Below are 57,671 nucleotides of genomic sequence, written 5' to 3' on the forward strand. Positions count from 1 at the left end.
GCATGCCCAACGTCGCGTCGATAGCCACGGCGGTGCAAACTTTCACCTGAAAGATCGAGGCCAATAGTCAAGTTCATCCGGTGCAGGTGAGCATAAATACGCAGATGCGGCGTTTTGATATCGACGTTAGGGCGCTCCTGCCCTGCCAGCTGCAGCGCATCGACCACGCCGTCTTTAACCGTTTGTGCGCCAAAGCGGGTATGCCGTATATGTTCACTGCGACCATGAAAATCCACCGCCAGCGTGTTTCCAGGCGCCAAGTGGTTTGTCCAGGCAATGCGTGCAACCACATCGCGCACCTGTTCGGCGGTATCGATCATCGGCTCGCGCACCAGCGTTAAAATGACGCGGTTAGCTAATCTCGACCATAGGCATACGCGATAGGCAATCGCTTGGCTGGCAGTAAAATAAACACCTGCCACCGTTGTTTTACCCGGCGTGGCGCCTAGCGCCATGAGTTCATCGTGCAGCAGGCCTTCAATGCCTTTCGGGCAGGTGGCTAGCAGACTTAAGGGGGCGTTTTGACTCGGCTCAGTCATGATATTGGTCATGATAATAGCTGCGCGGAAAGGCGCGATATTCCTATATATAGCAAATGAGTTTACGTTTTGTGACAATTTATAGTCGACAGATGACCCCATCATGGTCTAACAATAAGAGAGTAGCTACTGAAAAACGCATGCGTTACCTGTCAGGATCTCTTAAGAAGGTAGTTTGAAAGAGGCCTATGATGGATAAGAGTTCGCCGCTCGACCCGTTCAGCTCGTGAGGGCTAGGCAGTTGAGTTGATGCGGCAGCTCGCTCTTGAAGCAAGCTCTCGGAATAGCAGATGCTGTCGGGCATATTTTATGGATAGCTTCGATAACATCCTATTTCTTCTTAAAGGCTTTCGTGAAAAGAGGTTAGCCAATGAAACGACAAAAGCGTGATCGCTTCCAGCGGGCATATGTCCACGGCTATAAAGCAGGTGTATCGGGTCGCTCTCGCGATGATTGTCCCAGTCAAGATATCAATTTACGCGAATACTGGATGAGCGGTTGGCGTGAAGGTCGCGGCGACCAGTGGGACGGGATGACCGGCGTTTCCGGCATCCACAAAAACCCTCTGGTCATGACCTAGCGTTTTATATTTTCTAACGTTTAAACGAAATGTTTTTAATAAGCCCACCCTACTCAGTGGGCTTTTTTAGTGCCTGACGTCTTCAATGCCTTGGCACACTCGCCCACGAGCCTGGGGCCTTGATAAATCAAGCCTGAATAAAGCTGCACTAAATCCGCTCCAGCGGCCATTTTTGCCTCAGCGGCGGCAGCACTGTCGATCCCCCCGACGCCTATAATGGGCAGCGTTGGCAAGTGCTCACGCAGCTGTCGAATCACACGATTAGACGCCTCAAAGACCGGCCGTCCTGACAGCCCGCCGGCCTCCTCGGCCTGAGGGTCGCCCTGCACTGCCTCGCGGGAAACAGTGGTGTTGGTAGCGATGACGCCATCCAACGCATTGCGCTCAATGCTTCCCGCCATTAGCGCGACTTCTTCTTCGCTCATGTCCGGAGCTATTTTGATCAGCAGAGGTACGTGGCGACCCGCTTGCGTATTTAACGCTGTGGCGCGTGCGCGAATGGGCCCCAACAGTGCATCTAGCTGTTCACCAAACTGTAGGCTGCGCAGGCCAGGCGTATTCGGCGAGGAGACATTAACGGCAATGTAATCCGCACAAGAATGCACGGCATCTAGGCACAACAGGTAATCGTCCAGTGCGTGCTCTACCGCGGTGGTTAGGTTTTTACCAATATTTATGCCCACAATGCCGCCATAGTGGCGTTTTTTAACCTGCTGAATCAGATGCTCAACCCCTTTGTTATTAAAACCAAAGCGGTTGATGATCGCGTCATGCTGCGCCAAGCGAAATAGCCGTGGCTTGGGGTTGCCTGGCTGTGGCTGTGGAGTGACCGTCCCGACCTCGACAAATCCAAACCCCAGCGACCCCAGTGCATCAAGATGGTCTGCGTTTTTGTCCAGCCCTGCGGCCAAGCCAACCCGATTAGCAAACCTTAGCCCCATCAACTCGATAGGATCATTGACCGGCTGACCAAACAATCGTGCTACGCCACCGATACGATGCAGTGACTCGAGCGCACTTAGCGCCATCCCGTGGGAGGTTTCTGGATCGATGCGAAAGAACAGCGAGCGGGCAAGCGCGTACATGGCGAGTCTCTTGAAGCGAATCAAAACGGGCGCCAGTATAACGCAATAAAGCGCGCCCTGGTGGAGAACCAGGGCGCGCTTTAACCTACCAAGAACACATTACCAAAAATAAAAGCTACGATTTTAGGCTTCGTTATCGCTCTCGGCCAAATCCACCAGTTCGCGCACCGCCACGGCAAAGAGCGCAAAGCCACCTTCATTCCCGCTGCGCACTTCTTCGATAAGACGACACCAGCGACGATGCAGATCAGCGTGCTGATCCAACCACTGTGCCACTCGCTCTTCGATATCGCGACTACCCGCATCCAGCTTCAGCACGCTGGTGGTAAGCGCAAGCTGTTGACGCTCTATGTCATCACGGAAGGTTTCCCGTGCCTGCGCCTGCCAGGCATCGCGCACTTCCAGTTGGTTCACCTGCTGAATCATCCAAGGCAGTTCTAACCGGCTACCGACCTCGTAAAGCACCTCGGCCACTCGCTGGGGTTTTTCATTGGTTATCCGAGCGGCTTGGATAATGCCTAGCCCGGCGTACAAGCTCGATGACGCCGCAACGGTAGAAGCCAAGGTTTCAGGCACACCAGCGTCTAAAAGCTCGTCACGGCGCGCACTCCAGCCGCTGAGCTCCTCACCACTCAGCAGCTCGCCGATGCCTTCTTGCAGCTGCGCCAGGCGCGGAGCGAAATACTCAATAGTATCTTGAGTGGAAAGCCCCAAGTGCTGGCGCACGAACCAGCGCGTAGCGCGGCGGATTAAACGCATTAAATCGAGCATCATTGAATACTGGATGCGGTTAGGCACCTGATTATCCAAGGCCTCAATTTGCGCCCACAGCCCGGCCAAGTTGAAGCTATCGCGCGCTACCACGTAGGCGCGCGCAACATCGGCACGGCCCGCCCCGGTTGAATCAATAAGGCGGCGCACAAACACGATGCCCATGTGATCCACCAAGTCATTGGCAACTTGGGTCGCCACGATTTCACGCTTAAGACGGTGCTCATACATTTCGTCTTTAAAGCGCTCAACCAGCACCGCTGGGAACAGCCGCTCAAGATGGCGATGAATATAGCTGTCGTCAGGCACATCGGACGTGATCAAATCGCCCTTCAGCGTGCTCTTGGCATAAGAAATCAGTACCGAGAGTTCCGGTAAGCGCATACCTTGCGCATTGCTGGCGCGCTCTTTTAACGCTTCATCGGTGGGTAGGAACTCAAGCTCGCGGTCAATCTGCCCTGCGGCCTCCAGCTCGCTGATAAAGCGGCGATAGGGCCCCAGTGATTGATTGGAAAGAATCGCCGATAGGTCTAGCGCCTGACTTTGGCGATAGTTATCCAGGATGACCAGGTCGGCCACTTCGCCTGTCATTTCCGCTAACAGCTGATTGCGCTGTTTTTCAGTCATATCGCCACGCTTGACCACTTCATCAATCAAGATTTTGATATTGACCTCGTGGTCGGAACAGTTCACACCGCCTGCGTTATCAATGAAGTCAGTGTAAACACGGATTCCTTTGGCGGCGGCTTCCATACGCCCGCGCTGGGTCAACCCGAGGTTACCGCCTTCACCGACCACGCGGCAGTTCAGCTCAACGCCGTTGATCCTTAGGGTGTCGTTGGCTTTGTCACCCACATCGGCATCGGTTTCGTCGGAGCTTTTCACATAGGTGCCGATACCGCCGTTCCAGATCAAATCCACCTGGGATTTGAGCATGGCGCGAATCAGTTCATTAGGCGACAGGCGCTCCTCTTCAATGCCAAATACCTGCTGCATTTCAGGCGTGATGCTGATCGACTTAGCGCTGCGGCTAAAGATACCGCCACCGGCAGATATCAGCTCCTGGCTGTAGTCTTCCCAACTGGATCGCGGCAATGTAAACAACCGTTTGCGCTCAGCAAAAGCGGCGTCGGCATCCGGATTGGGATCAACAAAGATATGCAGATGGTTAAACGCACCCACCAGCTGAATTTTGTCGGAAAGCAGCATGCCGTTGCCGAACACATCACCGGCCATGTCGCCGATCCCGACCACGCTGAACAGCTCGCGCTGGGTATCCAAATCCAGGTTTTTGAAGTGCCGCTTCACGGATTCCCAAGCACCGCGTGCGGTAATCGCCATTTTCTTATGGTCGTAACCATTTTCGCCGCCCGATGCAAACGCATCGCCCAGCCAATGGCCGTACTCAATAGAAATGGCGTTAGCGATATCAGAGAACGTCGCGGTGCCTTTATCTGCAGCGACGACCAAGTACGCATCGTCTTCATCATGGCGGACAACATTTAAAGGCGGCACAACGTCGCTGCCGACTAAGTTATCAGTGATGTCCAACAGCGCGCGAATAAAGATCTGATAGCAGGCAATACCTTCTTTTTGCACCACTTCACGGCTGGCATTCTCGGGCATGCGCTTGCAAACGAAGCCGCCCTTGGCGCCTACCGGTACGATCACCGCATTCTTCACCTGCTGCGCTTTCACTAGCCCTAATACTTCGGTGCGGTAGTCTTCAAAACGATCAGACCAGCGCAGACCGCCGCGCGCCACTTTACCGCCGCGCAGATGCACGCCCTCAACCCGGGGCGAGCAGACAAAAATCTCAAACATCGGCCGCGGCTTAGGCATGCCGGTAACTTTAGAGGGCTCAAGCTTATAGGCGATATAGTCTTTAAAGCGGCCATCTTCGGTCAACTGATAATAGTTGGTCCGCAGCGTGGCGAGAATCAGCTCCATAAAGCGGCGTAACAGCTGGTCATCGTTAAGGCTAGCAACGCTCTCCAAGTGCTCGTTCAAACGCGCAATGGACTCATCGGTTGCATGGCTCTGCTGCTCAGGATCAAAGCGTAGGCCAAATAACGCCACCAACTCTTTGGTGATAGCCGGATAATTCGCCAACGTAGCGGCAATGTAATCCTGAGACATACCAAAACGGATTTGCTTGAGATAGCGCGCGTAGCCTCGCAGCATCGCTACTTCACGCCAGTCGAGCCCCGCGCCAATAATCAGGCGGTTGAAGGCATCGTTATCAGCTTCGCCGGCCCATATGCGCTTGAAGGCTTCACTAAACACATCGCGCATATCGCTTAGATTGACATCCGTACCGCTGTGTTCAAGCTCGAAATCGTGAATCCAGTAGCGCTGGTCGGGGGCGTTAATGTCGTAGGGGCGCTCACCGATTACCCGCAGGCCGAGATTTTCCATCATCGGCAGTACGTCTGAGAGCGGAATTTGCGATTCGCGGTGGAACAACTTCAGGTTCACACCGCCGCCCTGCTCTTCCAGCGGGCGATAAAGCGACAGCGATAGGTCATCGCCGTTGTCCAGCGTTAACAGATGCTGAACATCAAACACGGCCGTACGGGCCGAGAAGTCTTCGCGATAGCTGGCTGAAAACGCCTCGCGGAACTGATCCATCAGATGATTCGCGTGCTCTTCACCAAACCCTTCAATCATCGCGCTTTGCAGCTCATCCCGCCAGCTGCGTGCCAGCCGCGCCACTTTGCTTTCAAGACGCTTAAGATCGTAGTCGCTCGGCGCATCGCCGTTAAAGCGTAGAATCAGCTGAATACGCGCCAGTACCGACTCGGAGAGATAGGTATTGAAATCGCCAAAGTGGGCGTCTAACTCATCGCACAGCACGTTTTGAATTCGCTGACGCAGGTCCGTCGTGAACACATCGCGGGGCACAAAAACCAGGCAGGAGTAGAACTTGCCACTGATATCGGCGCGGATAAACAGCCGTACCTGACGGCGCTCACGAATGTTCAGAATGCCAAGCGAGGTGCTGGCAAGCGACTCGGTGTCAATCTGGAACAGGTCATCACGGGGATAGACTTCCAATACCTGCAGCAGCTGCTTACCGTTATGCCCCTGGGGATTGAAGCCGGCGATATCCATCACTGCTTTCAACCGACGGCGCAGCAGCGGAATATTTCGCGGTGATTCGTTATAAACCGTCGAGGTGAATAAACCGAAGAAACGCCGCTCACCAATAACGTTACCGTCATCGTCATAGCGGTCAACGGTGATGTAATCGGGATAAGTAGGACGATGTATCCGCGAATGGTGCGCGCTTTTCGCGAAAGAAAGCAACTGGGGCACCAGCACGTAGCCATTGTGCTCATCCACACCCTCTTCGGTGCGAATACGCTCACAGTAGCGCGGCTGATCTAGGCGGAAAACGCCCAGCACGCTCTCGTTATCGCGCTGTAATTGATCACCTAGCTCGCCGTCTTCCAAGCGATATTCATCGTAGCCCAGGAAGGTAAAGTTATCCTTGAGCAGCCACTCTAAAAAGGCGATCGCCTCTTCGTGGTCATCGGGATCAATTTGCGGCGGACAGTTTTTTTCTAGCTCTTGAATCGACTCGGTAATTTGCGAGCACATAGCGTCGTAATCGCCCACGGCGGTACGTACATCGCGCAGCACTTCGTGCAAATTACGTTCAATTTTTTCCAGCAGCGCCATGTCGGTGTGGCGATCGACCTCAATCACGATCAGCGATTCACGCGCTTCAGGCGCGTTCTCATCGCGTGGCGACGTCAGCGACTGCAGCTGATGGCGCTCATCACGCGCCACTGCCAGCACGGCGTTTTGAATAGCATGCACCGTCAAACCACGACGGTTGAGCTCGATACGCACCGAGTCAACCAGGAACGGCATATCCTCATGCAGAACGGCCACAAAGGTATGTGTTGACTGCCAGCCGTGCTCTTCAAAGTCGGGATTAAACACCCGCACCTTGGGGCTTTGCGGGTCGTGGTGCTGCAAGAACTGCCAGATCGATAGCGTGGCGCCATACAGGTCGTCTAGGCGACGATCCACTAGGTCTTCCACCGGCACGGTGGCATAAAAGTGTCGAGCGAAGGCATCCACAGTTGCCGCACGGGCAGGCTCTAACCGCGCACTTAGTCGTTCTTGCAGCTGTTTCAAAAGATCTTGCCGGCTCTCTTCAATCGCAACGTAGTGCATCCATCACCTCGACTGCTTAGGCCTTTTTTCGGCCAAAAAACGAAGGACAATAGGCCTTTAGGCCAACATATCGTCTAGCTTACGCTACCTGTGGCCACCTCACTAATCACCTGACAGGTTAATCATGGCACATGCCACTTATGCATTAGGCTATGGGTACAACCTAGCCGTCGCGCCGCTGCAGCAATACCCCGCATTCACAGTGATATGTAAAAGGGAATTGATCAAACAGCGCAAAGCGCTCAATCCGATGGGTTTTGGTCAGTATGGTCAAGTTTTCCGCCAACGTAGCGGGGTTACATGAAATATAGACGATCTGAGCATATTCACTGAGCTGTTCACAGCTTTGCTCATCTAAGCCTGCACGCGGTGGGTCGACCAGAACGGTGGAAAAATCGTAGTCCTCCAGGGCCATTTCCGCCACGCGCCGTCCGGCTTTCTCGCCTTTAAGCGCCAGTGAAAACTCCTCCGCTGACATCCGCGCAATATGAGCGTTGGTCACGCCGTTGGCATCTAAATTGACGTTGGCACTAGCCACCGACGTGCGGGAAATTTCGGTGGCCAGCACCCGCCGAAAGTTATCCGCCAAGGCAATAGTAAAATTGCCGTTACCGCAGTAAAGCTCCACTAAATCGTTCTGGGCGCCTTCCTGCTGTTTGCCTGTCACTTCTCGCGCCCAGCTGAGCATTTTCTGGCAAATATGTGCATTGGGTTGGGTGAAGCTATTTTCGACCTGCTGATAGTGCAACGTGCGGCCATCTACCTCCAGACGCTCCCAGACATGGTCGCGCGTTAAGACAATACGCTGCTTACGTGAGCGGCCAATAATCATGATGCCCAGCGCTGCTTCTAAGGCGCGCGCCTCTTGCTCCCACTCGTCCCCTAGCGGCCGATGGTAAACCAGCGTTACCAGCGCCTCGCCCGACAAGGTGGTTAAAAACTCGACCTGAAAAAGGCGACGACGCAGCTCATCTGATTGAAGGCATGCTTCACGCAGCTGTGGCATGAGCTGGTTGATGCGCGTACTGGCAACGGCATATTGGTCAAGCCGAACGACACGCTTATTTTTTGGATTTGCAGCATCCACCTCAAACATGGCGTAAAAAAGATCGTCATCTTCATGCCAAATACGAAACTCACAGCGCTGGCGATAGCAGCCAGGCGGTGACTCAAATACTTCTAACGCTGGCGGCTGGAAAGCGGCAAACGTAGTTTCCAGATAGTCGCGTTTAGCGGCTAGCTGCTCAGCATAACGTTCAGGTTCTACAACGGGGATAGCCAAGGCTGCTCCTCATGGATTTAATCAGTTCAATAACAGTGATGGGGGTTAGCGTCGTTCGGCATTAGTCTTAATCAGCCATGCCTTTTAGCAGTTGGGGCGCTTTAAACCCATAGCGCGCAAAACCCGCGGTCAGGTTAGCGGCGGGTGCGGTGGTAAAGCAGCGGCCATCGTGATGCCTGCTCGTGAGCGGATCAACGACTTGCGCGACCCGCCGAGCAATAGCATCGCCGGAGTCAATCCAATACAGCGGCATCGGGGCAAGCTGCGTCAGCCACGGCTTCAGTAGCGGAAAATGGGTGCACCCCAGCACCACGGTGTCTAGCGCCGGCTGCGTTGAAGGCGTAGGCAACACGGCCTGCCACAGCGGGGCCAGCGCCGCCTGCATACGAGCAACGCTGGGCGCCCCACCGGCCAAGTACGCTTCTGCTTCGATCACCAGCGCGTCGGCAGCAACCCGCGTAATAACACAATCGCTGGCAAAACTATCAATCAAGCGCTGGGTGTAGGGGCGCCCCACCGTTGCTTTAGTGGCTAGCAGCCCAATATGGCGTGTCTGACTCATCGCGGCGGCAGGCTTAATGGCGGGCACCGTTCCCACCACGGGGATGGTCAGCTGCTCGCGCAAAGTCTCCAACGCTAAGGTGCTTGCAGTATTGCAAGCTACCACCAGCACGCTGGGCTGGCAGGCGCCAACGGCGGCCTGGCACACCGCCACAATGCGCTCAGCCAGCGCAACGTCATCGCGCAAGCCATAGGGTAGCCACGCATTGTCACAGGCATAGCACATAGCGACATCAGGATAGTGTTGGCGTAGCGACTGCGCCACTGACAGGCCGCCGACGCCGGAATCAAAAATTAATACAGGGGCTTGCATGACTCTCTCTGCATGACGTTTTACTCATGGCGCTCTTTGCATAGCTCTGCTGACGCTGATTTTTTTTCAGCGCCGAGAAAAGTTATCGCTGAGTCTTGCGCAGCATAAAAACGGGGCCGCTAGTTTAGCATGCCCCGCGAGTGAGATTATCGGCTGGCGTTAAGAAGAAAAGAGTAATCGCTGGGCTATACTTCGGGCACGTCGGCACCGCGCAACTCTGCGTAAAGTTCAGGATAGGCTTCCTGCAACCGCTCAAGCTCCTGCTCAGCGCCTTCGGGCAATGCTTGTCGCAGCTCTTCCATATCTTCTGGGCTGAAGTGTTCGTCAATCAACGGGAATAACCCCTCGCGCTCATGGCGCAGATAGGCACGATGCGCTTCTAAATAGTCCTTTAGATCCTCGGCAAAGCGATCCATGGGGAGCACATTGTCCATCAGAATCATATCGATATCGTTGGATAGACGCTGTAAACGTGGCTTTAACTCTCGATAATCAATCGCCATTTGTTCGGTAAGCGCAAGATGCTCTGGGGCTTGCGTCTGAAGCCGTTCAACGCAGACGCGCTCAAGCGGGGCGGCAAAGCCATCCATGTAAGATAAAATGTAATCAACGACTTCGCGCATTAACTTGAAGTTGGGGCGCTCACCCAGTGCTAGCGTTTTTTGCTTGAGCTGCAGCACGTGGAGCAATCTCGCCATGTTGGCATGATCTAGACGCAGTTGGTTTAACATCGAACTGTCTCCTTTATTGAGTCATGCCTGCCATCGCACCTTGCGGGGTGACGACATGCGATCATGAGCGCGCCTTCACCAGCGCGCCATTATTAAACGTAAAGCTACTAAAACACATAGCCCCTAATGCGGACACATAACAACTTGCGAGGGCTATCACCAATTATTATCAATAACGACTATCAACCACAATGCCCTTCAGGCGCTATCCTAGCAAGTGTATATTGCGAGTAGAATATGCCAAAGGTAGCCTGCTAAGCCGTGGTTTACCATCGACATTCGCTGGCACTTTGTTATTCAACGCCTCGATTCTCTGCCTACATAAACAACGGACATTGACATGGATCTGTTTAATAGCGCCCACGCCGCGCCTGCCGAGGATGCTCCGCTGGCCTTTCGTATGCGTCCACGTCATTTGGATGATTACGTTGGCCAGCCAGCGCTGGTAGGGCCAGGCAAACCCTTACGCCGCATGGCGGAGTCAGGCATAGTGCGCTCGATGATTCTCTGGGGCCCGCCAGGCGTTGGCAAAACGACGCTTGCTGAACTGTTGGCCAGAGCCTCCCAAGCCCATCTTGAGCATCTCAGCGCGGTAATGGCGGGAGTCAAAGAGATTCGTGCGGTCGTTGATCGCGCCCAGCAAATGTCTTCGACGGTGATTCTTTTTTTAGATGAGATTCATCGTCTCAACAAGAGCCAACAAGACGCCCTGCTGCCTCACGTCGAGTCGGGCCTGTTGACACTGATTGGTGCGACTACCGAAAACCCATCGTTTGAAGTCAATTCTGCGCTGCTCTCGCGCGCGCGGGTTTATGTGCTCAAATCACTGACTCAAGAAGAGCTGATCACGGTGATGCACCAGGCGCTTAACGACGCTGAGCGCGGCCTTGGAAAGCGCACTATTCAGGTCAATGACGATGTTCTCATCGCCCTCGCACACGCAAGCGCCGGTGATGCACGCAGAGCATTGGGACTATTAGAAACGGCCTGCGATTTCACCCGTCTAGAAGCGGGGGCAGAGGTACTGCACAAAGACGTACTCGCCGATGTCATTGGCCATCAGGCAAGCGCGTTCGATAAGCAGGGCGACGCCTATTATGATCTGCTGTCAGCGATTCATAAATCGATCCGCTCTTCACGCCCCGATGCCGCACTGCTGTATATGGCGCGCTTCATGCAGGGCGGCGGCGACCCGCTCGACGTGGTACGCCGGCTGACTGCCATTGCGTCCGAGGATGTCGGCAATGCCGACCCACGCGCCCTGCCGCTCGTGATTGCCGCCTGGGATGCTTACCTGCGCCTGGGTGATTATGAGGGCCAGCGGGCGATTGCCCATGCGGCGATTCACCTGGCAGTCGCCCCTAAAAGTAACCGCATCGACCGCGCCTGGAATGAGGCCAAGCAGTATGTGCGCCAACAGCCGCAGGTTGAGGTACCCACGTATTTGCGCAACGCCCCGACCAAGCTGATGGAGCAGCTGGGCCATGGTGAAGGATACCGTTACGCGCACAATGAGCCCGACGGCTACCCGGCGGGCACCGCGCACAGCTGCTGGCCCGCAGAGCTGCCTAAAGCAACCTTCTTTAAACCTAGTTTACTGGGTCAGGAGAAACGTTTTGGCGAGATAATGGCATGGCGTGAAAGCCTTGACCAAGAAGCCGACAAGGCGCCCTAGGGCGCCTTGTCGGTGGGATCTATTCTACTGCTAACTCATCTACTGCTAACTGGTCTGCTACTAACTTATAGCTCCTCACGAATGACGTCGGTGCCTTCAGGAATATCAAAGTCGAACTGGCTCCGATCGATATTGCCATTATTGGTGATATCGCTAAAGGTAATCGAGGTGCGCTGCCCGGTGCTATCCATCATCCACAGCTCGGTTAACGTATCGGCATCGAACACCATGCTTAGTTCTTCAAACAGCGTATCGGCAGAAATCGGCACAAGGGTAAACACATCGTCGCCGTCGTCCTGCTCGTAAAATACTTCATAGCTTTCAGTTAGGTCGCTGACGCTGCCCGATAACAGTAAAGCAGGCGTGTGCGTGACGCGATCATCCATCGCCTGAATCGTCACCTGCTCAAGGTCAGGATCATACAAATACACATCATCACCGTCTGAAACAACGATCTGAGAGTATGGCGCATCCACTTCCCAACGCAGCAAACCTGGACGAGAAAGCCACATCTCACCGCGCGCGCTCTGCAGGCGGTCACCGCTACCATCTAAAATCTGCTGTTCAAAAGAGGCTTGATAGCTTTCTAGCGGCTCTAGGCGCTCGGTCAGGCGCTCTGCTGCATCGTCCGCCAATACTGGCGCAGCGAACGTTAAACCCAAGGCGCTAGCCGCAAATGCCAGCGATGAATGTCGTCGTGTTTGGGTATCGCGCATATGATCTCCCTAGGCAACCGTTGCCGGATCTTCGTTGCCAAATAATAGTTCGTAAGGCTGACTTAATTGCCCGTGTGTGATTAAGACGTGAAAAACGCCGCCGGGTTTCACCAGCGACGCAATTTTCACGCTTATTGCATAATGATGAATAACACCAAACGATTAGTGACCTACCGGCGGCGGTGCGAGAACATCGCGTGCACCGTTAGACCCCATCGCCGTTACCACACCTGCGCTTTCCATCGCATCAACCAAACGAGCAGCCCGGTTATAGCCAATTTTAAAGCGACGCTGAACGGCAGAAATAGATGCCTTGCGCGTTTCGGTAACAAACTGCACGGCCTCATCATAAAGCGCATCCTGCTCCGCATCGTCACCGTCTACGCCATCGGCTTCAAGGCCAGTTAACGCATCCGCCGTGACGCCGCCCGAGAGAATTTCCTCGATATATTGAGGCGCGCCACGGCGCTTCCAGTCATCCACGACACGGTGCACTTCATCATCATCAACGAAGGCACCATGAATGCGATTAGGCGGCCCTGACCCGGCGGGTAAATAAAGCATATCGCCGTGACCCAGCAGGCTTTCAGCACCGCCCTGGTCAAGAATGGTGCGCGAATCAATTCTTGATGAAACCTGAAAAGCCATCCGTGAGGGAATGTTGGCTTTAATCAGGCCGGTGACCACGTCAACCGAGGGGCGCTGAGTCGCCAAAATCAAATGGATACCGGCGGCACGCGCTTTTTGCGCAAGCCGTGCAATCAGCTCTTCGACCTTTTTACCGACGATCATAAACATATCGGCAAATTCGTCGATCACCACGACGATGTAGGGCAGTTTCTCTAACACGGGATGCGGCTGATGAATCTCCCACGGCTGCGGTTCCCACAGCGGGTCTGCAACCTGGGCTCCGGCACGTTCAGCTTCATCTAAACGACCGTTAAAGCCGGCGATATTACGCACGCCCATGGCCGCCATAAGCTTATAGCGGCGTTCCATTTCAGCGACACACCAGCGCAGGCTGTTGGCAGCTTCTTTCATGTCCGTAACGACCGGCGCCAGCAAATGAGGAATGCCGTCATATACCGACAGTTCGAGCATTTTGGGGTCAACCATGATCAGCTTTAGCTCGCTGGGTTTAGCTTTCAGCAGCATCGAGATCAGCATGGCATTGACACCCACTGACTTACCCGAGCCTGTGGTACCGGCAACCAGTAAGTGCGGCATCTTGCCAAGGTTAGCGACCACCGGGCTGCCGCCAATATCTTGGCCTAATGCCATTGTCAGCGGCGAGGTCTCTTGCTGGTAACGGTCTGAGTCAATAACTTCTCGCAGCCGAATCATGGCGCGATTGGGGTTGGGTATTTCAATACCCACCGTCGGGCGCCCCGGTATAACCTCGACAACGCGTACGCTTTTCACCATCAGCGAGCGCGCCAAATCTTTGGCAAGGTTACTGATTTTCGACACTTTCACGCCGGCCGCAGGCTTAATTTCAAAGCGTGTGATGACCGGCCCCGGCCACGTATCAACGACTTCAGCCTTAACCCCATACTCACGCAGCCGTACTTCAAGCAGCTCCGCCATATCGGTTAATTGCTCTTCGGTATAGTTGGGCTGGTGAGGCTCTGCCGGCGTGAGCAGCTGGAAACTGGGCACATCGCCCTCTGGCTCGTCCATGGTTTCAAACGCCGGACGCTGACTTTGCAAATGCTCCACAGTCCATAGCGTGGGGCCTTCATCCGTCTCCGGCGCACTTTCTTCAGGAGCAAAGGTGGGCTCCCGACGCATAGTGGGGGGCTGGGGTTGTACAGGCTGTACCGGCGGCACTGCTGACGTAGATGATGCAGGCTGCATAGAGGCAGCGGGCGGTGTGAGCGGCATTGGCGCCTCTTCCAGCTCATCATCCATATCTTCATCGTCCCAAACAGGCTCAGGCACGACCTCAGCAACACGCTCAAAAGCAGGCGTCCGCTCGGGCACGATGGCAGCAGCACGCTCAGGGGCGGGCGTGGGTTCTGATACTGACACACGCTGTTCAGGCTCGCTGACAGGCGGTTCCACCGAAGCGCGGCTCGGCTCAACACGCGGAGTCTCGATTGGCTGCTTTTCGACGGGCGCTTCATCATTCACAAAGTAGCTGGTCGTCGCAGGCATCGATGACGCGTCTTGACGCGACGCCCGCAGCGGGAAGGCGGCGGCTGTGTTCGAAGGCTCGTCTACTGCTGGTTTATCTATCTCTGGCTCTTCTACTGCTGGCTCATCGACCACAGGTTCAGCGGCTGAAGGCTCATCACTATCAGATATCTGGAACGTAGGTTCTGCAGCACGGGGTTTCACAGGTGCGAAAGCATTTTCGCGCGGCGCACTCGGCGTCGTGGCGTCAGCCATGGGTTCTGCAGGCGCTGGAGCACTTGATTGAACAGGCACATGTTTATTGCTCGATAAAGAAGCGGCTTCCCAAGGAATCGAGGTATCGGTGGTATTCCCGATGGAGGGGCTGGCACCAGGTGTCTCATCAGCCGTTGGCTCATACGCCGAGAAGGCGGTCGAGAAGCCCGGCTCGCGCCGCTCACGGCCAGCAGGTGCTTTTACCGCGGGCTTGGTAGCCACTGCTTCTACCTCGGCAGGCGGTGGTGTCTCTGTACGCGCTTGAGGCTTGGGCGCGGGGGCCGGTTTAGCCGCCGCGCGCTGAGCTGCGCGCATACGCCGCGCCTGTCGACGGGCCGAGAACCAGCCGCCCAAGCGGCAGATTCGCTTACCAAGCTCATCGGCAACCTGCAGCCATGACATGCCACTAAACAGCGGAAAACCGCTTAAAATCAGCGCTGCGGCAATTAAACCAACGCCACCACTGCCCACCAGCGGTTTCAGTGCAGCCACAAAGCCTTCACCTAAAATACCGCCTGAGGCGTAGGGCAACATGCTATTAGGATGATAAAAATGCAGCGCTCCCAGCATGGTGGTGCCAAACATCAGCAGGACCAAGCCGCCCGCATGCACCGCAATAGCCACCGGGTCGAGTTCAAAGCGTACCTGACGTGAGCGAATCAACCACCAGGCGGCAAAACCAAACATACCCGGCCACCACAGCGCACTAGCGCCCAGCAGCGAGTAGAGCACATCGGCTAACCACGCACCGACTTGTCCCATCCAGTTACGAATATCCGTTTCTGGCCCCTGATACGACCAGCCAGGGTCAGACGGCTGATAACTAAACAGTGCTAATAATAAGAAAACACATAGCGCAAGCAGTACTACCACCACGCATTCGCGCACTGAGCCCTGTAGGCGCAGCCCAAAACGTCGAGCTTTATCTTTCGCGGCATTAACACGCGCAGAAGAAGCTGACGATGGCGTTTGACGCGCGTTACGCTGCGTTCGCTTGCTTGCTGCTTTATTCACTTTCAAGCGACTCTCCCTTTACACCTCAATGGCGTCTTTAATCCACTTGCGAGTTTGCATCATACCGAGCATCCTTCCCCCGTCACAGAGGCGCTAGCTATGCGACCAGTAAAAACTAAGCGATCAGTCAAACTAAGCGCCCAGTACAAATACGCCGCTCAAGCGCGTTGTAACAGGAGCAAGTAATGCTACCCTGGCTTTCCTCGCCACTTCCTACATTTCCATCTACTGATACAGCGTTGGACTCCCCCAACGGCCTGCTGGCGGCCGGGGGTGAACTCTCCCCTGCTTGGCTCATAGAAGCCTATCGACGCGGCATTTTTCCGTGGTTCAGCGACGACGATCCTATTCTATGGTGGAGCCCAGACCCGCGCATGATACTCCTACCGGAGCAATTTAAGCAGCGCCGAAGTCTTACTAAACGATTACGCCATGGTGGCTTTCATGTCACCGTGGATCAACACTTTGAGCAAGTTATTCAAGCCTGCGCGGCCCCACGCGATGAAGAGGCCGGCACTTGGATCACGGACGAAATGCGCGACGCCTATAACTTGCTTCATTTTCAAGGCATTGCACATAGCATTGAAGTCCATCAAGACGAAAAACTCGTCGGTGGCCTATACGGCATTGCTATGGGCCCCGTCTTTTTTGGCGAGTCGATGTTTTCCCGCGCCCCCGATGCCTCAAAAGTGGCTCTGGCACATTTGGCTAAAGCGATGCGCGACCACGGCGGACGCCTAATCGATTGCCAAATGCACACACCCCACTTGGCAAGCCTGGGCGCTATTACAGTCGCTCGCGCGTCATTCATCAACTATCTTAAAAACTGGCTGCCCGATGACGCGTTTACGCAAGCATCATCCTCCGCTGAAGCACCGATAGTTCCATCATCACCTTGGCTTCACGCACTTGGCGCCGAGAATAACGCATATTGACGAACTCATACTGTTTCAACGATTTATTTTCGAAAAGGAGGCAAACCGTGAGCAGTAACACTCCGCCCCGCCCGGTGCGGGATTTGCGCTTCTTCCTTACCGTGCCTCATGCCTGTAGCTACCTACCGGGCAAAGAAGCGACCACGCTATTTCTCGACCCGCAGGAGTCACCGGTACCGGGTGTATATGACTCGCTGGCGCTGCTAGGTTTTCGGCGCAGCGGGCGCCACCTCTACCGCCCCCACTGCGAAGGATGTAACGCATGTCGCTCGGTGCGCATTCCCATTGAGCAGTTTGCCGCCAATCGCACTCAGCGCAAGATCTGGCATCGCAATGCCGACATTAGCGTGCGCGTGGCACCGGCCCGCTATTCGGCTCAACATTACACGCTTTACGCTGACTACATTCGTCAGCGCCACGCTGACGGCGATATGTATCCGCCCAGTCGTGAGCAGTACCGCACCTTTTTAACGCTTGAGGAGCCCTACGCCCATCTTATGGAGATGTATCTGGGCAAAGAGCTGGTCGGCGTGGCGGCATTTGATCAGTTAGAGCACGGCCTCTCAGCGATTTATACCTTCTTTGCCGTTAGCGATACGCTAGACAAGCGCTCGCTGGGAACATTCGCTATTCTTCAGCTAATTGAACTCAGCCGAGAAAAAGCGCTGCCGCACCTGTATTTAGGGTATTGGATCGAAGAGTGCCGTAAGATGCGCTACAAGCAGGCTTTTGCACCGCTAGAAATGCTCGACGGGCGCCATTGGCGACAGTTAATTCGTTAAACACGTCAGCTTTTTTGCCTTGGCGGCGGGCTTGCGGCACAATATAGCGCTGATTCTTGAGTGCTCACACAGAAGCACTCAAGTGCTGATGTATTGTTACCTGATTAATTCGTACATGAAGAACCTGTACATTACTAACTCATAAGTGGGGAAATGCCTATATGGCACGCGAAGATCATATTGAAATGGAAGGCGTTATCGTCGATACCCTTCCGAACACCATGTTTCGTGTTGAGCTGGAAAACGGTCACGTTGTTACTGCTCACATCTCTGGAAAAATGCGCAAAAACTACATCCGCATTTTGACCGGCGATAAAGTAAAAGTAGAGCTAACGCCTTACGATCTCTCCAAAGGCCGTATCGTTTACCGTTCGCGCTAAGTCGCTGTCGCTAGCGTTTGATAGCTGACCGCGTTCGGCGGTAACGATTCCTGCGCCGTTCACTGTAAACGACAACGCCCCGTCAGTGACAGGGCGCTGTGCTTTTACGCATACACATTGATGATTGGCTAGGCGGACTTAGCGCCCTTTTCAGGGCGCATCAGCCATTTCAATCTCGGTGGAAATATGCAATTCGCCATCTTCCAAGCTGACGTGAACAATTCCGCCGCTCTCTGCCAACTCGCCAAACAGAATCATCTCGGCTAATGGTTTCTTCAGCTTCTCTTGAATGAGACGCGCCATCGGGCGTGCGCCCATATCAGGATCGTAGCCTTTATCCGCCAACCAATCCCTCGCCGTGTCGTCCACATCCATCTGCACGCGCTTCTCATCCAACTGTGCCTGCAGTTCGATCAAGAACTTATCGACCACGTTACGCACCACGGAAACGGGCAGCGCATGGAACTGGATAATGCCATCTAAACGATTGCGGAACTCGGGAGAGAACGTGCGCCGAATAACTTCCATGGCATCGGTCGAGTGATCCTGATGCTGGAAACCAATCGAACGACGCGAGGCCTGCTCGGCCCCTGCGTTAGACGTCATGATCAGAATAACGTGGCGGAAGTCAGCCTGACGTCCGTTGTTATCGGTCAAGCGGCCATGATCCATAACCTGCAGCAACAGATTAAAGACTTCCGGGTGCGCTTTCTCAATCTCATCTAACAGCAGTACGCAGTGCGGCTGCTTGGTCACGGCTTCGGTTAACAAACCGCCTTGGTCATAGCCCACATAACCAGGAGGCGCACCAATCAACCGCGATACGGTATGGCGCTCCATGTACTCGGACATATCAAAGCGCACCAGCTCAATGCCCATAATATGTGCAAGCTGTTTGGCCACTTCGGTCTTACCAACGCCTGTCGGCCCTGCAAACAGGAAGCTACCCACGGGCTTGTCAGGTGATTTTAAACCGGCTCGCGAGAGCTTAATGGCCGCAGAAAGGCTATCAATCGCCTCATCCTGGCCGAAAACCAACATTTTCAAATCACGATCCAGCTTTTCAAGCTGCTTGCGGTCTGAGCTTGAAACACTCTTCGGCGGAATGCGCGCAATTGAAGCAACCACGGCTTCCACTTGCTCAACGTCGATCGTTTTAGCACGCACTTCTGGCGGCAGCAGCCGCTGATGAGCACCCGCCTCATCAATAACATCAATCGCTTTATCAGGCAGGTAGCGATCGTTGATATAGCGGTCTGCCAGGCGCGCCGCACTTTCCAGCGCCGCGTCGGTGTACTTCAATTCATGGTGTTCTTCAAAGCGCGACCGTAGCCCTTTAAGGATTTTGATAGTGTCATCTACCGATGGCGCCATTACATCCACTTTTTGGAAGCGCCGCGCCAGAGCACGATCTTTCTCAAAGATGCCACGGAATTCTTGGAACGTCGTCGAGCCAATGCAGCGCAGCTCGCCGGAAGAAAGCAGCGGCTTGAGCAGGTTCGATGCATCCATCACGCCACCGGAGGCAGCGCCAGCACCGATAACCGTGTGAATCTCATCAATGAACAGCACGGCGTTGGGTTGCTTGCGAAGCTCGCTCAGCAGACTTTTGAGACGTTTCTCAAAATCGCCGCGGTATTTGGTGCCCGCGAGCAGAGCGCCCATGTCCAATGAGTAAACAACGGCATCGGCAATAACATCGGGCACGTCTTCTTCAACGATACGCTTCGCCAAGCCTTCTGCGATCGCCGTTTTCCCCACGCCCGCCTCGCCTACCAGCAGCGGGTTATTCTTACGCCGGCGCGCCAAAATCTGCACGACGCGCTCAAGCTCATGGTCACGACCAATCAGCGGGTCAATTTTGCCTAGCCGCGCCTGTTCGTTAAGGTTGGTGGCATAGCCATGGAGTGGGTGTGACGCACCTTCGCTACCGCCCTCTTCCACATCATCGTTTTCCGAAGAAGGAGAAGGCGAAGGGCCGTGGCCAGCAACTTTTGAAATTCCGTGCGCGATGTAATTCACCGCATCGACACGAGCAACGCTTTGCTGCTTAAGGAAGTATACCGCCTGACTTTCTTGCTCAGAGAAGATCGCTACCAGCACGTTAGCGCCCGTCACTTCGCTTTTACCCGATGACTGAACATGGAAAACGGAGCGCTGTAAAACACGTTGGAAACCGAGCGTAGGCTGGGTTTCGCGATCACCCTGCCCTTCAGGAATAAGCGGCGTGGTCGAGTTAATAAAATCCTGCAGATCGGAGCGCAGCTTGTCGAGATTAGCTCCGCAAGCCTTCAGTACGTCAACCGCGGAGGCATTATCCAGCAACGCGAGCAGCAGGTGCTCAACGGTCATAAACTCATGGCGTTTAGAGCGCGCCACGGTAAAGGCCGTGTTCAGGGTCATTTCAAGTTCTTTGCTCAGCATGGCAGTCCCCTTTTCGCTACTTCCTAGGGTATGTCGCCACCTAGGGCTTGCGTCGGATCAGTGTAATCGACCAGTACTCTCAACATCGGGTACAAATGGCACGGTTGCAAGCCTCACCGCCAATTTTTTCTCACGCTTTTTAACTGGCGGCCTCAATATCACTTATCAACGGGTGCTCACACTCCCGGGCGTACTCGTTTACCTGATAGCTTTTGGTTTCAGCTATATCACGAGTAAACACGCCACAGGTGCCCTTTCCTTGGGTATGTACCGCGAGCATGACTTGAACGGCCGTCTCGCTATCCATGTTGAAAAAATCTTGCAGCACTTCAATAACGAACTCCATCGGTGTGTAGTCGTCGTTATGAAGCACCACTTTATAAAGCGGCGGCTGCGCCAGCGCGGGTTCCGCTGACTGAACCGCTATATCACCGTCTTCATCAGGCATATTTGGCCGCGATGCGCCCGCTTTCACGGAGAAAGAGGCCAAGCATGGGCTTTCTAAGTTGGACATAAGCAGCACAATGAGTTGTCTCGACGCTGACCGATGGAAGAACCTGAGGAATATTAATAATACTTCTCAGACGCTGCCGACCAGCAAGGGTTCATGAAAAATTAAAATATCACAGGGTGTAACAGAGGGTGCAATGCAAAAACCCCCGTCCGCCAAGCGGACGGGGGTTCACAGGCTAAATTAAAGCGTAAAATTAGCCCTTAGCGACCATGGCTAACGCTTCATTTAGCGTTTTGCTGGGGCGCATCACTTGCTCAGTCAATGCGTGGTCAGGGTGGTAGTAGCCACGGATATCGGCAGGCTGGCCCTGAACACTGTTCAGCTCATCCAAAATAGCAGTTTCTTTAGACGTCAGTGCTGCTGCCAAACGGCCAAAGAGCTCTTTTAGCTCAGCGTCGTCATTCTGCTCAGCCAGCGCCTGTGCCCAATAAAGCGCCAGGTAGAAGTGACTGCCACGGTTGTCGAGCTCACCCACCTTACGTGAAGGCGATTTATTGCTGTCCAGGAATTGACCGTTAGCTTGATCAAGCGCTTTCGCCAATACGGTTGCACGAGCGTTATCGAAGGTGCTGCCCAGATGTTCCAAAGACGCGGCCAAGGCCAAGAACTCGCCCAGTGAATCCCAGCGCAAATGGTTTTCTTCGAGAAGCTGCTGCACATGCTTAGGTGCAGAACCACCCGCGCCTGTCTCAAACAAGCCGCCGCCGTTCATTAGCGGTACGATCGAAAGCATCTTCGCGCTGGTGCCCAGCTCCATAATCGGGAACAGGTCGGTCAGGTAGTCACGCAATACGTTACCGGTGACGGAGATAGTGTCTTCGCCTTTACGGATGCGCGCCAGAGAGAAGCTCATCGCCTCTTCCGGCGTCATGATACGAATGTCCAGGCCATCGGTATCATGATCTTTCAAGTAGCTTTCTACTTTCTTGATCAACTGAGCATCGTGGGCACGCTGGGCATCCAGCCAGAAAATAGCGGGCGTGCCGCTTTCGCGGGCGCGGTTAACGGCCAGTTTGACCCAATCGCGCACAGGCGCATCTTTGGTTTGGCACATACGCCAGATATCGCCCTGCTCAACGCTGTGCTCAAGCACTACGTTGCCGCTGGAATCGGTGACACGCACCGTGCCGTCTACGGCGATTTGGAACGTTTTATCGTGAGAACCGTACTCTTCGGCTTTTTGCGCCATCAGACCTACGTTAGGCACGCTACCCATAGTGGTCGGGTCAAACGCGCCATGCTGCTTGCAGTCTTCAATCACGCTCTGATAGATACCGGCATAGCAGCGATCAGGAATCACCGCTTTCACGTCGTGAAGCTGGTCATCGGCGCCCCACATTTTACCGGAGTCGCGAATCATCGCAGGCATCGACGCATCGATAATCACATCGCTAGGCACGTGCAGGTTGGTGATACCTTTATGCGAGTTCACCATGGCCAAGCGTGGACGCTCGGCATAAAGCGCCTGGATCTCATCCTGAATTTGCGTCTGACGCTCTTCAGGCAGCGTTTTAATTGCTGAATACAGGTCGCCGATACCGTTATTGGGATCAAAACCGGCCTGTTTGAGAACGTCCGCGTGCTTGCTCAGCACGTCCTGATAGAACTCAGTTACCACCATGCCGAACATGATGGGATCAGAGACCTTCATCATGGTCGCTTTAAGGTGTAGCGAGAACAGCACATCTTTCGCTTTTGCGTCCGCGACTTCTTCGGCCACAAAGCGACGCAGCGCGTTGCGGCTCATGACGGCACCGTCAACAACTTCACCGGCAAGCACGGCTGTTTTCTGCTTGAGTACCGTCGTGGTGCCATCTTTTGCCACTAGCTCGATCTTAAGATCGCTGGCTTGCTCAATTAGCGCTGACTTTTCGCTGCCATAAAAGTCGCCATCACGCATGTGAGAAACGTGGGACTTAGAGTCGCTGCTCCACTCACCCATGCGGTGCGGGTATTTACGGGCATAGTTTTTAACTGACAGCGGCGCACGGCGATCAGAGTTACCTTCACGCAGCACGGGGTTAACGGCGCTACCTTTGGTTTTGTCGTAACGCGTTTGAATATCTTTGTCTTCATCACTCTGCGGCGCTTCCGGGTAATCAGGAAGCTTATAGCCCTGCTGCTGTAGCTCTTTGATAACGGCCTTCAACTGCGGCAAAGACGCGCTGATGTTAGGCAGTTTAATAATGTTAGCTTCAGGGGTCTTGGTCAGCTCGCCAAGTTCCGCCAGATGATCGTCGATCTGCTGCTCGTCACTCAGGTAATCAGGAAACTGAGAGATAATCCGCGCGGCCAGGGAGATATCGCGCGTCTCTACTTTGATGCCCGCAGAATCGGTAAAAGCATCGATAATCGGCAGCAGGGAGTGAGTCGCAAGCGCTGGGGCTTCGTCGGTGAGCGTGTAGATGATCTTCGGCGTTTTGGTCATTTTTGCGTTAACCTCTCTTGTCACTACGATTGCAAGAAATCTTGAGCGGAGCGCGCGCTTAATGATGGGCGCCCCAGCAAGTAGCCGGAGTATACCAGCGCTGCACTTTTTACGCATGAGTGATACACCAAGACGCCAGGGCAGCGAATCAAGAAATGGATAAAGAGATGTCATGAGCAACCTCTATTTATTGCACAAGCCTTTTCAAGTATTGAGCCAGTTTAGCGACCGCGAAGGACGCCAAACATTGGCACAATATATTGATGTGAAAGACATTTACCCGGCTGGGCGGCTGGATTACGACTCCGAAGGATTGCTGCTGCTCAGCAGCGATGGCGAACTCATCCACCGCATCTCGCACCCGCGCCACAAACAGCCTAAAACTTACTGGGCTCAGGTTGAGGGGCAAATAGACGATGCTGCTCTTAAAGCGCTACGTCAGGGCATCACGCTTAAAGATGGCCCTACTCAGCCTGCCAAGGCACGCCGTATTGAGCCCCCAACGACCACGCCTCGCCAGCCGGCCATTGACCCCAAACGCCATCCGTCGACCAGTTGGCTGGAACTCATCATTAGCGAAGGCCGTAACCGCCAAGTGCGGCGCATGACCGCTCACGTCGGCTTTCCGACGCTGCGCCTAATTCGCTCGGCGATTGGCCCCTGGCGGCTAGGCGACCTTGCCCCCGGCGAGTGGCGTAAAGAAACGCTACACGCGCCCCGCCCAGCCAATTCGCCTCAGCGAAAACGCGTACAGCCCGCTGCAAAGCGTCGAAAACCAACGTGAGTGCAATTCACAGTACAGCGGCCTGCGTGATTCAGCGCGGCGAGCATTTCTTGATGGTGGAAGAACAGCGTGGCGGCCCCGCCAGCGTTTTTAATCAGCCTGCTGGGCATATCGAAGCCGGCGAAGGCCCCATCGCGGCTATTTTGCGAGAAGTGCAGGAAGAGACGGCCTGGCAGGTATCGCTCACCGGCTACCTGGGGCTCTACGTTTTTCATGCCGATGGCGGGCAAACGTTTCACAGCCACGGCTTTACGGCCGAGCCACTTGATAAGCTCGACCTCGCCCTAGACCCTGACATTATCGCCGCTCACTGGCTGACGCTTGAGCAAATACGTGCGCTAGACCAGCAGCAACGACTGCGTAGCCCGCTAGTGCTGCAGCGTATTGAGGACGCTTTAAGCGGGTGCTGTTATCCGCTGGCAGTGATTCGTGAGTGAAGCACTCAAAGCCCTTCCCCATCGTGTATAATCGCCGCCCAATTGCAGCTCATTATTTACCTACGCCTATTTTTGTTGCACACCACTGCTCCTGAAGGATACCTATGTCATTTAAAACCGGGTCATCCACTGATTCCACAGCGTCGGCGCTGCCCGAGTCTGAGCCAGCCACTCGCGGCAAAGTCATTGTTGGCATGTCCGGCGGCGTCGACTCTTCTGTTTCGGCCGTTCTCCTCATGCAGCAAGGCTATGAGGTGGAAGGCTTGTTTATGAAAAACTGGGATGAGGACGACGGCACCGATTACTGCACGGCTAAAGAGGATCTTGCTGACGCTGAGGCGGTGTGCGAAAAGCTGGGTATTAAGCTGCATACCGCGAATTTTGCGGCCGAGTACTGGGATAACGTATTTGAGCACTTTTTAGCCGAGTACAAAGCAGGCCGCACGCCCAATCCTGACATTCTGTGCAACCGAGAAATCAAGTTTAAGGTGTTTCTTGAGTACGCCGAAATGCTGGGGGCCGACAAAATCGCCACCGGCCACTATGTGCGCGAAGCGCAGCGCAACGGCCGTCCTCGCTTGCTAAAAGGCCTGGATGGCAACAAAGATCAAAGCTACTTTCTACATGCGGTGCCAGAAGCCGCCATTGCGCGCACGCTGTTTCCCGTTGGGGAACTTGAAAAGCCCGCAGTGCGCGCTATCGCTGAACAGCACGGCCTGATTACCGCCAAGAAAAAAGACTCCACCGGCATCTGCTTTATCGGCGAGCGTCGCTTTCGCGATTTTCTGCAGCAGTATCTTCCCGCGCAGCCCGGTCGCATAGAAACGCCGGAAGGTGATGTGATTGGCGAGCACATGGGGCTGATGTACTACACCCTTGGTCAGCGCCAGGGGCTAGGTATTGGCGGGCTTGCCAACTACTCGGAAGAACCCTGGTACGTGGCGGCTAAAGATTTGGAGCGCAACGTACTGATCGCGGTGCAGGGCAAGCATCATTCTTTGCTCTCCTCTGATTCGCTAGCTACCGAGGCCATGGACTGGGTGGCGGGCGAGCCGCCGGTTCAACAAGGCCGTTTTACCGCCAAAACGCGCTATCGGCAAAGTGACTGTGGCTGTGAAATGCGCGTTCTACCCAGCGGCGGCGTCGAGGTTACCTTCGATGACCCGCAATGGGCGGTAACGCCAGGCCAGTCCCTGGTGCTTTATGATGGCGATATCTGTTTAGGCGGTGGCGTTATTTGCGCTATCTGGAAAAAAGACGCGGAGGTTGCGGCATGAATTCCACTACGCCGATTCATCGTGCGCCCGACTCTCCCGCCGTGCGCCAAGCGCTAGCCCTGGCGGGCGTATTTCAAGCCGCCAGCCTGGTGGACGAACTTGCTCGCACCGGCCAGGTCGACACGCGCGCCTGGGACACGCTCATTGAAGCCACTGTGGATACTAACCCACCGAGCTTCGAAGCCATTTATGGCGGGCATCCCAACAATCTTCGCCGTGGCCTGGAAACCTTAGAAGCCTTGGTGGGCCGCAAACAGGCCAACCCTGTGGTGCTGCGCTACGGTTTTTCACTGCTAATGCTGATGAATAAGCTGCGCACCAATAACGCGATGATGGATTCGCTCGGCCAAAAATTAACGCGCATTCAGGGGCAGGCCGAGCACTTCGGCTCTACCCATGAAAACGTCGTTGCCAGCCTAGGCGAAGCGTATCAAGAGACGCTCTCGACCTTTAAAACCCGCATTGTGGTGCAGGGCGACCCGTCGCTGCTGCAAAGCCGCATGATGCCCGAACGCGTACGCGCCTGCTTAATGGGCGGCATCCGTTTTGGGCTATTATGGCATCAGCAAGGCGGGCGGCGCTGGAAGCTTGTGTTCCAACGCAAGGCGCTGCGCCGCGCGTTGGACAGTCTCAGCTAGGCTGCTGATGCCATTAGCTAACCTGTTTTTGAACCGTTTGTTTTTGAACTGTTCGTTTTTGAATAACCTGCTCTCGAACCACCTGGAAACGATGCCATGCAACTCTCCGCTTTGACCGCTCTCTCCCCCGTTGACGGCCGCTACGCTTCTAAAGCTGCCGCACTGCGCGAACACTTCAGCGAATTCGGCCTGATCCGCGCCCGTGTGATTGTGGAAGTTCGCTGGCTACAGCGCCTGGCCGAGCAAGCTCAAATCACTGAAGTGCCGCCTCTTTCCACTGATGCGACGGCGTTTCTTGAGCAACTGATTACCGAATTCTCGCTCCTGGATGCCGAGCGCATCAAAGAAATCGAGCGCACCACCAATCACGACGTCAAAGCGGTTGAGTACTTCCTTAAAGAGAAGATTGCGGATCAGGCCGAGCTGCATGCGGTTACCGAGTTCATCCACTTCGCCTGCACCAGCGAAGACATCAATAACCTTTCCTACGGCGTGATGCTCAGCGACGGCCTTAAGGCCATGCTACCCACCATGCATGAAGTGGCTGACGACATTGCCAAATTGGCCATTGCCCATGCCGCCCAGCCGATGCTGTCGCGCACCCATGGTCAAACCGCTACGCCCACAACGCTGGGTAAAGAAATGGCGAACGTGGCGTACCGTCTTAAGCGCCAGCTAAAGCAGATTGAAGCAGTGGAAATGCTGGGTAAGATCAACGGTGCCGTGGGTAACTATAACGCCCACCTGACGACCTATCCTGAAGTCGACTGGGAAGCCAACGCGCGCACCTTTGTGGAAGGTTTAGGACTGACGTTCAATCCCTACACCACTCAGATCGAGCCACACGACTACATTGCCGAGCTGTTTGATGCCATCTGCCGCTTCAACACGATCCTGATCGACTTTGATCGCGACGTATGGGGCTATATCTCACTGGGCTACTTTAAGCAGCGCACGGTTGAAGGCGAAATTGGCTCTTCCACCATGCCGCATAAAGTTAACCCGATTGATTTTGAAAACTCTGAAGGCAACCTGGGTCTCGCCAATGCGATACTTGGCCACCTTTCTCAAAAACTGCCTATTTCTCGCTGGCAGCGCGACCTGACGGACTCCACCGTACTGCGTAACCTGGGCGTGGGTCTGGCGTATGGTTTAATTGCTTATCACGCCAGCCTAAAAGGCATCAGCAAGCTTGAAGCCAACCCGGAGCGCCTAGACACTGACCTGGATAACAGCTGGGAAGTGCTCGCAGAACCGATCCAAACAGTCATGCGCCGCTACGGCATCGAAAAGCCCTATGAAAAACTTAAGCAGTTAACGCGTGGCAAACGCATCGACCAGGCCGGTTTTGCCGCATTCATTGACTCCCTTGAGCTACCTGATGATGTCAAAACCGAACTGAAAGCGCTGTCACCGGCAAGCTACATTGGCAACGCTCAGGCACAGGCCGAAGCGCTGACAAAACAGCTCGGTTGCTTGTAACACCCTTTGCTGCGACCACCTCTTTCTCCAGCACGACAGGATACGCCATGAACCATCACGATAAGCCGCTAACCCTTCTGGGCGATCTTACCGCCGCAGATTTCTTAGCCAATTATTGGCAGCAAAAACCGCTGCTGATTCGTGGCGCCATGCCAGACTTTATCAGCCCCATCGAGGCCGACGAACTGGCAGGGCTTGCCTGTGAGCCTGGCGTAGAGGCTCGCCTAGTCGAGGAAGAAGGTCCGGACGGCCCTTGGCAGGTATCTCACGGCCCCTTTGATGAAGCCACCTTTGCACGGCTGCCGGAAACTAACTGGAGCCTGCTGGTTCAAGCGGTTGACCACTACGTGCCCGCCGTTGCAGCGCTAATGGATGAGTTTGATTTTTTACCGCGCTGGCGCCTTGATGACGTCATGATCAGCTATGCACCTCCTGGCGGCAACGTGGGCGCGCATATTGACCAATACGATGTCTTTTTGCTTCAGGCCAGCGGGCACCGTCGTTGGCAGCTAGGTGGCAAATTAACCGAAGATGCCCCGATCATCGCCGGTATTGATCTGCGCATCCTGCAAGAATTCACCATCGAGCCCGACTCAGACTGGGTGCTTGAACCGGGCGACATGCTGTACCTTCCCCCCGGCTGGGCGCACCACGGTGTCAGCCAAAGCGATGACTGCATGACTATTTCGCTCGGCTTTCGCGCGCCCTCTGCCGACGAAGCCATCACTTCTTATGCGGATTTTTTGGGCGAACAGCTTCCCGCATCCCAGCGCTATAGCGATGCGGGCATGGCGCCTGCAAATTTGACCGGCGAGCTAGACGATGCAGCCATTGAGCGTATGCGTCAGCTGATTGTGTCGACACTCGATAACCCGGTGCAGTTAGCGCAATGGTTTGGCCGCGTCATGACCCAGCCAAAATATGTTGATCAAGTTGTACCGCTTGAAACACCGCTGACCGAGGCGGCGCTTGTTGCTCAACTACAAGACGGCGAACCGCTTTATCACATGCCCGGCTCGCGCTTTGCTTGGCGCAGCGAAGCAGGCGGCACCACGCTGTTTGTCGATGGCGACAGCCACGCGTGTTCTGCTGAGCTAGCCCAGCGCTTAGCTGACGCAACCCCGATCTACGCCGAAGACCTTGAAATTGACGCTGCAGCAGCGCTGATTACACAGCTGGTAAACACCGGCAGCCTCGGCTTTATGAGCGATGAAGGCGACGACGAGGAGTATTAATGGCGATTGCCCACGTTAACTCTGGCGATTGGGAAACACTCGGCCCGGCTGCCAGTGAGATCCGCCGCCGAGTCTTTATTGACGAGCAAAGCGTGCCACAGGAAGAGGAATGGGACGGCCTTGACCCTGAGTGCCGGCACTTTCTAGCCATGCTTGACGGGCAGCCAGCAGGCACTGCCCGGCTGCTGCCAGATGCGCATATTGGTCGCGTTGCCGTGCTCGCTAACGCCCGAGGCACCGGCATTGGCGTACTGCTGATGAAGGCGGCGATTGAGGCGGCACGCCATGCGGGCCACTCTCAGGTAGCGCTTAGTGCCCAGGTTCATGCGCTGGCGTTTTATGAGCGGCTAGGTTTCGTCGCTCACGGTGATGAGTATATGGATGCGGGCATCCCACATCTCGATATGACGCTCTCACTGACGTAACAAGCCGCCGTAATCAATCTTTAGCACTGCCTCGGCAGTGCTTTTTTATGCCTGTTTGGCGAAAAACAACTACCTAAACCCGCCACAAACCCTCCCTTCCGCTACCCCCCTGTTGTCGGGTTACAACGCCCTGTGCACCCAAGTGTCAATTGTTGAATTGAGCATACTCACCGATAGTTGTTGCACTGCAGCGTTAAGGCAATGCGTTGCTAATTTGCGCAAGACCATTACGACTCAAGCCATCATTAAAGAGGGTATGCTCATGTCAGGACTACTCGACGATATCAAAGCCATGGCCCAACTACGCGAAGCACAGGGCGGCAAATGGGAAGCCATTAAACCTGAGTACGCCGCCCGAATGCGGGCTCAAAACCGCTTTCATACCGGCATCGACATTGCTCGCTACACCGCTAAAATCATGCGTGAGGATATGGCCGCCTATGACGCGGACACTGCGCAGTACACTCAATCGCTTGGCTGCTGGCACGGCTTTATTGGCCAGCAGAAGCTTATTTCGATCAAAAAACACTTTGGTACCACTAAACGTAGCTACCTCTACCTTTCTGGTTGGATGGTCGCCGCACTGCGCTCCGAGTTCGGCCCACTGCCTGATCAGTCGATGCACGAAAAGACCTCGGTCGCAGATCTCATTGCAGAACTTTATACGTTCTTGAAACAAGCCGATGCCTGGGAACTGAACCATCTTTTTCGCGCCTTGGGCGATGCTAAAGACGCGGGCAGTCGTGAGGAAGAACAGCGCCTGATCAGCAAAATCGACAATTATGAAACGCATATCGTGCCGATCATCGCCGATATCGATGCAGGCTTTGGCAATGCGGAAGCCACCTATCTGCTGGCCAAAAAATTCATCCAAGCGGGCGCCTGCTGTATCCAGCTAGAAAACCAGGTCTCTGATGAGAAGCAGTGTGGTCATCAGGACGGCAAAGTCACCGTCCCCCATGAAGACTTCCTAGCCAAAATAAACGCCGTGCGTTACGCCTTTTTAGAGCTGGGTATCGACGACGGCGTGATCGTGGCGCGCACCGACTCACTGGGCGCCGGTTTGACACAAAAAATTGCCGTTACGCGTGAACCCGGTGATCTCGGCGACCAGTACAACTGCTTCATAGACGGTGATGTGATTGAAAATGCTGCCGACATCAACAACGGCGATGTCGTCATCAAACAGAACGGCAAGCTGGTTAAACCTAAGCGGCTCGCCTCAGGCCTCTATCAGTTCAAGCCAGGCTCTGGCGAGGATCGCGTTATTCTGGACTGCATCACCAGCCTGCAAAATGGTGCGGACCTGCTGTGGATCGAAACCGAAAAGCCCCACGTTGGGCAAATTGCTAGCATGGTGAATCGTATCCGTGATGTCGTGCCGGATGCCAAGTTGGTTTACAACAACTCACCTTCGTTTAATTGGACGCTCAACTTCCGCCAGCAGGTGTTTGATGCTTGGCAAGAGGAAGGTAAAAACGTAGCGGCGTATCAGCGTGAAAAACTGATGAGCGCCGAGTACGACGACACCGAGCTTGGCCAACTAGCCGATGAATGGACCCGCAATTTCCAGCGTGACTCTTCTCGCGATGCGGGTATTTTCCACCACTTAATCACGCTGCCCACCTACCACACCGCCGCCCTGTCGACTGACAATCTGGCAAAAGGTTACTTCGGTGATGAAGGCATGCTGGCATACGTAAAGGGCGTGCAGCGTCAAGAAATCCGCCAAGGCATTGCCACGGTTCGCCATCAGGATATGGCCGGCTCCAACATTGGCGATGATCACAAAGAGTTTTTCCACGGCGATGCCGCGCTCAAAGCCGGTGGCAAAGACAACACCATGAATCAGTTTGGCTAATATAGACGTTTGATGCATTCATACGCTTATCGGAGCTTATAACAGGAGGCCTTGTGGTCTCCTGTTATAGTTATCGTGTAGTATTTGCACACTGCTTTCTTAATACGCTGTTACACTCTTGACTAAGCTATTTAGGGGCTATTATTTTTACGCATTGATCTTTTTAGATGATAGCTGGTCAAAGGTGGTAGTATCGGCTATCTTTAACGAACACTGTTCTATAACTGCAATCCACCTTTTGCCTACCTGTTGGTAGCAGCTATACGGGCGACAGTTACTCAAGACAGCTATTCAAGATAGTCATTCAAAATAGTTATTCAAATAGATATACCTTGGAGGTTTTAATGAAACGTCTTCTTCTTCCTGTTGCCGCAATGAGCATTCTTACGCTAGCGGGCTGTGCCAATACGTCTGGTTATTCTGGCGATGTCTATCGCGGAAGCCAAGCGCAAACGGGCCAAAACGTGACTTACGGCACGATCTCGGCGGTTCGTCAGGTACAGATTCAGGCTGAAAGCCGTGCGGGCGGGCTGCTGGGCACAGGTGGTGGCGCTATCATCGGTGGCCTTCTGGGCAGCCAAATTGGTGGCGGTTCAGGACGCCAGCTAGCCACCGTTGCCGGCGCACTGGGTGGCTCAGTAGCAGGTACTGCAGCGGAAGGCGGTGCTAACCGCGTAGCCGCGTTAGAAATGGAAATTCGCCGCGACGATGGCACTGACGTTGTCGTTGTACAGCGCGCGGATCATCCTTTCCAAGCGGGGCAGCGTGTACGTTTGATTGGTAATGGCGGCAGCATGAGCGTTGCGCCCTACTAACTAGTTGCGCCCTACTAACGAATAGTGACGGCTATTGAAGGCGATTTTTCACTAGCAGTTAAACGTTAGCAAAAAGCCCGGCCATCAATGATGGCCGGGCTTTTTTATCGAGTGCTACCAAGCGATGCTTAAAAGTTAGCCTTGTTGCCGGCCCAGCTTACTAGCGCCGAGACGCCCCAGCCGATAAGACATAGCAGTATCGCCACCAGCAGCATTTCAACTGGCTGCACCAGGGTCGTTGCGCCCAGCACCGCTAGCGTGATTACCCACAGGTAACGGTTATCACCGTCACTTTTCAAAAAGCCGGGCAGTACCTTATCTAGCCCCTGGCTAACGCCGTTGCTCCAGCGCTGATTGACAAAATATGCAATCAGGCAAAACGCGATAAGCCAAATAAAAAAAATCGTCATTGAGTGCTCCAAAATAATAGGGCAAAGGAAAAAGTGATGGTCGTAGGGTATCCCTGGTCACCCTAACGCGCAACACCGCCTAAAGGCTTGGATAGGAAAAAGCACCCTTACCCCCTGACAAGCCAGCACACACGCGTTACCATATTGGGACATGCACTCAGCTAAAGGTTATTCCATGCAAATTGCACAAAACTCGGTTGTCGCGTTCCACTACACACTGACCAACGATGCAGGTGAAGTGCTTGACAGTTCCGAAGGCCGTGAGCCGCTAACCTACCTCCATGGCGCTGGCAACATCATTCCGGGCCTTGAGAAGGAGCTGGAAGGTCGTGCAGCGGGCGAGAAACTTAATGTTGCAGTATCTCCAGCCGAAGGCTACGGCGAGCTGCAAGAAGAGCTGATGCAAGAAGTACCTCGCGATGCCTTCCAAGGCGTTGAGAGCATTGAGCCGGGCATGCAGTTCCAAGCCCAGACTCAAGGCGGACCACTAATGGTTACCGTCAAGAAAATTGAAGGCGATACGGTGGTTGTTGATGGCAATCACCCACTGGCTGGGCAGAATCTCAACTTTGACGTTGAAATCGCTGAAGTCCGCGATGCAAGCGCTGATGAAGTTGAGCACGGCCACGTGCACGGTGAAGGTGGCGTTGAGCACTAAGTGCCTCGCGATACCGATCAGAAAAAAGGTGACCCTCGGGTCACCTTTTTTTATGCCTATGATTAAGCAACCCCCGATTAAGCGTCTTCATCACTGGGGATCAGCATTAGCTGCCCGTGACGAACGCTTCTTGATGAAATCACTTCGGCCGCAAACTGTTTTAACGCGCTCCCCTGGCCCTTGAGCAGAGCAACTTCGAGGCAGCTGTCATGGTTAATATGCACATGCAACGTTGAAAGCATCAGGTGATGATGGTCGTGAGAATGACGCGTTAAACGCTTAGACAGCTCCCGGGCTGCATGGTCATAAACATACACCAGCGCACCCATACAAGGCGCGTCGGGCGCAGCCTCTTCCCTCACCTGCTTTAAACCGCTGCGCGTTAAGTCGCGAATCGCTTCAGAGCGGTTCTGGTAACCACGCTCATGCATTAGCGTATCCACTTCTGCGAGAAGCTCCTGGTCAAGCGTTACCGTTACACGCTGCATTCACGCCCCCTTTGCTGATTGGCTGTTCACATCCTGACGGTGTCGCCAGTATGATGTTATTGTAAAAACATCATACTGACGACATAAAGGATCAAGCGATGGCTAAACCATTTAGGCCTATCTTACTGGGCATTACGCTAAGTTGTTTAGCTGTCGCCAGTGGCGTACAGGCAAAAGAGCAGTTAATCCTGGCGATTGGTGGAGAGCCCGAGCAAGGCTTCGACCCGCTGCTGGGTTGGGGCCAGTACGGCAATCCACTGTTTCAGTCAACGCTACTCTCGCGCGGCAAGGATCTATCGCCACAGGCGGAGCTTGCCACCGAGTGGTCACTTTCAGACGATCGACTGACCTGGACACTCATACTGCGCGACGATGCCCGCTTTTCTGACGGCACGCCGCTCACCGCTGAAGACGTTGCCTATACCTTCAACACAGCGGCACGCGCAGGTGGCCGGGCTGACCTCAGCGCCCTTGAAGTAGCCACGGCGCTTGACGACCATACCGTGACGCTACGCCTGCAGGCTCCGCGTATAACGTTTATCGACCAGCTGCTGACACTCGGCATTGTGCCCAGTGCCGAGCGCGACAACGGATACAGCGAGCGCTATGGTCGGCATCCTATCGGCTCTGGACCTTATCAACTGGTTGAATGGCAGGAAGGCGAGCAGCTGATTGTTGAACGCAATCCTTATTTCTACGGCCCCGAACCCACCTTTGAACGACTGGTATTTCTATTTACCGGTGAGGATACCACGCTAAGCACCGCCCATGCGGGCCAGGTAGATATCGCCTCCGCCCCTGCCGCACTGGCCTCCAACCTGCCGGCGCATATGAATCGAACCATCATGCAAAGCGTCGATAACCGCGGCATTCTTTTTCCCATGCAGCCAGCGAGTGGCGAGCAAGCGGCCTCTGGGGCACCCATTGGCAATGACGTAACCGCTGATATTGCCATTCGCCAGGCGATCAATTTAGCCGTTGACCGCGACACATTGGTCGACGTGGCGCTTCATGGGTTTGGTCGGCCGGCGTTTGGCCCAGCCGACGGCCTGCCTTGGAGCGCGGAAGAAGAGCAAATAGCAGCACCAGACCTCACCCTCGCCGCTGAGATTCTCGACGACGCAGGCTGGGAGCTGGGTGATGACGGCGTGCGCCATAAGGATGGCCTGCCTGCACGTTTCAGGCTCACCTACCCTTCAAGTGATACCACCCGGCAGCTACTTTCGGAAGTAAGCGCTGAGATGGTTCGCGCTTTGGGCATAGACATGCAGCCCATCGGCCGTCACTGGGATGAAATCAAGCGTGAGGCGCTGCACCGGGATGCCATCATGCTTGGCTTTGGCAGCCACAGCCCTCAAGAGATTTACTACCTTTTTCACAGTCAGCATGCGGGCAACGGTTTCTATAACAGCGGTTTCTACGCCAATGCTGAGGTTGATGCCAATCTTGACGCCGCCCAAGCGGCCGAGAGCGTTGCACAAGCCAACGAGCACTGGCGCGCAGCCCAGTGGGACGGCACAACAGGCTACGGCGTTCGCGGTGATGCTAGCTGGGCGTGGCTAGTCAACCTTGAACATGTCTACTTTACCAACACCTGCTTGGATGTGGGTGAGCTAGGCATCGCCCCGCATGGGCACGGCTGGCCGATCACTAGCAATCTGCTTGAATGGCGCTGGACGTGCGACTGATTAATTTCATAACGCAGGAATTAGCGCAGGGATTAGCCAAGCGTTTAGCACGCCTAACGCTGGTATTACTCTGCGTGGCATTGGTGTCATTTGGACTGATGATGGCTTCGCCAATTGATCCCATTGATGCCTACTTAGGCCCCCAAATGGCTCAGGTTAGCCCTGAACAGCGCGAGCTAATTGCCCAGCGCTGGGGGTTTGACGCGCCGCCTGTCGTGCAGTTTAGCCACTGGCTGCGCCAATTAGTAAGCGGCGACCTAGGCTGGAGCCATGTGTATAACCAGCCGGTCAGCGAGGTCATCGGCCAGCGCTTTCAGCGCTCCATTGCCCTGCTCGGCGGCGCCTGGCTATTGTCAGCACTGCTAGGCTTTAGCCTGGGCGTTGTGGCTGGCGCCAAGGAGGGCTCAACGCTGGATAAGATCATCAGCACTTACGCCTATATCACCGCCTCTACCCCCGCTTTTTGGCTGGCGATACTCGCAGTGCTGTTGTTTTCGGTATTTTTGGGCTGGACGCCCACTTGTTGCGCAGGCCCGACAGGCATCTTGAGTCAGCAGGTGTCGCTCGCTCAGCGCTTGCATCATCTCGTGCTGCCTATCGCCACGTTGGCACTGCTGGGCATCGCCAATATAACGCTGCACACGCGCCATCGCATGCTTGAATTCATGCGCTCAGAGGTGGCCACCCATGCCTTCGCCCAAGGCGCTAGCCGACTTGATGTGGCGTGGCGACACGGCATACGCCATGCATGCTTACCGGCAATTACGCTAGCGTTTGCATCCCTGGGCGAGCTGTTTGGCGGCTCTATCTTAATTGAGCAAGTATTCGCCTATCCTGGCCTGGGTCAGGCCACGGTGGCCGCTGGCCTGCGCAGCGACATCCCGCTCCTACTGGGCATTGCGCTGTTTACCGCTCTATTTGTCAGCATTGGCAATCTAATGGCCGATAGCCTTTACGGCATTATTGACCCGCGCATCAAGCTGGGTGACCTATGATCCGCCATCAGCCGCGCCTGCGCGCCCTGCTCAGCGCGGGCATCACCCTACTGCTCATTATGGGGCTCATCGCCAGCCAGTGGCTGCTGGGAGACACTCCTCAGCAGATGCAGTTTGATGCACGGCTAGCACCGCCGAGCCTTGCTCATTGGTTTGGTACCGATGCGCTAGGGCGAGAGCTGTGGGCGCGCACTCTGGCGGGGCTTTCCATTAGCTTTTGGGTAGGCTGCCTAGCAGCGCTGCTGAGCACGCTGATTGCATTAAGCCTGGCGGCATTGGCCACGCTGTCTCGGCGTCTCGATGCGCTGGTCAGCCTGCTGATAGATACGCTGCTTAGCGTGCCGCATCTTATTCTATTAATGCTCATCGCCTTTGCCCTTGGCGGAGGCACTCAGGCAGTGATTATCGCAGTTGCCGCCACCCACTGGCCGAGCTTAGCCCGCGTGCTGCGCGCTGAGCTACTGCACTTACGCCGGGCGCCCTACGTGCGCATTTCTCGTGCGCTAGGCAAGTCACGCTGGTTTGTACTGCATAGCCATTTACTACCTCACCTGCTTCCCCACTGTCTGATCGGCGCTTTGCTGCTATTTCCTCACGCAATCTTGCACGAAGCGGCGTTAACGTTTTTAGGCTTTGGCCTAAGCCCTAGCCAACCCGCTGTTGGCGTACTGCTGGCTGAAGCCATGCGTTACCTAACGGGCGGCTATTGGTGGCTTGGGGTATTTCCTGGGTTAGGTCTACTCATCATGGTGCTGTGTTTTGAGCGCCTGGGCAGCAATCTACGGCGAGCGCTATAGCGCTTTTAAAACAACGGCTGACAAGAGGCTTGCCATGTTAACCATTGAACAGCTATCGCTACGCATTCCCCACTACGGAACGGGGTATGCCGCCTGGTGGAAGCGTAGCTGGGCGACCTGCTTAGATAGCCTATCGCTGCACTTTTTGACAGGCGAGGTACATGCAGTGGTAGGCGCCTCGGGCGCCGGAAAGAGCTTGCTGGCATATGCCATCATGGGGCTGCTGCCAGCATCGGTACGGCTCAACGGCCAGCTTTGCTATCAAGGGCAACTTCTCGACAAACGAAGCCAGCAAACGCTGCGTGGCCGTGAACTAGCGCTTATCCCGCAATCGCTGAACGCTCTGGACCCGCTGGTACGCACCCAGCGTCAAGTGGCCTGGGCAGCCGAGCGCGCAGGCCAGTCTTCGGGAAGCGCCCGGCAATCCGCTCGGCAAGCGCTGGGCCACTACCAGCTAGATACTCGCGCTCAGCAGGCCTACGCTCATGAGCTTTCAGGTGGCATGGCACGCCGCGTTCTAACAGCCATGGCGCACGTTAGCCAGGCGCAGCTAGTGATTGCCGATGAGCCTACCGTGGGCCTTGATCCACATCAGCGCCAGCGCGTGCTGGCAGCGCTAAGAGACTTGGCAGACCAAGGCAAAACCGTCATTTTAATCACGCATGATCTTCGCCACGCTCTACCGATTGCCGACCGCGTCACTATTATGCGCAGCGGCAAGCTGATTGAAACCGCTCCGGCTCGCGCCTTTCAGGGCACCGGCCGCTCGCTCACCAACGCCTATTCCCAGGCACTGTGGCTAGCGCTACCCGACAATGCGTTTACGCTCCCCCAACCTTGCGCAGCATCTATCGCCGATAAAGCCGCCGCCATCAAGGCACAACAGGAGATCAGCATTGCTTAATGCGCATCAGTTTAGTTTTCAATTTACAGCCGGGGTGCCGCTGCTGCAGAACGTTTCCCTAGCGATAGAGGCTGGGCAGTGGGTAGGGCTAAGCGGCGACTCTGGGGCGGGAAAATCAACGCTAGGAAAACTGCTGGCAGGCTATTTAACCCCGCACAAGGGCAATGTCATTCTGGACGATGCGACACTTCCCACAAGCGGCGTGCAGCCCGTGCAGTGGCTACCGCAGTCGCCGGAGCTTGCGGTTAATCCGCGCTGGCGGGTGGCTAAAATATTACGTGAAGCCTGGACGCCCTCTGAGGCGCAGTGCCAAGCGTTTGGCGTGCAGCCCCACTGGCTATCGCGATTTCCCCACGCGCTTTCGGGAGGCGAGTTACAGCGGGTTTGCGTGCTACGCGCCCTGGCACCAGGGGTGCGTTTTTTGGTTGCCGATGAAATCTCGACTATGCTCGACCCCATCACTCAGGTTGAGCTTTGGCAGGCTTTAAAGCAGGAGGCGGAACAACGCCGCCTTGGTGTGCTAGTGATTAGCCACGATACTGCGCTACTGAAACGGCTATGCACACAGCGCTATCACTTAAGCAATGCTCAGCTTACGCCTATCAGCTAGCGGCCTGACGGCGTTCGAAACGCCATAGTCCAAAAGCAATCGTCAGCGTAATGCTCAGCAATAGCCATGACCCTACGGCAACGCCTGACCAACCGGCCCAGCGCCAGAATGGCTCTAGCCAGAATCCCCCAAGGCTTGCCCCCGTATAATAGAACACCAGATACAGCGCTGAAGCACTGCCGCGGGCTCCCTGGGCATAACGCCCCACCCAGCTAGAGGCCAGTGAGTGGGTTAAGAAAAAGCCAAAGGCGTTAACGCTTAGTCCAACGATAATCAGCACCAGCGATTCCGACAACGTGATGGCAGTACCCAGCATCAAGATCATCACCCCTACCATCATGCACGTCGCGGGTGAAAAACGTCCGGCTAAACGTCCTGACATCATGGAACCAAAGGTGCCTCCCAGATAGGTCAAGAAAATCAGCCCCAGGCCGCTGGCCGCCAGCGTGTAGGGCTCGTCGGCCAGCCGGAAGGTGATATAGCTGTATTGATTAATAAAGATTAAAAAGTTGATGCCACCCAAGCAGTAGGCGGCGAGCAGTATCGGACTACGCAAATGCCCCAGTAGATCACTGGCCGCTTTACGCAGCTCAAAACGCTGAGGTACAAACGCGCGGCTGTTAGGCAGCAGGCGCCAAAACACCACGCAGCCAACCAGGGTAATGATGCCTACGGCTAAAAAAGCAGCGGTAGGGCCGCCTATCTCGGCGGCGGCACCGCCCACAATTCGCCCGCTAATACCGCCGAGCGAATTAGCGCCGATATAAAGCCCCACGGCACTTAGCAGCGCGGGCTTTTCAAACTCATCACCCATCCAGGCAATCGCGACGGCCGGCAGCCCGCCCAGCACAAACCCCTGCACTAAGCGCAGCAGTAACAAGCTTTCAAAAGTAGGCGCGAAGGCCAAAGCAAGAGAGCAGCCGCCTGCCAGCAGCAGGGTAATACGCATAATGCTTTCGCGGCCAATAGCATCTGAAAGCGGCCCAAAGACCAGTAGTGCCAAGGCAAGAGAAAGCGTCGAGACCGACATGAGTAGACTAACGCAGAGGGTAGAGACATCGTAGGTCTCTTTTAGCCCTGGCAACAGCGGTTGGGGAGCGTATAAATTGATAAAAACGAGAAAAGAACCCAGGCAAAGCGCCAAGGTAGCGCGCCACCAGGCGCGCGTTTTGGCTTCAATCATGCCATTCCTAAAGTAAGCGGCGTTTGGCTACTAGAAATTACTGCCTAACTGAGCCAAATGGGTTGGCTCCAGCGCCCGGCGTGCCTGCCAGTAGTAGCGCTGCCAGTAACTATTATCCAAGCTGGAAATAATTACCCCTTTTGACGTTGAGGCATGGAGAAAATAGCCATCGCCTACGTAAATGCCCACGTGGTTATAGCGGCCCGGGGGACTGAAGAACACCAGATCGCCCGCCTGTAACTCTTGGCGGTCGATCGAGCGTCCCTCGTGTACTTGACCACGGGTGGAGCGCGGCAACTCTAAATTGAAAGTATCTCGGTAAACATTGCGAACCAGGGCAGAGCAGTCAATGCCTCTTTCCGACGTGCCGCCAATGCGGTAGGGCGTTCCTGCCCATCGCTGGTGCTGTGCCAGAAGTGCCTCGCGAACAACCGTTGGTGGCGGAACTTGCTGACTAAGCAGTTGAGCATTGATGGGATCAATCGGCGACATTTGCGGATTGGCCCCTATTCCCGGCAACGACATAGAGAAGTAGTTCTCAGGCGCTTGCATGTTGCTCTGTCGAGAAGACCCCGCACAGCCAGCCACCAATGTAACTAAAAAACAGACACTTGCAACACGGACAGCGGTCACAGCGGGGCGTGGCAACGCAACCATGCGATTAACCTCAAGACATGTATAGGAGTATGATATGACAAAACTAATTTTTTCAACGCACGACTATAAGCTAGTTATCATGTGTTTGGCGAGCATCAATGTAAGGTACGTTGATCGCCCGGCAACGTATCGATATGTAAGGGTGCAAAATGGCGCGGTTTATTACCTGGAAAATCCAGGCTCACCCACGGCCCTGCCAAAACGGGCGCACCGCAAACCCAGGCCACTAACGCCTGACGAAAACCGGCTAAAAAGCTTTCGCGTTCAGGGGTTTCGCCCATAAAAAACGAGAAACCTGCGTACATCCCCTTCGCATATTCCTGCCAGCCCGCGTAATGGTTCGCGGCCAGCGGGTAGGCGCTGTCCAGCACCGTCGCAAAGGCTTGGCCGTCTAACCAACCAAGCTGCCGGGCGGCAATCGCCAAGTCAACCAGCTGGGCAATGTCCCACGCCGCCATATCGACATCATTACAGCTATCTTCATTGTCGCGAACGCGGCGTAAGCGCAGCAAATGATGGCGCTCATCTTCAGCGCAGTCGCCGGATTCCAAAATGGCGATTTCGGCATCCAACCGCTCGGGGTTCAGCGTGTAGGGCGCGTAGTTAATCTGATATTCCTGACGATCGCCAGACTCCAGCATATAGGCCAGGAACTCTTGCATATCGTCAGCGCTGTTCAAATGGTAATGGCTGTCCACCCACTCCCGGATTTCAGCGCACTCGCGCACGCTTTCAGGCTGAGGCTCGCTCCATACAGCGCTATTCAACGGCCCTACCAGCGACATTGCAGTGAAGTGACTTAAGGTGGGCCGGCTGCCCGGCTCGCACCATGCATCATGGCGCCAGTCCAGCCAGTGAAACAGGCTGCCGGGGTCTTCAATGTGCCAAATAATTTCATTGATTAGCGAGGCATGCTCAGGCTCTGGCAGGCAGCTTTCCCAGGCAAACCATGCCTCTAGCAGGCGCTTTGCATTGGGATAAAAACGACACAGGCAGCTGCGTAATTCGCTGGCGTACGCCATTAATGGCTCACGCTCTAACAGCCCGCTATCCAGCGACATGTGCAGGTAGAAAGCGAATTTCTCGGCCATGTGAATAGTCGCCGCATGGCGGCTGACACCCTTAACCGCATTGCGCTGCTTAAGCTCTTCAGGGGTCGGCTGCCCAAACCAGCTTTGCGACGGTGGCAGCACGCCGTGGACGGCATCGGCGGCTAGCTGATTGAGGTGATGCGCCTGCGCCGGTAGCCAGTAACGCGCTAACGCACCGGCCCCCTCATCGGCATAAAGATCTAAAGACTCCTGCAAATACAGCGCCGCATCGGCGCGCTGCTCTTCGGCAAGCGCGGCGGAAGGATCTATCTGACGCAGCATGACATCGGGTTCGCGAACGCCTGCCAGCGCTAAAAGCCAGTGATGAGAGGTATTACGCCACTGACGAATACGAGCTTGCGAGGCCTTGCGCGTCGTTTCATCTAACAATTTGTTGGGTGCCGTCTGCCACGGACTATGGCCGCTATGAAGCAGCAGCTGATGCCGTTCGCTGGGCGTTTTATCGCGTCTATCAATCCCATCAAACAGGCTCTGCCCTCGCCCGTAAGCATCAACAAGCGCCTGCCAGTCAGGGTAGCGGACGCTAATTAAATCGGCGGCGTGGCCCGCTAGGTCATCGGCTTCATCCTGACTAAGCCAGCCACAGCAGGCGCCCGCCCAGGCGAGCTCCACCAAACGCATCCAGTCCCAGGCCGCCCACTCTAATGGCTCGGCTTGGGTAACAAACTGATTCAACACCGGCGCATAGGGTGACTCTTCTACCACGCTGCGCTGCCATTCCATGCGCTGCGCATTATCCATACCCAATAACTCACGCGCTTCGATATCCCAGCGCTGACGCTCACCCTGCGCGCCGAGCCAAAGCATCGCACCGAGCAGTGCGTCACGATCACGCACATCCCACACGTGGGCCAGCCACTCGGTGGCATCAGGCCAGTCCGCTTGACTAGCAGGATAGGCAATAATCGGCCGAAATAGCGCGCATAGCCGCCAGCTTTGCGCCTGAGGCTGCTGGGGCCACAGCGGCGACGGAGCCGAGCATTGATTTAAAGCACGTTCAAGCGAGCCCCACGTAATACCTTCGCCGTTAGTTTCAAGGTTCGCCAATGTCTGGCAGGCATCCATAAAGCGATCGTCGGCGCCAAACTCCCAGCCTCGTGCACCTAGCGAACGACGCAGGTCGGCCAGCCACGCACGTAAATCGCTGTAGTCACTGGTAATACGACGTGTTAAATGATGCGCCCAGGCTTGCGCTTGGCTGGGCTCAAGCCAGCCCGCGGCGCCGGCTAGGGCGGCCCATTCCAGGCCGCCAAGTAAACGGTCAGCCCGACCTGCAGGGGCACCTAGGCCGTGAAACAGCTGTTCGGCCAGCTCTCCACGGCCGGTAATCCCTAATTGCAGCAGGCGCTGCTCCGCCGCTCCTGCGTCGACCGCCAGCGGATGAGAAGTAACCGCCCAATCGCACAGCAAAAGCTGCTGGGCCCACCAGGCATTTAACGCGTCGGTCAAGAGGCACCTCGAGAAAACACAATGTCGCCAGCAAGGAGCTGGAATAAAGCCGCTTAGTGTAACGGAAAGTGGCGCAAACACCGAGAGTCAGAGGCGCCCGCGGGTAGAGGTAGGCGTAAAACAACACCGCCCGGCACAGGGCCAGGCGGTTGTCATGCAGCGAGCCGTTAAATGGCTACGCTTTTCTGACCTTACTAATGACCCACAGTAGCACCACGGCACCAACTATTGCGGTAACCAGTGAACCGATGAAGCCACCTGAGGAAAGGCCTATCAGGCTAAACAGAAAACCGCCAATGACCGCGCCAACAATACCCACACCAATGTTACCGAGGATGCCAAAGCCGCCACCACGCATGATGTTGCCAGCAATCCAACCAGCTAAACCACCAATGATTAACCATGCAATAAAGCCCATATAGTCTCCTTACTATTTCAATTACAGGTTTTAGTTACGCGTTTTACCTAGCCGTCGCGCTTGTTCTACCATAGCACACAGCGCTACTGTTCTGCGCCTAGTCAGTATAGATGCTTGGCAACTTTTAAAGGAAAATTCATGATCCCCGACTCGCTCAAACAGCTGCTTAACAGCACACAGGGCCAACAAACGGCCCAGTGGGAAGGCCGCGACGTGGTACTTTTCAATATGCCTTGGGGCGAATTGGTGATCAGCCTACAGGGGGCTCATGTACTGCATTTTCGCCCCATGGGAGACACTGATTGGCTATGGTTGACGCCCACGCCGCAGGCGTTACCAGGCGCTATACGGGGCGGCATTCCGGTCTGCTGGCCGTGGTTTGCCGACGAACGCTATGCCGATGAAAGCCCTAATCATGATGGCCCTTTTCATGGCCTCGCACGCCACGCCGGCTGGCGCTTAGACGCCGTTGACGAACATGCCGAAGGCATTGAAGTGCATCTTTCTCCAGAGCAGCGCCTGCATACTCAGTTGACTGCGCGGCTGGTCGTTCAAGCGAATGCTCAGCGGCTCAACGTTGAGCTCATTAGTGAGAATATTGGCGAAACGCCGGTCAAAACGAGCGCCGCACTGCACACTTACCTAGCCGTTGCCGATGTCCATCAGTGCCGTCTGGAAGGCCTTTCCGGAGCGCGCTATCTCGACAAGCTGCGCGACTTTGCCGAAAGCGAACAGCAAGGCACGCTGGCGGTTCAGGGGGCGGTAGACCGCATCTATCATACCAACGCAGCAGTGCTGCTAAGCGACGGCGAGCGCAGCCTGCGCATCAGCAAGCAGTCGAGCGACTCAACCGTAGTATGGCATCCCAACAACGACCTCCCTAGCGATACCCCCGCCGAGGCAGCACGTCATTTTATCTGTGTCGAAGCCGCCAATACGCGCCTGGACCCTGTTTGGCTCGTGCCCGCTGCCCAGCACCTGCTAGGCACCACCTTGAGCCGCGGTTAATCGTCCGTTCATCAATGTGTTGCTACGCTATACGCTGTTAATCTCGACGCTATTAACCTAGACACCGTTAATCTAGACATCGTCAATCTAGACAGGGCTACTCTACACATGGCTAATCTGTGCCAGCGCTATGATTGACCACATAGCGCATACTGCGACTAGTGAATGCCACAATAGATAGCGGCTTTGACGATGAGTGGCAGAGCCAACGTAGGAAAGCAACATAAAAGGGATCGATAGGATGCGCCAACCGTTAAGTCGCGAACTAAGCAATTTGCTAGAGCGAGGGCGCGATCGCCAGCTGCGCTTAGCGGTCACGGGCCTCTCTCAAGCGGGCAAAACTGCTTTTTTGACCTCGCTGGTCAATCAGCTACGCCATGCCGGCATCGAAGCACGGCTTGACTTGCTACCTGCCGCCCGCGAAGGCCGTCTACTCGGCGCACAGCGGCTTAATCAGCCCGATTTGGGCGTGCCCCGCTTTCCCTATGACCCGGGCATGGCCGCACTGCGCGATACGCCACCACGCTGGCCAGAACCCACCCGTGGCATCAGTGAATTACGCTTACAGCTGCGCTACCGCCCTGCCCGCAGCGGCTGGCTTACGCCTGAGATTGCTCACCTTACCCTGGATCTTTTTGACTACCCCGGCGAATGGCTGCTCGACCTACCGTTATTACAGCACGACTTTTACAGCTGGAGCCAAGCGCAGGCAATGCATGAGGGCGAACAACGCCGCGGCCTATTTAGCGAGTGGCTGACAGCCGTGGCATCGCTCGACCCGGCCAGCGAAGCCGATGAAGCCCAGCTCGCCGCGCTAGCCGAGGAATACGCGCAAGGATTACGCCGTGCCAAGCAGGCCGGCTTTTCTGATCTTCAGCCAGGCCGCTTTTTGCTGCCGGGTGAGCTAGAAGGCGCCCCGGTGCTGCAATTTTTCCCTCTGCCGCAGCTAAGCGCTTCCAAAGAGGCGCTAGAAGCATTGCCGGCTAACAGCCTCTACGCCACGCTGGCCGCGCGTTTTCGCTACTATCAACAGCAGGTAGTAAAGCCCTTTTACCGCGATCACTTTCGCCGCTTTGATCGTCAAATTGTACTGGTGGATGTGCTCGGTGCGCTCAACGCGGGGCCTGAACGGTTTGAAGACCTTTCCCGCGCGCTGCGCCAACTAATGCACAGTTTTGATTACGGCAAGCGTAGCCTGCTCACGCGCCTATTCGCACCAAGAATTGATCGCCTAGCGATTGCGGCGACCAAGGCCGATCACGTCACACCCGACCAACATGGTCACGTGATACAGCTGCTTGAAGCCCTTTTGGCAGAGCCGCTGAAAGATCTGCGCTTCGCCAACGTGCCTGTCAAAGCACTTTCGCTAGCGTCGATACGCGCCACAGAAGCACGTGAAGTGACTCACGAAGGTAAGCGATCGCCTGCACTTCGCGGCACGACGCTTGAAGGCGAAGACGTGCTGGTTTATCCCGGCGATGTGCCCGCTAGACTACCCACCGCTGATTTCTGGCAACAGCAGGGCTTTGATTTTCCAGGTTTTCGCCCAATGCAGAGCCACTCAGAAGCGCTAGATCATATTCGCATGGACGCCGCCATCGACTGGCTGATTGGAGACAAATTGACATGACCACCCCTCAGCCACGCCGTCACTTCACGCTGGATGACAGGCCAGATAACACCCCGGAAGTAGACCCCGCTCTGCGTCAGCGCGAAGCCTTTGCGGGCACCAGTGAGCATCATCCGCTGGCACCGGTTGCGGAAGAGAAAGCACTGCCTGCCGCCAGCCTAGGCGCTCCGCGCAAGCGCCGCTGGGGGATGCTTTTTGCCTTAGTAGGCAGTGCTGGACTGGGTACGGCAGAGCTGGTCACCGGCATTCCAGACGCGCTGGCCCAGTCTCAGTGGCTCGCCATTGCGTGGCAGCTATTTGGCATTAGCCTGATTGGTTTAGGCAGCCTTTCACTGCTCAAAGAACTGGGCCGTTTGCGTCGCTTAAAACGCCACGACAAACTGCGCGGTGATCTTACTGAGCTGCCCTTACGCTCCCCCCGCCAAGCGCTCGCCATGGCTGAGCAGCTTAAACGCCAGCTCAAGCTCGCCGATGATGATCCCCACTGGCTGGCTTTTCAACGCGCCAGCCAGCCTCATCATAGTGGGGAAGAAATTCAAACACTGCTGCGCTATCACCTTCTGGCACCGCGTGATCGTGAGGCCCAGCGACTGATTACCCGCATGTCGGGTGAAACCGCGATTATGGTGGCGATCAGCCCGCTAACACTTGTTGATATGGCGCTAGTGGCCTGGCGCAGCTTAGCGATGGTCGATCGATTATGCCGTCTTTACGGGCTTGAACTAGGCTATGCCAGCCGCCTGCGGCTGTTTCGCAACGTACTACACAATATGGCCTTCGCCGGTGCTAGTGAATTGGCCACCGAGGCCAGCATGGATATGCTTTCGCTCGATTTAGCCGGCCGCCTTTCTGCCCGTGCAGGGCAAGGGCTCGCCACCGGGCTGCTGAGTGCTCGCTTAGGACTACGTGCCCAGCGCCTTTGCCGCCCGATACCTTTCACGGCCGAGGAGCAACCCAGGCTGGCTGATCTACGCCAAGACCTGTGGCGTCAGATCAAGCGCTTAGATAAAGAAACCGTTGCGCAGAGCCGCTGAGAAGGTAAACAGCAGCCAACTTTTTTCGCCAACAGGCTGGGATTCAACGCTGCGTAACCTCATGATGGGGTTTTAGTTAGCATGCTCCAATGAGGAATAATTGGTTATGAGCACTCCCAATGAGTCGGAGCCGCACTCGGTTGCAGATGACATGCAAACCGACTACGTCGTCGGCCAGGACAATATTAAGGGGCAGTTTGGCCCCATCGGCTTCGATATCCACAACCGCGTCTTTATGGTATCGGCACTGGCCTCGGCCACATTCATCATACTCACACTGCTGTTTCCCGAACGAGCGGAAAGTATTTTCCAGTCCATTGTCGCTTTCTCAACGGGCACGCTGGACTGGTATTTCATGATTTTGGTCGATTTCTTTATTCTGTTTTGCTTAGCGCTGGTTGTTCTGCCTTATGGATCAATCAGGCTGGGCGGTGCCGATGCACGACCCGACTATAGCTACCTCTCCTGGTTCGCGCTGCTATTTACCGCAGGCATTGGCATTGGCCTACTGTTCTTTGGCGTACTGGAGCCGGTTTATCATGCCAACGTTTCGCTGCCACTGGGCATTGAGCCACCGTTCGGCGCCAATGGCGAGCTGAACCCTGAAGCTGTTGCTAACGCCAGTGCGATGGGCCTTGCAGGCACCTATCTTCACTGGGGTATACATGGCTGGGCAGTTTATGTAGTCATGGCATTAGGGCTAGGTCTGTTTACCTATAATAAGGGTCTACCCTTCTCGATTCGCTCGGTATTTTTTCCGATACTGGGTGATCGTGTCTGGGGCTGGTGGGGCCATGTGATCGATATCCTGGCGGTATTTTCCACCTTATTTGGGTTGGCTACATCGCTTGGGTTAGGGGCACAGCAGGCCAATGCGGGGATGAACTTCGTCTTCGGTATGGAAGTAAACACCACGACCCAGGTCATCGTGATCGTACTGGTCACGGCGGCGGCTCTGGTCTCGGTCTGGCGTGGACTAGAGGGGGGCGTTAAAAAGCTCTCCGAAATTAATATGGTGCTGGCGGTCCTGTTCTTCTTCTTCGTACTGCTTGCGGGTCCGACCTTGCTAGCCTTAACCGGATTCTGGTCGGGACTCACCACCTATGTCACTGAGTTTCTGCCGTTATCAGCGCCCTTTGGTCGTGACGACGATGCCTATCGCCAGGCCTGGACAATTTTCTATTGGGCTTGGTGGATCAGTTGGGCACCTTTCGTCGGTATGTTTATCGCCCGTGTATCAAAGGGCCGTACGGTGCGTGAATTCATACTTTGTGTATTGCTGGTTCCCAGCCTGTTTATCTTTATCTGGATGGGCGTATTTGGCTCAACGGCGCTTGAACAGCTCTATGCTGACCCGACAACCAGCCTGGTCAAAGAGTACGTGATCGACAATTACAGACCCGAGCTTTCGCTGTTCGGCATGCTGAATGAGTTACCACTGACAGGCCTGATGTCGACGCTTGGCATTATTCTGGCGCTGATTTTCTTTATCACGTCGTCAGATTCAGGCTCTCTGGTAATTGATACCATCACTGCCGGTGGGAAAATTGATGCCCCCCGCCCACAGCGGATGTTCTGGGCGATCATTGAAGGTCTGATAGCGATTGTGCTGCTTATCGGCGGTGGCCTGACCGCACTTCAGGCAGGCGTCACCGCGACGGCCATTCCGTTCTCGATCGTGATGCTGCTGATGTGTTATTCAATCATCAAAGCGCTTAATAGCGAACTGCGTCTGATACGCTCCTGAAAAGAACATCCCTGCGGAGAGATCAGCAGGGATGTTTAATGTGTTCCTCAACGCTTAAAGCTTAAACCGCTGTTGCAGCCACTTGGCAACAGCGGCTTCCCCATGATGGCCGATACGCTCGGCACCCTTTACGCGATCAAATAGTGCCGGGTGGGCATTAGCCATTACCTGTGCCTCCCCTGCCAAGTCGAGCATTTCGGTATCGTTGAGATTATCTCCAAAGGCTAGGCATGCAGCCGGGGTTAAATCTAATCGTTCAAGCAGCGCTGCTAACGCTACGCCTTTGTTGACCCCACCCGCCATAATTTCCAGCGAATAATCTGTTGAATAGGTAATGTGCAGCGCGTCGCCATAGGCCTCTTGAAGCTGAGCTTCAAGGCGTTTTAGCGCATTAGGATCACCTAAATAGAGCACTTTGCCGACGCCACTGCTATCCATCTGTGCGGGGGGAACTACCTGATAGCGAAAACCGGTGGACGCGTGCAGGGTGAGCAACTGCGGAGCATCCTGGTCAATATGCCAGCCGCTTTCGCGGTACAGATTAAGCCGCACTTCCGGCGGACGCGGCAGATTGATCAGCGCCTGCGCGTGCTCAGCCGCCAAGTGAGATGACGCCAGCAGCCTGCCTGCCGGATCGTGAACATAGGCACCGTTGGTACTGATCAGATGCGCAGGGATCGCTAGCTGATCGCGAAACACCTTCATATCATCATAGTGACGGCCCGAGGCAAGCGCCACATGATGGCCTTGCTTGACCAGCGATCGCAGTACCTCAACCGTGCTGGGGTGTAGCGTGTGGTCGCCCCCTAACAGGGTTCCATCCAGGTCAGAAACAATCAGGCGAGGTGTCATAGCGCGCTCCATGGGCGTGGCTGTTTAGCTTAACCGATTCGGCTGAGCGCTTGTAAGCCTTTGACTCGCCGTCATCAGCGCCAACTTCGCATGGCGACAATTGGCGCGGCCTGCGGGAATCCGTATAGTGGCACCCTAACTCTCGCCAACTGATTGAGCTCATGCTTCAGAATAACTCCATGCTTGCCCAGCTCAAGCAACAGATTCGTCAAACCACCCCCCGCGCTGAAGGGGTGATCAAAGCCACCGACAAAGGTTTCGGTTTTCTCGAAACCGACGACGGTGAATCTTATTTCGTGCCGCCGCCGGCCATGAAGCAAGTGCTTCACGGTGATCGCGTGGAAGCGGTTATCCACGAGAACGGTGACAAAAAATCCGTTGAGCCCGAAAAGCTGATTGAGGCTGGGCTGGATCGATTTGTGGCCCGCGTGCAAAAGCGTGAAGGTCGGCTTGCCGTGGTACCCGATCATCCGTCGATTAAAAATGTGATCAAGGCGCGGATTAAAAACAGCCTTGATGAAAACAGCATTGCCGACGGTGACTGGGTCGTTGCTCGCCTGGTGCGTCATCCACTCAAAGCCGATGACCGCGCCTTCTTTGCCCAGATTGATGAGCTGGTTGCTAAAAGTGATAACCCGGCCGTGCCGTGGCGCGTTACCCTGGCCCGCCACGCGCTGGAGCAAGAATGCCCCGATGCAGGCAGCGAATGGCCTTTGCATGATGAAGGCCTTACCCGCGAAGATTTAACGTCCACGCCCTTCTTCACCATTGATGGTGAGAAAACCCGCGATATGGATGATGCTTTGCACGTCGCCATCCGTGCCGAAGGCGGCTGGCGTTTAAGCGTGGCCATTGCCGACCCCACCGCCTACGTGGAAGAAGGCCATGCCGCTGATTTAGAAGCCCGCGTTCGCGCCTTTACCGTTTACCTGCCTGGCCAGAATGTCACCATGCTACCTGAACAGCTGGCCGACGACCTCTGCTCCCTGTGGGAAAACCAAGATCGCCCCGCGCTAGCCTGCACGCTGGACATCAATGCCGACGGCAGCCTGGGCGAGTATCGCTTCTTTGCAGCCAATGTGAAGTCCCACGCCAAGCTTGTTTATGACAACGTTTCTGACTGGATTGAAGGCCAAGGCGACTGGGCACCGGCGGACGATATCGCCGAGCAGCTCTCAGCGCTGCGCGACTTAACCGAAGCGCGTACCGCTTGGCGCAACGAACACGCACTGGTGTTTAAAGACCGCCCGGACTACGTCTTTGATTTGGATGCAGCCGGTAACGTATTGGCAGTGCGCACCGAAGAGCGCCGCATTGCCAACCGCATGATCGAAGAATCGATGATTGTGGCCAATGCCTGCTGCGCCGACTTCTTGGCAAACAACATCGGCCACGGGATCTTTAACGTGCACCGCGCGTTTGAACCGGAAAAAGCCGAAGCCGCCCAGGAATTCCTGGCAGGCCAGGAGATCGTGGTAGATCGCGAAGCGTTAACCGAGCTTGCCCGCTACACCGAGCTTAAGCGCGCACTGGAAAGCCGCGATGACGCTTGGCTAGACGCTCGCCTGCGCCGCTTTCAAGGCTTCACGATGATGTCGGCACAGCCTGGCCCGCACTTTGGCCTGGGTCTTGCGGCCTACGCCACCTGGACCTCGCCAATCCGTAAGTACGGCGACATGGTCAACCACCGCCTCATCAAACTTGTGCTTAAAGGCGAACAGGCCCCCGCCGAAGCTACTCAGCAGCTCACCGAGCAGTTGACGGAGCGCCGTCGCTTGAATCGTATGGCCGAGCGCGATGTTAAAGACTGGCTTTACGTCCGCTATCTAACGCCTGCCGCGCAGAATCAAGACACGTTTGAAGCCGAAGTTATGGCCATCAATCGTGGCGGCATGCGCGTTCGTCTGCTTGAAAATGGCGCAACGGCGTTTGTGCCCGCCCCCTTAATGCACAGTGATCGCAGCAAAGTGGTGATTGATGATAAAGAGGGCCGTATTCAGATCGAAGGAGAAGAACGCTATAAGCTGGGCGATCCGCTTCGCGTCGTGCTGACCGAAGCCCGCGAAGAGACTCGCTCACTGGTCGCTAAGCCTGCTGTTTAACGACAAAACACGACGTTAGTCAAAACGGCGCTTATTTAAGCGTCGTTTTTTTTATAGGCAAAAAAAAGAGCACCCGAAGGTGCTCTTTTGAAGCGTCAACGCTAACCGACCGGCACTTACCAGCCAGTGACTTCTTTTAGCGCATCGCCAATTTCAGCCAAAGAGCGCACGGTTTTAACACCGGCGTCTTCAAGGGCCGCAAACTTCTCGTCAGCGGTGCCTTTACCGCCAGAGATGATCGCGCCCGCATGGCCCATACGCTTGCCAGGAGGTGCAGTAACACCGGCAATGTAAGAAACCACTGGCTTAGAAACGTGGTCTTTAATGTAAGCCGCCGCTTCTTCTTCAGCCGTACCGCCGATTTCACCGATCATAACGATGGCTTCGGTTTTCGGGTCTTTCTCGAACATCTCAAGGATGTCGATGAAGTTAGAACCAGGAATCGGGTCGCCACCGATACCAACGCAGGTAGACTGACCAAAACCGTGATCAGTTGTCTGCTTAACGGCTTCATAGGTCAAAGTACCTGAACGCGATACGATGCCGACGCGGCCCGGCTGGTGAATGTGGCCCGGCATAATGCCGATTTTGCATTCACCCGGTGTAATAACACCTGGGCAGTTAGGGCCGATCAGACGTACGCCCAGCTCGTCGCATTTAACTTTTGCTTCGAGCATATCTAGCGTAGCAATGCCTTCCGTGATGCACACAATCAGCTTGATACCGGCATTCGCCGCTTCAAGGATTGAGTCTTTACAGAATGGCGCCGGTACGTAAATAACGCTAGCTTCCGCGCCGGTTTTTTCTACCGCTTCTTTAACGGTGTTAAACACGGGCAGACCGAGGTGCGTTTGGCCGCCTTTGCCCGGCGTAACACCACCGACCATTTGCGTACCGTAGGCAATCGCCTGCTCGGAGTGGAACGTGCCCTGGCCACCGGTAAAGCCCTGGCAGATGACCTTGGTGTTCTTATCGATCAGGATGCTCATTACTTGCCCTCCGCCGCTTTAACGACCTGCTGAGCCGCGTCGGTCAGACTGGTAGCCGCGATGATATTCAGACCGCTAGACGCTAATTTTTCAGCACCCAGCTCGGCGTTGTTACCTTCTAGACGTACGACAACCGGCACATTGACACCGACTTGCTCAACGGCACCGATAATGCCTTCAGCAATCATGTCGCAACGTACGATACCGCCGAAGATGTTAACCAGTACGGCTTTAACATTGTCGTCAGACAGGATGATTTTGAACGCTTCAGCTACGCGTTCCTTGGTTGCGCCGCCGCCGACGTCCAAGAAGTTTGCTGGCTTGCCGCCGCTCAGGTTAACGATATCCATCGTACCCATGGCCAAGCCTGCGCCATTTACCATGCAGCCGATGTTGCCATCAAGCGCCACATAGTTAAGCTCCCACTTCGCCGCATCGGCTTCGCGCTGGTCTTCTTGAGACGGGTCGCGCATAGCTTGCAGGTCTGGGTGGCGGTACAGCGCATTGCTGTCGAGGCCCAGTTTGGCGTCGAGGCAGTGCAGATTGCCTTCTTCGGTGACAACCAGCGGGTTAATTTCCAACAGCGCCAAGTCTTTGTCGTGGAACAACTGCGACAGACCTAGGAAAATCTTGGTGAACTGTTTGATCTGGTCGCCTTTCAGGCCCAGTGCAAACGCTAGTTCACGCGCTTGGTACGGCTGTGCGCCGACCAGCGGATCGATTTCTGCTTTAAGAATTTTTTCCGGCGTTTCTTCGGCAACTGTCTCGATCTCTACACCACCTTCGGTAGAAGCCATGAAGACAACGCGACGGGTAGTACGATCAACAACAGCGCCGAGGTACAGCTCATCAGCAATGTCAGTGCAGGTTTCAACCAGAATCTTGGCAACCGGCTGACCTTTTTCGTCAGTTTGGAAGGTTACTAAGTTCTTGCCTAACCATTTTTCTGCGAATGCTTTGGCTTCAGCCGGATCTTTGATCAGCTTAACGCCACCCGCTTTACCGCGGCCACCAGCGTGAACCTGGGCTTTAACAACCCACATGTCTCCGCCGATTTTTTTGCAAGCTTCTTCCGCTTCTTCGGGGGTGTCGACAGCAAAGCCTTTAGACACTGGTAGACCATAGTCGGCAAACAGCTGTTTACCTTGATACTCGTGAAGATTCATCGATTCATGCCATTGGTTGCATGTGACTCGAACGATGATCAGTTTTCTTTTAAGAGCAGTCTTACAAGAACGGTCTTAAAAGAACTGGTCATCCCCGTTCTTTCGATCTTTGCGTATGACGACAAAGCCGAAAGTGTTGCGCCACCCATAGGTGGCGCTTCGTTGTTGCTTACTGAATTATTTACGCTTCTTGCGATTGGCCATATGGATCGCATGGCCGTCTACTGCAAGCGCTGCTTCGTGCACAGCTTCCGACATAGTCGGGTGTGCATAGCAGGTTAGGGCCAGGTCTTCAGCGCTAGAGCCGAATTCCATTGCAATCACGCCCTGGGCTATCATTTCACCGGCGTGCTGACCCACGATGTGCATACCGAGAATACGGTCGGTTTCTGCATCAGCGATGATCTTGGCGCTACCTTCGGTGGCGTTATTAGCCATCGCACGGCCGCTGGCCGCGAAGGGGAAGGTACCGGTTTTGACTTCGATACCCTTAGCTTTGGCATCTTGCTCAGTGATGCCGACCCACGCCACTTCCGGGTAGGTATAGATGACGCTAGGAATAGTGTCGTAGTTCATCTCGGCTTTATGGCCCGCGATAATATCGGCGACCATAATGCCTTCTTCAGACGCTTTGTGTGCCAACATCGGGCCACGTACGCAGTCACCGATAGCGTAAACGCCCGGCACATTAGTACGGCACTGGTCATCGACAAAAATGAAGCCACGCTCGTCAAGCTCAATGCTAACGCCATCGGCAATCACGCCTTTGGTGTACGGGCGACGACCCACGCAAACGATGAGCTTATCAAACGTCATTTCCTGCTCGCCGTTGGCATCGCTATATGTCACAACGACTTCTTCGCCTTTAACTTCAGAGCCGGTCACGCGCGCGCCAAGCTTAATATCCAGGCCCTGCTTCTTGAGCAGTTTCTGAGTTTCTTTGGCAACGGTGGCATCCACCATTGGCAAGAAGGAGTCCATCGCTTCAAGCACGGTCACTTCAGAACCTAAACGGTTCCATACGCTGCCCAGCTCAAGGCCGATAATGCCTGCACCAATAACGCCTAAACGCTTAGGTGTTTCGGTGAATTCCAATGCGCCGGTAGAATCAACAATCAGGCCTTCAGTCAACGGCGTCGGCGGAATTTCAACCGGCACAGAGCCTGCGGCAATAACGATGTTATCGGCGTCGTAAGTAGAGGTGTTGCCCTCAGCATCGGTGACTTCAACCTGCTTGCCAGAAATCACTTTAGCGGTGCCTTCGAGAGCCGTTACACCGTTGGCTTTGAAGAGGCCAGAGATGCCGCTGGTCAAGTTCTTAACGATCTTGTCCTTGCGCGCAACCATCTTGGCAACGTCCATCGTGACGTCACCTGCCTGAATACCCATATCATCAAAATCGTGCTTGGCTTCGGCAAACTTGTGCGAGGCTTCAAGCAACGCTTTAGACGGAATGCAGCCTACGTTCAAGCACGTGCCGCCGTGAACGACATTGCCTTCTTTGCCGATCCATTTTTCGACACAAGCCGCTTTCAAGCCCATCTGGGCTGCGCGGATAGCGGCAACATAACCACCAGGGCCGGCACCGATGACGATCACATCAAACTTATCAGCCATGTTGGCTCCTTTAGCTTGCTAGCCTCTCGCCAGCTATTGACTTAAATCGGGCGAGAGGCAGTGTGCGATTGCAAATACATCCTGATTAAGCTTAAGCGCCGGCGTTAACAACGGCGCAAAGACTTATTAGACATCCAGCAGCAGACGTGCGGGATCTTCCAGCAATTCTTTCAACGTAACCAAGAAGCGAACGGCGTCTTTGCCGTCGATCATACGGTGGTCGTAGGAAAGCGCCAGATACATCATCGGACGAATTTCAACCTTACCGTTGATGGCCATTGGGCGATCCTGGATTTTGTGCATACCCAGAATGGCCGTTTGTGGCGGATTGATAATCGGTGTCGACATCAAAGAGCCAAAGGTGCCGCCATTGGTGATGGTAAAGGTGCCGCCGATCATGTCGTCCATGCCCAGCTTGCCATCACGACCACGCTTACCGAAGTCGACAATCGAGCGCTCAACGTCAGCAATTTTCATGCTGTCGGTATCACGCAGTACCGGCACAACCAAGCCACGGTCAGTGGATACCGCAACGCCGATATCTTGGTAGCCGTGATAAACGATATCGGTGCCGTCGATAGACGCGTTCACGTCAGGGAAACGCTTAAGCCCTTCTGAAGCGGCTTTTACAAAGAAGCCCATAAAGCCCAGTTTGATATCGTGGGCTTTTAAGAAGGTGTCTTTGTACTGCGCACGCAAGGCCATGATTGCGGTCATGTCCACTTCGTTATAAGTGGTCAGCATGGCCGCTGTTTGCTGCGCCTCAACCAACCGCTTGGCAATCGTCTTGCGCAGGCGGGTCATGGGTACGCGCTTCTCAACGCGCTCGCCTTCAGCCACCGGTGCAGCGGCCGCTTTCGCCGGTGCAGCAGCCTTAGCAGCCTTCTTAGCGGAGCCGTCTTTCACTGCTTTCTGAACGTCTTCTTTCAAGATACGGCCACCTTTACCGGTGCCCTCAATCTTGGCGACATCCAGGTCGTGCTCAGCAACCATCTTACGGGCAGACGGAGCAAGGATTTTGTCGCCCACTTTCTCATCGGCGCCATCATCATCGCTGCTGCTGCTGTCTGCTTTAGCAGGCGCTTCATCAGCACCACTGCTATCGCCGCCAGCACCTTCAGTAAACACGGCCAGAATCGCTTCGGACTCTACCTGGCTACCCTCTTCGGCTTTAATTTCAGCCAGGGCGCCGTCTGCCGGTGCAACGACTTCCAGCACTACTTTGTCGGTTTCGATGTCGGCAAGCACTTCATCGCGCTTAACCGCTTCGCCTACTTTTTTGTGCCACGTCGCCACGGTGCCTTCCTGAATCGACTCAGGAAAGCTGGGAGCTTTTACATCGTGCTTTTTGCCACCACCGTTACCGCTACTGGCAGGCTTGTCTTGCTTCTCTTCAGACGACTTGTCGTCAGATTTCTCGGCGGGCTTTTCAGCACTGTCATCGTCAGAAGATTTCTCTTCTTTTTTATCGCTGTCACCAGACGCACTGCCTTCGCCAATTTTGCCAAGCACCTGCTCTGACTGAACGGTATCGCCCTCTTCGGCCATTACGTCAGTCAGAACGCCAGCTTCTGGGGCGACGACTTCCAACACCACTTTGTCAGTTTCAATTTCAACAATCAGTTCGTCACGCTCAACGCGATCACCCGGCTTTTTATGCCACGCCGCCACACTGCCTTCGGCAACGGATTCCGGAAAGGTTGGCGCTTTGATCTCAGTAGCCATGTCGTTTCCCTTATGTGTTCTCTAAATCCAGTGGCCGCTTATAGATTAAAAGCGTCTTCCACCAGCTGGCGCTGCTGCTCAGTATGGACGGACATATAGCCGGCTGCCGGAGCAGCAGAGGCAGGACGTCCTGCGAATTTCAAATCGCGCCCGAAGCCATCTTTCAACA

Annotated in this window: 48 protein-coding genes (2 of these 48 cut by a window edge); 25 read left to right on the forward strand and 23 right to left on the reverse strand. The window is 55.1% G+C overall.

The window, feature by feature from the left end; all coding sequences use genetic code 11:
- A protein-coding gene (gene rlmKL, locus ACT3RP_RS01020) for a bifunctional 23S rRNA (guanine(2069)-N(7))-methyltransferase RlmK/23S rRNA (guanine(2445)-N(2))-methyltransferase RlmL (RefSeq protein WP_193063386.1) crosses the window boundary here: on the reverse strand, nucleotides 1-539 show its start. It extends 1,747 nt beyond the left edge of the window; the window shows 539 of its 2,286 coding nt (coding positions 1-539); the start codon lies at nucleotides 537-539; the stop codon falls past the left edge of the window.
- A 370-nt stretch (nucleotides 540-909) separates the two neighbouring features.
- Here rlmKL and rmf point away from each other — a divergent pair, with 370 nt between their 5' ends.
- Nucleotides 910-1,119 carry a ribosome modulation factor gene (rmf, locus tag ACT3RP_RS01025; protein ID WP_096281358.1) on the forward strand — a complete coding sequence of 70 codons (210 nt, stop codon included), beginning with the start codon at nucleotides 910-912 and terminating at the stop codon, nucleotides 1,117-1,119.
- 53 nt (nucleotides 1,120-1,172) lie between these two features.
- Here the strand turns inward: rmf and ACT3RP_RS01030 are convergent, their stop codons facing one another.
- From ACT3RP_RS01030 to ACT3RP_RS01050, 5 genes are all read right to left on the reverse strand, one after another.
- Nucleotides 1,173-2,204 (reverse strand): quinone-dependent dihydroorotate dehydrogenase, encoded by a 1,032-nt coding sequence (locus tag ACT3RP_RS01030; protein WP_096281360.1) that lies wholly within the window; start codon nucleotides 2,202-2,204, stop codon nucleotides 1,173-1,175.
- Nucleotides 2,205-2,327: 123 nt separating this feature from the next.
- Entirely contained in the window at nucleotides 2,328-7,163 is a 4,836-nt protein-coding gene (locus ACT3RP_RS01035) for an NAD-glutamate dehydrogenase (protein ID WP_483393062.1), read from the reverse strand.
- Nucleotides 7,164-7,326: 163 nt separating this feature from the next.
- Nucleotides 7,327-8,445 (reverse strand): tRNA (uridine(54)-C5)-methyltransferase TrmA, encoded by a 1,119-nt coding sequence (gene trmA, locus ACT3RP_RS01040; RefSeq protein ID WP_483393063.1) that lies wholly within the window; start codon nucleotides 8,443-8,445, stop codon nucleotides 7,327-7,329.
- Between the two features lie 67 nt (nucleotides 8,446-8,512).
- On the reverse strand, nucleotides 8,513-9,319 hold the full coding sequence (gene murI, locus ACT3RP_RS01045) for a glutamate racemase (protein WP_444624667.1): 807 nt from the start codon (nucleotides 9,317-9,319) through the stop codon (nucleotides 8,513-8,515).
- Between the two features lie 185 nt (nucleotides 9,320-9,504).
- Nucleotides 9,505-10,050, reverse strand: a complete 546-nt coding sequence (locus ACT3RP_RS01050) for a hemerythrin domain-containing protein (RefSeq protein ID WP_096281367.1) — start codon at nucleotides 10,048-10,050, stop codon at nucleotides 9,505-9,507.
- Nucleotides 10,051-10,390: 340 nt separating this feature from the next.
- Between ACT3RP_RS01050 and ACT3RP_RS01055 the strand changes: the two genes are divergently transcribed.
- Nucleotides 10,391-11,725, forward strand: a complete 1,335-nt coding sequence (locus ACT3RP_RS01055; RefSeq protein WP_096281369.1) for a replication-associated recombination protein A — start codon at nucleotides 10,391-10,393, stop codon at nucleotides 11,723-11,725.
- A gap of 65 nt (nucleotides 11,726-11,790) precedes the next feature.
- Here ACT3RP_RS01055 and lolA read toward each other — a convergent pair whose 3' ends face one another.
- Both lolA and ACT3RP_RS01065 read right to left on the reverse strand, forming a co-directional pair.
- The gene (lolA, locus tag ACT3RP_RS01060; protein ID WP_096281371.1) at nucleotides 11,791-12,441 is read right to left on the reverse strand and encodes an outer membrane lipoprotein periplasmic chaperone LolA; all 651 of its coding nucleotides are present in this window, start codon (nucleotides 12,439-12,441) and stop codon (nucleotides 11,791-11,793) included.
- Between the two features lie 162 nt (nucleotides 12,442-12,603).
- Nucleotides 12,604-15,852, reverse strand: coding sequence for a DNA translocase FtsK (locus ACT3RP_RS01065; protein ID WP_441686179.1), 3,249 nt, complete (start codon nucleotides 15,850-15,852; stop codon nucleotides 12,604-12,606).
- Nucleotides 15,853-16,031: 179 nt separating this feature from the next.
- On the opposite strand from ACT3RP_RS01065, the gene aat reads away from it, so the two are divergent.
- The 3 genes from aat to infA all read left to right on the forward strand — a co-directional run bounded on the left by aat (nucleotide 16,032) and on the right by infA (nucleotide 17,943).
- Nucleotides 16,032-16,781 (forward strand): leucyl/phenylalanyl-tRNA--protein transferase, encoded by a 750-nt coding sequence (gene aat, locus ACT3RP_RS01070; RefSeq protein WP_096281375.1) that lies wholly within the window; start codon nucleotides 16,032-16,034, stop codon nucleotides 16,779-16,781.
- 47 nt (nucleotides 16,782-16,828) lie between these two features.
- Nucleotides 16,829-17,563 (forward strand): arginyltransferase, encoded by a 735-nt coding sequence (locus tag ACT3RP_RS01075; protein ID WP_441686182.1) that lies wholly within the window; start codon nucleotides 16,829-16,831, stop codon nucleotides 17,561-17,563.
- A gap of 161 nt (nucleotides 17,564-17,724) precedes the next feature.
- Entirely contained in the window at nucleotides 17,725-17,943 is a 219-nt protein-coding gene (gene infA, locus ACT3RP_RS01080; RefSeq protein ID WP_007111068.1) for a translation initiation factor IF-1, read from the forward strand.
- A gap of 150 nt (nucleotides 17,944-18,093) precedes the next feature.
- Here infA and clpA read toward each other — a convergent pair whose 3' ends face one another.
- From clpA to ACT3RP_RS01095, 3 genes are all read right to left on the reverse strand, one after another.
- Entirely contained in the window at nucleotides 18,094-20,367 is a 2,274-nt protein-coding gene (gene clpA, locus ACT3RP_RS01085; protein WP_096281379.1) for an ATP-dependent Clp protease ATP-binding subunit ClpA, read from the reverse strand.
- Nucleotides 20,368-20,506: 139 nt separating this feature from the next.
- Nucleotides 20,507-20,815 carry an ATP-dependent Clp protease adapter ClpS gene (gene clpS / locus ACT3RP_RS01090; RefSeq protein WP_441685615.1) on the reverse strand — a complete coding sequence of 103 codons (309 nt, stop codon included), beginning with the start codon at nucleotides 20,813-20,815 and terminating at the stop codon, nucleotides 20,507-20,509.
- A 259-nt stretch (nucleotides 20,816-21,074) separates the two neighbouring features.
- Complete coding sequence (locus tag ACT3RP_RS01095; RefSeq protein ID WP_441685611.1) at nucleotides 21,075-23,309, reverse strand: NADP-dependent isocitrate dehydrogenase; 2,235 nt, start codon at nucleotides 23,307-23,309, stop codon at nucleotides 21,075-21,077.
- Between the two features lie 172 nt (nucleotides 23,310-23,481).
- Here ACT3RP_RS01095 and ACT3RP_RS01100 point away from each other — a divergent pair, with 172 nt between their 5' ends.
- The 9 genes from ACT3RP_RS01100 to ACT3RP_RS01140 all read left to right on the forward strand — a co-directional run bounded on the left by ACT3RP_RS01100 (nucleotide 23,482) and on the right by ACT3RP_RS01140 (nucleotide 32,263).
- Nucleotides 23,482-24,093 carry a pseudouridine synthase gene (locus ACT3RP_RS01100; protein WP_427046963.1) on the forward strand — a complete coding sequence of 204 codons (612 nt, stop codon included), beginning with the start codon at nucleotides 23,482-23,484 and terminating at the stop codon, nucleotides 24,091-24,093.
- On the forward strand, nucleotides 24,090-24,530 hold the full coding sequence (locus tag ACT3RP_RS01105; RefSeq protein ID WP_096281386.1) for an NUDIX hydrolase: 441 nt from the start codon (nucleotides 24,090-24,092) through the stop codon (nucleotides 24,528-24,530). The genes ACT3RP_RS01100 and ACT3RP_RS01105 overlap by 4 nt, the downstream gene beginning before the upstream one ends.
- Nucleotides 24,531-24,634: 104 nt before the next feature.
- On the forward strand, nucleotides 24,635-25,807 hold the full coding sequence (gene mnmA / locus ACT3RP_RS01110; protein WP_441685606.1) for a tRNA 2-thiouridine(34) synthase MnmA: 1,173 nt from the start codon (nucleotides 24,635-24,637) through the stop codon (nucleotides 25,805-25,807).
- Nucleotides 25,804-26,445 carry a high frequency lysogenization protein HflD gene (hflD, locus tag ACT3RP_RS01115; protein ID WP_427046960.1) on the forward strand — a complete coding sequence of 214 codons (642 nt, stop codon included), beginning with the start codon at nucleotides 25,804-25,806 and terminating at the stop codon, nucleotides 26,443-26,445. The genes mnmA and hflD overlap by 4 nt, the downstream gene beginning before the upstream one ends.
- Before the next feature lie 96 nt (nucleotides 26,446-26,541).
- The gene (gene purB, locus ACT3RP_RS01120) at nucleotides 26,542-27,927 is read left to right on the forward strand and encodes an adenylosuccinate lyase (RefSeq protein WP_441685604.1); all 1,386 of its coding nucleotides are present in this window, start codon (nucleotides 26,542-26,544) and stop codon (nucleotides 27,925-27,927) included.
- A gap of 47 nt (nucleotides 27,928-27,974) precedes the next feature.
- Nucleotides 27,975-29,162, forward strand: coding sequence for a cupin domain-containing protein (locus tag ACT3RP_RS01125; protein WP_096281392.1), 1,188 nt, complete (start codon nucleotides 27,975-27,977; stop codon nucleotides 29,160-29,162).
- Nucleotides 29,162-29,587, forward strand: coding sequence for a GNAT family N-acetyltransferase (locus ACT3RP_RS01130; RefSeq protein WP_096281394.1), 426 nt, complete (start codon nucleotides 29,162-29,164; stop codon nucleotides 29,585-29,587). Before ACT3RP_RS01125 ends, ACT3RP_RS01130 begins: the two co-directional genes overlap by 1 nt.
- A 262-nt stretch (nucleotides 29,588-29,849) precedes the next feature.
- Nucleotides 29,850-31,448 carry an isocitrate lyase gene (locus ACT3RP_RS01135; RefSeq protein ID WP_096281396.1) on the forward strand — a complete coding sequence of 533 codons (1,599 nt, stop codon included), beginning with the start codon at nucleotides 29,850-29,852 and terminating at the stop codon, nucleotides 31,446-31,448.
- Nucleotides 31,449-31,792: 344 nt separating this feature from the next.
- The gene (locus ACT3RP_RS01140) at nucleotides 31,793-32,263 is read left to right on the forward strand and encodes an outer membrane lipoprotein (RefSeq protein WP_096281398.1); all 471 of its coding nucleotides are present in this window, start codon (nucleotides 31,793-31,795) and stop codon (nucleotides 32,261-32,263) included.
- A 128-nt stretch (nucleotides 32,264-32,391) separates the two neighbouring features.
- Here the strand turns inward: ACT3RP_RS01140 and ACT3RP_RS01145 are convergent, their stop codons facing one another.
- Nucleotides 32,392-32,673, reverse strand: coding sequence for a hypothetical protein (locus tag ACT3RP_RS01145; RefSeq protein ID WP_096281400.1), 282 nt, complete (start codon nucleotides 32,671-32,673; stop codon nucleotides 32,392-32,394).
- Nucleotides 32,674-32,848: 175 nt separating this feature from the next.
- On the opposite strand from ACT3RP_RS01145, the gene ACT3RP_RS01150 reads away from it, so the two are divergent.
- On the forward strand, nucleotides 32,849-33,331 hold the full coding sequence (locus ACT3RP_RS01150) for an FKBP-type peptidyl-prolyl cis-trans isomerase (RefSeq protein ID WP_096281402.1): 483 nt from the start codon (nucleotides 32,849-32,851) through the stop codon (nucleotides 33,329-33,331).
- 77 nt (nucleotides 33,332-33,408) lie between these two features.
- On the opposite strand, the gene nikR is transcribed toward ACT3RP_RS01150, so the two are convergent.
- Nucleotides 33,409-33,819 (reverse strand): nickel-responsive transcriptional regulator NikR, encoded by a 411-nt coding sequence (gene nikR, locus ACT3RP_RS01155; protein ID WP_096281404.1) that lies wholly within the window; start codon nucleotides 33,817-33,819, stop codon nucleotides 33,409-33,411.
- A 98-nt stretch (nucleotides 33,820-33,917) separates the two neighbouring features.
- Here nikR and ACT3RP_RS01160 point away from each other — a divergent pair, with 98 nt between their 5' ends.
- From ACT3RP_RS01160 to ACT3RP_RS01180, 5 genes are read left to right on the forward strand one after another with little or no spacing between them, the layout of a single operon-like run.
- The gene (locus tag ACT3RP_RS01160) at nucleotides 33,918-35,507 is read left to right on the forward strand and encodes an ABC transporter substrate-binding protein (RefSeq protein WP_483393064.1); all 1,590 of its coding nucleotides are present in this window, start codon (nucleotides 33,918-33,920) and stop codon (nucleotides 35,505-35,507) included.
- Nucleotides 35,486-36,502: an ABC transporter permease gene (locus ACT3RP_RS01165; protein WP_483393065.1), complete on the forward strand. Its 1,017-nt coding sequence runs from the start codon at nucleotides 35,486-35,488 to the stop codon at nucleotides 36,500-36,502. The genes ACT3RP_RS01160 and ACT3RP_RS01165 overlap by 22 nt, the downstream gene beginning before the upstream one ends.
- Nucleotides 36,499-37,299, forward strand: coding sequence for an ABC transporter permease (locus ACT3RP_RS01170; RefSeq protein WP_483393066.1), 801 nt, complete (start codon nucleotides 36,499-36,501; stop codon nucleotides 37,297-37,299). The genes ACT3RP_RS01165 and ACT3RP_RS01170 overlap by 4 nt, the downstream gene beginning before the upstream one ends.
- 34 nt (nucleotides 37,300-37,333) lie before the next feature.
- A complete protein-coding gene (locus ACT3RP_RS01175) occupies nucleotides 37,334-38,203 on the forward strand; it encodes an ATP-binding cassette domain-containing protein (protein WP_483393067.1) in 870 nt (289 codons plus the stop codon).
- The gene (locus ACT3RP_RS01180; protein WP_483393068.1) at nucleotides 38,196-38,813 is read left to right on the forward strand and encodes an ABC transporter ATP-binding protein; all 618 of its coding nucleotides are present in this window, start codon (nucleotides 38,196-38,198) and stop codon (nucleotides 38,811-38,813) included. The genes ACT3RP_RS01175 and ACT3RP_RS01180 overlap by 8 nt, the downstream gene beginning before the upstream one ends.
- On the opposite strand, the gene ACT3RP_RS01185 is transcribed toward ACT3RP_RS01180, so the two are convergent.
- From ACT3RP_RS01185 to ACT3RP_RS01200, 4 genes are all read right to left on the reverse strand, one after another.
- A complete protein-coding gene (locus tag ACT3RP_RS01185) occupies nucleotides 38,806-39,996 on the reverse strand; it encodes an MFS transporter (RefSeq protein WP_483393069.1) in 1,191 nt (396 codons plus the stop codon). The genes ACT3RP_RS01180 and ACT3RP_RS01185 overlap by 8 nt on opposite strands.
- 30 nt (nucleotides 39,997-40,026) lie before the next feature.
- Entirely contained in the window at nucleotides 40,027-40,548 is a 522-nt protein-coding gene (locus ACT3RP_RS01190) for a C40 family peptidase (protein WP_096281419.1), read from the reverse strand.
- A gap of 200 nt (nucleotides 40,549-40,748) precedes the next feature.
- Nucleotides 40,749-43,214: a DUF1266 domain-containing protein gene (locus ACT3RP_RS01195; RefSeq protein WP_483393070.1), complete on the reverse strand. Its 2,466-nt coding sequence runs from the start codon at nucleotides 43,212-43,214 to the stop codon at nucleotides 40,749-40,751.
- Between the two features lie 175 nt (nucleotides 43,215-43,389).
- A complete protein-coding gene (locus ACT3RP_RS01200) occupies nucleotides 43,390-43,632 on the reverse strand; it encodes a GlsB/YeaQ/YmgE family stress response membrane protein (protein WP_096281423.1) in 243 nt (80 codons plus the stop codon).
- 138 nt (nucleotides 43,633-43,770) lie between these two features.
- Here ACT3RP_RS01200 and ACT3RP_RS01205 point away from each other — a divergent pair, with 138 nt between their 5' ends.
- The 4 genes from ACT3RP_RS01205 (at nucleotide 43,771) to ACT3RP_RS01220 (ending at nucleotide 49,051) form a co-directional block, all read left to right on the forward strand.
- The gene (locus ACT3RP_RS01205; RefSeq protein WP_444624660.1) at nucleotides 43,771-44,640 is read left to right on the forward strand and encodes a D-hexose-6-phosphate mutarotase; all 870 of its coding nucleotides are present in this window, start codon (nucleotides 43,771-43,773) and stop codon (nucleotides 44,638-44,640) included.
- Between the two features lie 241 nt (nucleotides 44,641-44,881).
- Nucleotides 44,882-46,270, forward strand: a complete 1,389-nt coding sequence (locus ACT3RP_RS01210) for a YcjX family GTP-binding protein (protein WP_193063402.1) — start codon at nucleotides 44,882-44,884, stop codon at nucleotides 46,268-46,270.
- Nucleotides 46,267-47,304, forward strand: coding sequence for a YcjF family protein (locus ACT3RP_RS01215; protein ID WP_444624658.1), 1,038 nt, complete (start codon nucleotides 46,267-46,269; stop codon nucleotides 47,302-47,304). The genes ACT3RP_RS01210 and ACT3RP_RS01215 overlap by 4 nt, the downstream gene beginning before the upstream one ends.
- Before the next feature lie 106 nt (nucleotides 47,305-47,410).
- Nucleotides 47,411-49,051, forward strand: coding sequence for a BCCT family transporter (locus ACT3RP_RS01220; RefSeq protein ID WP_483393071.1), 1,641 nt, complete (start codon nucleotides 47,411-47,413; stop codon nucleotides 49,049-49,051).
- 54 nt (nucleotides 49,052-49,105) lie between these two features.
- Here ACT3RP_RS01220 and ACT3RP_RS01225 read toward each other — a convergent pair whose 3' ends face one another.
- Complete coding sequence (locus ACT3RP_RS01225; protein WP_483393072.1) at nucleotides 49,106-49,903, reverse strand: HAD family hydrolase; 798 nt, start codon at nucleotides 49,901-49,903, stop codon at nucleotides 49,106-49,108.
- A gap of 161 nt (nucleotides 49,904-50,064) precedes the next feature.
- Between ACT3RP_RS01225 and ACT3RP_RS01230 the strand changes: the two genes are divergently transcribed.
- The gene (locus tag ACT3RP_RS01230) at nucleotides 50,065-52,005 is read left to right on the forward strand and encodes an exoribonuclease II (RefSeq protein ID WP_096281435.1); all 1,941 of its coding nucleotides are present in this window, start codon (nucleotides 50,065-50,067) and stop codon (nucleotides 52,003-52,005) included.
- 116 nt (nucleotides 52,006-52,121) lie between these two features.
- On the opposite strand, the gene sucD is transcribed toward ACT3RP_RS01230, so the two are convergent.
- From sucD to ACT3RP_RS01255, 5 genes are all read right to left on the reverse strand, one after another.
- Complete coding sequence (gene sucD, locus ACT3RP_RS01235) at nucleotides 52,122-52,994, reverse strand: succinate--CoA ligase subunit alpha (RefSeq protein WP_193063408.1); 873 nt, start codon at nucleotides 52,992-52,994, stop codon at nucleotides 52,122-52,124.
- Nucleotides 52,994-54,160: an ADP-forming succinate--CoA ligase subunit beta gene (gene sucC, locus ACT3RP_RS01240; RefSeq protein WP_008958560.1), complete on the reverse strand. Its 1,167-nt coding sequence runs from the start codon at nucleotides 54,158-54,160 to the stop codon at nucleotides 52,994-52,996. Before sucC ends, sucD begins: the two co-directional genes overlap by 1 nt.
- A 177-nt stretch (nucleotides 54,161-54,337) precedes the next feature.
- Nucleotides 54,338-55,777 (reverse strand): dihydrolipoyl dehydrogenase, encoded by a 1,440-nt coding sequence (lpdA, locus tag ACT3RP_RS01245; RefSeq protein ID WP_096281440.1) that lies wholly within the window; start codon nucleotides 55,775-55,777, stop codon nucleotides 54,338-54,340.
- A gap of 126 nt (nucleotides 55,778-55,903) precedes the next feature.
- Nucleotides 55,904-57,502: a 2-oxoglutarate dehydrogenase complex dihydrolipoyllysine-residue succinyltransferase gene (gene odhB / locus ACT3RP_RS01250; RefSeq protein WP_096281442.1), complete on the reverse strand. Its 1,599-nt coding sequence runs from the start codon at nucleotides 57,500-57,502 to the stop codon at nucleotides 55,904-55,906.
- Between the two features lie 38 nt (nucleotides 57,503-57,540).
- On the reverse strand, nucleotides 57,541-57,671 hold the 3' end of the coding sequence (locus ACT3RP_RS01255) for a 2-oxoglutarate dehydrogenase E1 component (protein ID WP_096282398.1). 2,704 nt of this gene lie beyond the right edge of the window; the window shows 131 of its 2,835 coding nt (coding positions 2,705-2,835); the start codon falls outside the window, past its right edge — the gene reads right to left on this strand; it ends in the stop codon at nucleotides 57,541-57,543.

This window comes from Halomonas sp. AOP5-B2-8 (assembly GCF_052376475.1).
In the GTDB taxonomy this organism is placed as follows: domain Bacteria; phylum Pseudomonadota; class Gammaproteobacteria; order Pseudomonadales; family Halomonadaceae; genus Vreelandella; species Vreelandella casei.

Bases quoted from the DNA above. Each gene is read 5' to 3' on its own strand.
- rmf (WP_096281358.1), top strand. From the start codon at position 910: ATGAAACGACAAAAGCGTGATCGCTTCCAGCGGGCATATGTCCACGGC.
- ACT3RP_RS01030 (WP_096281360.1), bottom strand. From the start codon at position 2,204: ATGTACGCGCTTGCCCGCTCGCTGTTCTTTCGCATCGATCCAGAAACC.
- ACT3RP_RS01035 (WP_483393062.1), bottom strand. From the start codon at position 7,163: ATGCACTACGTTGCGATTGAAGAGAGCCGGCAAGATCTTTTGAAACAG.
- murI (WP_444624667.1), bottom strand. From the start codon at position 9,319: ATGCAAGCCCCTGTATTAATTTTTGATTCCGGCGTCGGCGGCCTGTCA.
- ACT3RP_RS01050 (WP_096281367.1), bottom strand. From the start codon at position 10,050: ATGTTAAACCAACTGCGTCTAGATCATGCCAACATGGCGAGATTGCTC.
- ACT3RP_RS01055 (WP_096281369.1), top strand. From the start codon at position 10,391: ATGGATCTGTTTAATAGCGCCCACGCCGCGCCTGCCGAGGATGCTCCG.
- lolA (WP_096281371.1), bottom strand. From the start codon at position 12,441: ATGCGCGATACCCAAACACGACGACATTCATCGCTGGCATTTGCGGCT.
- aat (WP_096281375.1), top strand. From the start codon at position 16,032: ATGCTACCCTGGCTTTCCTCGCCACTTCCTACATTTCCATCTACTGAT.
- infA (WP_007111068.1), top strand. From the start codon at position 17,725: ATGGCACGCGAAGATCATATTGAAATGGAAGGCGTTATCGTCGATACC.
- clpA (WP_096281379.1), bottom strand. From the start codon at position 20,367: ATGCTGAGCAAAGAACTTGAAATGACCCTGAACACGGCCTTTACCGTG.
- clpS (WP_441685615.1), bottom strand. From the start codon at position 20,815: ATGCCTGATGAAGACGGTGATATAGCGGTTCAGTCAGCGGAACCCGCG.
- ACT3RP_RS01095 (WP_441685611.1), bottom strand. From the start codon at position 23,309: ATGACCAAAACGCCGAAGATCATCTACACGCTCACCGACGAAGCCCCA.
- ACT3RP_RS01100 (WP_427046963.1), top strand. From the start codon at position 23,482: ATGAGCAACCTCTATTTATTGCACAAGCCTTTTCAAGTATTGAGCCAG.
- mnmA (WP_441685606.1), top strand. From the start codon at position 24,635: ATGTCATTTAAAACCGGGTCATCCACTGATTCCACAGCGTCGGCGCTG.
- hflD (WP_427046960.1), top strand. From the start codon at position 25,804: ATGAATTCCACTACGCCGATTCATCGTGCGCCCGACTCTCCCGCCGTG.
- purB (WP_441685604.1), top strand. From the start codon at position 26,542: ATGCAACTCTCCGCTTTGACCGCTCTCTCCCCCGTTGACGGCCGCTAC.
- ACT3RP_RS01125 (WP_096281392.1), top strand. From the start codon at position 27,975: ATGAACCATCACGATAAGCCGCTAACCCTTCTGGGCGATCTTACCGCC.
- ACT3RP_RS01130 (WP_096281394.1), top strand. From the start codon at position 29,162: ATGGCGATTGCCCACGTTAACTCTGGCGATTGGGAAACACTCGGCCCG.
- ACT3RP_RS01135 (WP_096281396.1), top strand. From the start codon at position 29,850: ATGTCAGGACTACTCGACGATATCAAAGCCATGGCCCAACTACGCGAA.
- ACT3RP_RS01140 (WP_096281398.1), top strand. From the start codon at position 31,793: ATGAAACGTCTTCTTCTTCCTGTTGCCGCAATGAGCATTCTTACGCTA.
- ACT3RP_RS01145 (WP_096281400.1), bottom strand. From the start codon at position 32,673: ATGACGATTTTTTTTATTTGGCTTATCGCGTTTTGCCTGATTGCATAT.
- ACT3RP_RS01150 (WP_096281402.1), top strand. From the start codon at position 32,849: ATGCAAATTGCACAAAACTCGGTTGTCGCGTTCCACTACACACTGACC.
- nikR (WP_096281404.1), bottom strand. From the start codon at position 33,819: ATGCAGCGTGTAACGGTAACGCTTGACCAGGAGCTTCTCGCAGAAGTG.
- ACT3RP_RS01160 (WP_483393064.1), top strand. From the start codon at position 33,918: ATGGCTAAACCATTTAGGCCTATCTTACTGGGCATTACGCTAAGTTGT.
- ACT3RP_RS01165 (WP_483393065.1), top strand. From the start codon at position 35,486: ATGGCGCTGGACGTGCGACTGATTAATTTCATAACGCAGGAATTAGCG.
- ACT3RP_RS01170 (WP_483393066.1), top strand. From the start codon at position 36,499: ATGATCCGCCATCAGCCGCGCCTGCGCGCCCTGCTCAGCGCGGGCATC.
- ACT3RP_RS01175 (WP_483393067.1), top strand. From the start codon at position 37,334: ATGTTAACCATTGAACAGCTATCGCTACGCATTCCCCACTACGGAACG.
- ACT3RP_RS01185 (WP_483393069.1), bottom strand. From the start codon at position 39,996: ATGATTGAAGCCAAAACGCGCGCCTGGTGGCGCGCTACCTTGGCGCTT.
- ACT3RP_RS01190 (WP_096281419.1), bottom strand. From the start codon at position 40,548: ATGCAAGCGCCTGAGAACTACTTCTCTATGTCGTTGCCGGGAATAGGG.
- ACT3RP_RS01200 (WP_096281423.1), bottom strand. From the start codon at position 43,632: ATGGGCTTTATTGCATGGTTAATCATTGGTGGTTTAGCTGGTTGGATT.
- ACT3RP_RS01205 (WP_444624660.1), top strand. From the start codon at position 43,771: ATGATCCCCGACTCGCTCAAACAGCTGCTTAACAGCACACAGGGCCAA.
- ACT3RP_RS01210 (WP_193063402.1), top strand. From the start codon at position 44,882: ATGCGCCAACCGTTAAGTCGCGAACTAAGCAATTTGCTAGAGCGAGGG.
- ACT3RP_RS01215 (WP_444624658.1), top strand. From the start codon at position 46,267: ATGACCACCCCTCAGCCACGCCGTCACTTCACGCTGGATGACAGGCCA.
- ACT3RP_RS01220 (WP_483393071.1), top strand. From the start codon at position 47,411: ATGAGCACTCCCAATGAGTCGGAGCCGCACTCGGTTGCAGATGACATG.
- ACT3RP_RS01225 (WP_483393072.1), bottom strand. From the start codon at position 49,903: ATGACACCTCGCCTGATTGTTTCTGACCTGGATGGAACCCTGTTAGGG.
- ACT3RP_RS01230 (WP_096281435.1), top strand. From the start codon at position 50,065: ATGCTTCAGAATAACTCCATGCTTGCCCAGCTCAAGCAACAGATTCGT.
- sucD (WP_193063408.1), bottom strand. From the start codon at position 52,994: ATGAGCATCCTGATCGATAAGAACACCAAGGTCATCTGCCAGGGCTTT.
- sucC (WP_008958560.1), bottom strand. From the start codon at position 54,160: ATGAATCTTCACGAGTATCAAGGTAAACAGCTGTTTGCCGACTATGGT.
- lpdA (WP_096281440.1), bottom strand. From the start codon at position 55,777: ATGGCTGATAAGTTTGATGTGATCGTCATCGGTGCCGGCCCTGGTGGT.
- odhB (WP_096281442.1), bottom strand. From the start codon at position 57,502: ATGGCTACTGAGATCAAAGCGCCAACCTTTCCGGAATCCGTTGCCGAA.